Source organism: Achromobacter sp. ACRQX (genome assembly GCF_022346505.1).
GTDB lineage: Bacteria > Pseudomonadota > Gammaproteobacteria > Burkholderiales > Burkholderiaceae_B > Achromobacter > Achromobacter animicus.
In genome coordinates, this window is the sequence record NZ_JAKRML010000023.1 from 57,672 (window position 1) to 99,584 (window position 41,913).

General features: G+C 66.8%; 39 protein-coding genes (1 of these 39 cut by a window edge). 20 read left to right on the forward strand and 19 right to left on the reverse strand.

Going from position 1 to position 41,913, the window contains the following annotated elements:
- The 4 genes from MHZ91_RS19525 to MHZ91_RS19540 all read right to left on the reverse strand — a co-directional run.
- Window positions 1-94 carry the 5' portion of a sigma-70 family RNA polymerase sigma factor gene (locus tag MHZ91_RS19525; RefSeq protein WP_239215282.1) on the reverse strand. The gene continues 452 nt to the left of window position 1, outside the view, so the window shows 94 of its 546 coding nt (coding positions 1-94); its start codon is at window positions 92-94; its stop codon lies beyond the left edge, outside the window.
- 136 nt (window positions 95-230) lie between these two features.
- The gene (locus MHZ91_RS19530; protein ID WP_239215283.1) at window positions 231-443 is read right to left on the reverse strand and encodes a DUF1059 domain-containing protein; all 213 of its coding nucleotides are present in this window, start codon (window positions 441-443) and stop codon (window positions 231-233) included.
- A 146-nt stretch (window positions 444-589) separates the two neighbouring features.
- Entirely contained in the window at window positions 590-2,701 is a 2,112-nt protein-coding gene (locus MHZ91_RS19535; RefSeq protein ID WP_239215285.1) for a bifunctional diguanylate cyclase/phosphodiesterase, read from the reverse strand.
- A gap of 182 nt (window positions 2,702-2,883) precedes the next feature.
- The gene (locus MHZ91_RS19540; RefSeq protein ID WP_239215287.1) at window positions 2,884-3,993 is read right to left on the reverse strand and encodes a YcjF family protein; all 1,110 of its coding nucleotides are present in this window, start codon (window positions 3,991-3,993) and stop codon (window positions 2,884-2,886) included.
- A gap of 339 nt (window positions 3,994-4,332) precedes the next feature.
- Here MHZ91_RS19540 and MHZ91_RS19545 point away from each other — a divergent pair, with 339 nt between their 5' ends.
- Complete coding sequence (locus MHZ91_RS19545) at window positions 4,333-5,334, forward strand: hypothetical protein (RefSeq protein ID WP_239215288.1); 1,002 nt, start codon at window positions 4,333-4,335, stop codon at window positions 5,332-5,334.
- A complete protein-coding gene (locus tag MHZ91_RS19550) occupies window positions 5,331-6,506 on the forward strand; it encodes a glycosyltransferase family 4 protein (protein WP_239215289.1) in 1,176 nt (391 codons plus the stop codon). The genes MHZ91_RS19545 and MHZ91_RS19550 overlap by 4 nt, the downstream gene beginning before the upstream one ends.
- Here MHZ91_RS19550 and MHZ91_RS19555 read toward each other — a convergent pair.
- Together MHZ91_RS19555 and MHZ91_RS19560 are read right to left on the reverse strand one after the other, a co-directional pair.
- Window positions 6,445-7,554 carry an S-(hydroxymethyl)glutathione dehydrogenase/class III alcohol dehydrogenase gene (locus MHZ91_RS19555; RefSeq protein WP_056319378.1) on the reverse strand — a complete coding sequence of 370 codons (1,110 nt, stop codon included), beginning with the start codon at window positions 7,552-7,554 and terminating at the stop codon, window positions 6,445-6,447. The two genes, MHZ91_RS19550 and MHZ91_RS19555, sit on opposite strands and share 62 nt — an antisense overlap.
- Before the next feature lie 23 nt (window positions 7,555-7,577).
- Complete coding sequence (locus MHZ91_RS19560) at window positions 7,578-7,868, reverse strand: metal/formaldehyde-sensitive transcriptional repressor (protein WP_239215290.1); 291 nt, start codon at window positions 7,866-7,868, stop codon at window positions 7,578-7,580.
- A gap of 159 nt (window positions 7,869-8,027) precedes the next feature.
- Between MHZ91_RS19560 and MHZ91_RS19565 the strand changes: the two genes are divergently transcribed.
- Both MHZ91_RS19565 and MHZ91_RS19570 read left to right on the forward strand, forming a co-directional pair.
- Window positions 8,028-8,630, forward strand: a complete 603-nt coding sequence (locus MHZ91_RS19565; protein WP_239215291.1) for a HutD family protein — start codon at window positions 8,028-8,030, stop codon at window positions 8,628-8,630.
- A 79-nt stretch (window positions 8,631-8,709) separates the two neighbouring features.
- Window positions 8,710-9,474 (forward strand): carbon-nitrogen hydrolase family protein, encoded by a 765-nt coding sequence (locus MHZ91_RS19570; protein ID WP_239215292.1) that lies wholly within the window; start codon window positions 8,710-8,712, stop codon window positions 9,472-9,474.
- Window positions 9,475-9,478: 4 nt separating this feature from the next.
- On the opposite strand, the gene MHZ91_RS19575 is transcribed toward MHZ91_RS19570, so the two are convergent.
- Window positions 9,479-11,101 carry a methyl-accepting chemotaxis protein gene (locus MHZ91_RS19575; protein ID WP_239215293.1) on the reverse strand — a complete coding sequence of 541 codons (1,623 nt, stop codon included), beginning with the start codon at window positions 11,099-11,101 and terminating at the stop codon, window positions 9,479-9,481.
- 168 nt (window positions 11,102-11,269) lie between these two features.
- Window positions 11,270-12,679: an MFS transporter gene (locus MHZ91_RS19580; protein ID WP_239215294.1), complete on the reverse strand. Its 1,410-nt coding sequence runs from the start codon at window positions 12,677-12,679 to the stop codon at window positions 11,270-11,272.
- A 438-nt stretch (window positions 12,680-13,117) separates the two neighbouring features.
- Between MHZ91_RS19580 and MHZ91_RS19585 the strand changes: the two genes are divergently transcribed.
- From MHZ91_RS19585 to MHZ91_RS19600, 4 genes are read left to right on the forward strand one after another with little or no spacing between them, the layout of a single operon-like run.
- Window positions 13,118-13,621, forward strand: coding sequence for a spore coat U domain-containing protein (locus tag MHZ91_RS19585; protein ID WP_175123769.1), 504 nt, complete (start codon window positions 13,118-13,120; stop codon window positions 13,619-13,621).
- Window positions 13,622-13,633: 12 nt separating this feature from the next.
- The gene (locus MHZ91_RS19590) at window positions 13,634-14,341 is read left to right on the forward strand and encodes a molecular chaperone (protein ID WP_239215295.1); all 708 of its coding nucleotides are present in this window, start codon (window positions 13,634-13,636) and stop codon (window positions 14,339-14,341) included.
- A gap of 59 nt (window positions 14,342-14,400) precedes the next feature.
- Window positions 14,401-16,746 carry a fimbria/pilus outer membrane usher protein gene (locus MHZ91_RS19595; RefSeq protein ID WP_370647837.1) on the forward strand — a complete coding sequence of 782 codons (2,346 nt, stop codon included), beginning with the start codon at window positions 14,401-14,403 and terminating at the stop codon, window positions 16,744-16,746.
- Window positions 16,743-17,726: a spore coat U domain-containing protein gene (locus MHZ91_RS19600; RefSeq protein ID WP_239215299.1), complete on the forward strand. Its 984-nt coding sequence runs from the start codon at window positions 16,743-16,745 to the stop codon at window positions 17,724-17,726. Before MHZ91_RS19595 ends, MHZ91_RS19600 begins: the two co-directional genes overlap by 4 nt.
- 67 nt (window positions 17,727-17,793) lie before the next feature.
- On the opposite strand, the gene MHZ91_RS19605 is transcribed toward MHZ91_RS19600, so the two are convergent.
- Both MHZ91_RS19605 and MHZ91_RS19610 read right to left on the reverse strand, forming a co-directional pair.
- Window positions 17,794-19,875, reverse strand: coding sequence for a site-specific recombinase (locus MHZ91_RS19605; protein ID WP_239215301.1), 2,082 nt, complete (start codon window positions 19,873-19,875; stop codon window positions 17,794-17,796).
- 16 nt (window positions 19,876-19,891) lie between these two features.
- Window positions 19,892-21,583, reverse strand: a complete 1,692-nt coding sequence (locus MHZ91_RS19610) for an MFS transporter (RefSeq protein WP_239215303.1) — start codon at window positions 21,581-21,583, stop codon at window positions 19,892-19,894.
- Window positions 21,584-21,839: 256 nt separating this feature from the next.
- Between MHZ91_RS19610 and MHZ91_RS19615 the strand changes: the two genes are divergently transcribed.
- Window positions 21,840-22,271: a DUF2809 domain-containing protein gene (locus MHZ91_RS19615; protein ID WP_239215304.1), complete on the forward strand. Its 432-nt coding sequence runs from the start codon at window positions 21,840-21,842 to the stop codon at window positions 22,269-22,271.
- A gap of 116 nt (window positions 22,272-22,387) precedes the next feature.
- Here MHZ91_RS19615 and MHZ91_RS19620 read toward each other — a convergent pair whose 3' ends face one another.
- A complete protein-coding gene (locus tag MHZ91_RS19620) occupies window positions 22,388-22,603 on the reverse strand; it encodes a hypothetical protein (RefSeq protein WP_239215305.1) in 216 nt (71 codons plus the stop codon).
- 226 nt (window positions 22,604-22,829) lie between these two features.
- On the opposite strand from MHZ91_RS19620, the gene MHZ91_RS19625 reads away from it, so the two are divergent.
- The 4 genes from MHZ91_RS19625 to MHZ91_RS19640 all read left to right on the forward strand — a co-directional run bounded on the left by MHZ91_RS19625 (window position 22,830) and on the right by MHZ91_RS19640 (window position 24,617).
- Window positions 22,830-23,561, forward strand: coding sequence for a TenA family transcriptional regulator (locus tag MHZ91_RS19625; protein ID WP_239215306.1), 732 nt, complete (start codon window positions 22,830-22,832; stop codon window positions 23,559-23,561).
- A gap of 72 nt (window positions 23,562-23,633) precedes the next feature.
- Window positions 23,634-23,933, forward strand: coding sequence for a 2Fe-2S iron-sulfur cluster-binding protein (locus MHZ91_RS19630; RefSeq protein ID WP_056566926.1), 300 nt, complete (start codon window positions 23,634-23,636; stop codon window positions 23,931-23,933).
- The gene (locus tag MHZ91_RS19635) at window positions 23,930-24,265 is read left to right on the forward strand and encodes a ferredoxin (RefSeq protein WP_239215307.1); all 336 of its coding nucleotides are present in this window, start codon (window positions 23,930-23,932) and stop codon (window positions 24,263-24,265) included. The genes MHZ91_RS19630 and MHZ91_RS19635 overlap by 4 nt, the downstream gene beginning before the upstream one ends.
- 4 nt (window positions 24,266-24,269) lie before the next feature.
- The gene (locus MHZ91_RS19640; protein WP_175123763.1) at window positions 24,270-24,617 is read left to right on the forward strand and encodes a 2Fe-2S iron-sulfur cluster-binding protein; all 348 of its coding nucleotides are present in this window, start codon (window positions 24,270-24,272) and stop codon (window positions 24,615-24,617) included.
- A 69-nt stretch (window positions 24,618-24,686) separates the two neighbouring features.
- On the opposite strand, the gene MHZ91_RS19645 is transcribed toward MHZ91_RS19640, so the two are convergent.
- Both MHZ91_RS19645 and MHZ91_RS19650 read right to left on the reverse strand, forming a co-directional pair.
- On the reverse strand, window positions 24,687-25,409 hold the full coding sequence (locus MHZ91_RS19645; RefSeq protein ID WP_105237069.1) for a GntR family transcriptional regulator: 723 nt from the start codon (window positions 25,407-25,409) through the stop codon (window positions 24,687-24,689).
- Window positions 25,410-25,488: 79 nt separating this feature from the next.
- Window positions 25,489-26,232, reverse strand: a complete 744-nt coding sequence (locus MHZ91_RS19650) for a sulfite exporter TauE/SafE family protein (protein ID WP_239215308.1) — start codon at window positions 26,230-26,232, stop codon at window positions 25,489-25,491.
- Window positions 26,233-26,462: 230 nt separating this feature from the next.
- Between MHZ91_RS19650 and MHZ91_RS19655 the strand changes: the two genes are divergently transcribed.
- The 4 genes from MHZ91_RS19655 to MHZ91_RS19670 all read left to right on the forward strand — a co-directional run bounded on the left by MHZ91_RS19655 (window position 26,463) and on the right by MHZ91_RS19670 (window position 31,154).
- Window positions 26,463-27,995, forward strand: a complete 1,533-nt coding sequence (locus tag MHZ91_RS19655; protein WP_239215309.1) for a hypothetical protein — start codon at window positions 26,463-26,465, stop codon at window positions 27,993-27,995.
- Window positions 27,996-28,165: 170 nt separating this feature from the next.
- Complete coding sequence (locus MHZ91_RS19660) at window positions 28,166-29,626, forward strand: aldehyde dehydrogenase family protein (protein ID WP_239215310.1); 1,461 nt, start codon at window positions 28,166-28,168, stop codon at window positions 29,624-29,626.
- Between the two features lie 29 nt (window positions 29,627-29,655).
- The gene (locus MHZ91_RS19665; protein WP_056319338.1) at window positions 29,656-30,135 is read left to right on the forward strand and encodes a heme-binding protein; all 480 of its coding nucleotides are present in this window, start codon (window positions 29,656-29,658) and stop codon (window positions 30,133-30,135) included.
- Window positions 30,136-30,146: 11 nt separating this feature from the next.
- Window positions 30,147-31,154: a 2Fe-2S iron-sulfur cluster-binding protein gene (locus MHZ91_RS19670; RefSeq protein WP_239215311.1), complete on the forward strand. Its 1,008-nt coding sequence runs from the start codon at window positions 30,147-30,149 to the stop codon at window positions 31,152-31,154.
- A gap of 34 nt (window positions 31,155-31,188) precedes the next feature.
- Here the strand turns inward: MHZ91_RS19670 and MHZ91_RS19675 are convergent, their stop codons facing one another.
- From MHZ91_RS19675 to MHZ91_RS19700, 6 genes are all read right to left on the reverse strand, one after another.
- On the reverse strand, window positions 31,189-31,626 hold the full coding sequence (locus MHZ91_RS19675) for a universal stress protein (RefSeq protein WP_175123758.1): 438 nt from the start codon (window positions 31,624-31,626) through the stop codon (window positions 31,189-31,191).
- 104 nt (window positions 31,627-31,730) lie between these two features.
- Window positions 31,731-33,437, reverse strand: coding sequence for an ABC transporter ATP-binding protein (locus tag MHZ91_RS19680; protein ID WP_239215312.1), 1,707 nt, complete (start codon window positions 33,435-33,437; stop codon window positions 31,731-31,733).
- 14 nt (window positions 33,438-33,451) lie between these two features.
- Complete coding sequence (locus tag MHZ91_RS19685) at window positions 33,452-34,330, reverse strand: ABC transporter permease (RefSeq protein WP_239215314.1); 879 nt, start codon at window positions 34,328-34,330, stop codon at window positions 33,452-33,454.
- Window positions 34,327-35,304, reverse strand: a complete 978-nt coding sequence (locus tag MHZ91_RS19690) for an ABC transporter permease (protein ID WP_175137152.1) — start codon at window positions 35,302-35,304, stop codon at window positions 34,327-34,329. Before MHZ91_RS19690 ends, MHZ91_RS19685 begins: the two co-directional genes overlap by 4 nt.
- A gap of 19 nt (window positions 35,305-35,323) precedes the next feature.
- On the reverse strand, window positions 35,324-37,006 hold the full coding sequence (locus tag MHZ91_RS19695) for an ABC transporter substrate-binding protein (protein ID WP_175137153.1): 1,683 nt from the start codon (window positions 37,004-37,006) through the stop codon (window positions 35,324-35,326).
- A gap of 61 nt (window positions 37,007-37,067) precedes the next feature.
- Window positions 37,068-37,895: a hypothetical protein gene (locus tag MHZ91_RS19700; RefSeq protein ID WP_239215316.1), complete on the reverse strand. Its 828-nt coding sequence runs from the start codon at window positions 37,893-37,895 to the stop codon at window positions 37,068-37,070.
- A 226-nt stretch (window positions 37,896-38,121) separates the two neighbouring features.
- Here MHZ91_RS19700 and MHZ91_RS19705 point away from each other — a divergent pair, with 226 nt between their 5' ends.
- The 3 genes from MHZ91_RS19705 to MHZ91_RS19715 form a co-directional block, all read left to right on the forward strand.
- A complete protein-coding gene (locus MHZ91_RS19705; protein ID WP_239215318.1) occupies window positions 38,122-39,363 on the forward strand; it encodes an SfnB family sulfur acquisition oxidoreductase in 1,242 nt (413 codons plus the stop codon).
- Between the two features lie 4 nt (window positions 39,364-39,367).
- Window positions 39,368-40,585 carry an SfnB family sulfur acquisition oxidoreductase gene (locus MHZ91_RS19710; RefSeq protein ID WP_239215320.1) on the forward strand — a complete coding sequence of 406 codons (1,218 nt, stop codon included), beginning with the start codon at window positions 39,368-39,370 and terminating at the stop codon, window positions 40,583-40,585.
- Window positions 40,586-40,604: 19 nt separating this feature from the next.
- A partial coding sequence (locus MHZ91_RS19715; RefSeq protein WP_239215322.1) for an LLM class flavin-dependent oxidoreductase occupies window positions 40,605-41,913 on the forward strand: 1,309 nt, incomplete at its 3' end.

A 41,913-nucleotide genomic window follows, 5' to 3' on the forward strand; every position in this document is an offset into this window, starting at 1 on the left:
CGTTGCCCAGGCGCCGTCGCAGCCAATCCTGCAGCCAGGAGTGGTGCGCGACGTAGAGCGTGCCAAGGCTGTCTGAAGGCGATGGGGGCGGCACGGTGGTCGGGAAATCTTGCGAATAGGAATTAGTCGCAATTATTCAGGAAACCGTGACGCATGGCAATGCGGGGTGGAAGGCGAGCGCGCCGTGCCGGACCGAAATTGCCGGCCCGGCGCGCCCGCAGGCGTTGCCGTCAGCCTCGGCGGGGCGCTTCGGCGGGCGGCGTGCCGATCTGGAACAGGGACTTGAGCTGCGAGCGCAGTTCGGGCGAGTCAGCGTGCTTGTGCACCGTGGTGGCGTGCTGCACCGCGGCTTCCAGCAACTCCTCGTCCGAGTCCGCGGACAAGGCGACCGAGCAGTTCATCTCGCTCGGATACTCGCGGCAATCGATGTATTTGCGTGTCATGGGGCTCTCCCCGCGCATGCCTGCAAAGGCATTGCGTGCTTGAACAGCCGGCGCGCCAGGCGCAACACACCGGCGCGATGGCGCGTCGCATCGCGGCCGGTGTTTTCAAAGTATAGGTCTGCGGCGCGCGCCGCAGACGTCTTATTTCAGGGGGCCGCACCGGGTCCGTTTCTCGCCGGCGCCGCCTCGGCGGCGGCGTCGCCGTGCGATACGGGTCGACCCAGCAGATAGCCCTGGAAGTGCGAGCAGCCCTCCGCCGTCAGGCGTTCCAGCTGCGCCGGTGTTTCCACACCCTCGGCCGTCGTCGGAATGTCCAGACTGCGGCCGATGCCGTTGATGGCGCGGATGATGGCCAGCGCCTCGCGGCTGGATTCGACGTCCTGCGTGAACGACTTGTCGATCTTGATCTTGTCGAACTCAAAGGTGCGCAGGTAACCCAGCGACGAATAACCCGTTCCGAAGTCGTCCAGCGCCACCTTGACGCCCAGTTCCTTCAAGCGGTGCAGCGTTGCCAGGTTGCCGGAGGAATTGGTGAGCAGCACCGATTCGGTGATCTCAAGTTCCAGCCGGCGCGCGGGCAGCCCGGACTTGGTCAGCGCAGACTCCACCAGCGACACCAGCGCGCCGTTGGTGAACTGGCTGGCCGACAGGTTGACCGCCACGGTTTCGTGGTCGTCCCAGCGCATGGCCTCGACGCAGGCCTCGTGCAGCGTGAAGGCGCCCAGTTCGTGGATCAGGCCGGTTTCTTCCGCGATGGGGATGAAGTCCTGCGGCATGATCAGACCCTTTTTCGGATGCTGCCAGCGCATCAGCGCCTCGCGGCCCACGATGCGCACGTGGCTCACGTCCATGATGGGCTGGTAATAGAGCTGCAGCTGATGCGAGATGATCGCCTGGCGCAGATCCATCTCGACCTCGTGGCGCCGCAGCGCGGCGGCTTCCATTTCAGGCTCGAAGAAAGCCAGGCAGTTGCGGCCGTTGCGCTTGGCCTCGTACAGCGCCATGTCGGCGTAGCGCAGCAGGTGGTCGGCCGACAGCGCCTGTGATTCGGATATGGCGATGCCGATGCTCACGCTGACGGGCACGGTGTGCCCGGCGATCTCGAACGGCTGGCGCACCGCCTCGATCAGCCGCTCGGCCAGCTTGCGCACGTCGTCCTGTTCGGCGATGTTGGGCAGCACGATGGCGAATTCGTCGCCGCCCAGCCGCGCCAGCGTGTCCTGTTCGCGCAGGTGCTTGGGCAGGCGCTTGGCCAACAGGCGCAGCAGTTCGTCGCCGTATTGGTGGCCCAGCGTGTCGTTCACGCTCTTGAAGTTGTCCAGATCCAGGCACAGCACCGCGGTCGAACGCTCGCGGCTTGCGCCCAGCGCGCTCAGCAGCCGGTCGCGGAACAGGCGGCGGTTGGGCATGCCCGTCAGCGTGTCGTGGTGCGCCATGTAGCGCACCTGCGCGTGCGCGGCATTCTCGTCGGTGACGTCGTCCGCGATCAGCAGCACGTAGCGCGAGCGCGGATCATTGCTGTGAAATGCCAACGTCTTGGTGTTCAGCGTGCGCGGGCCGCGCGCGGTGGCCAGTTCTTCTTCCTCTTCGCGCATGGCGCCGTCCGAACGCAGCGCGTCGTTGGTCAGGCGGTCGAAGAACGCGCACACCAGTTCAGGCAGGGCTTCTTGCGCGGTCTGGCCCTGCAGGCCGCCCGGCTTGCCGCCAAACGTTTCCTCGGCCTGCCGGTTCGCCAACAGGAACTTGCGCGACACGGCATCCAGCACCAGCACGCAGGAGGGGATGTGCGACACCACCGCCTGCAGGAAGGTCGACATGGACGTGAGCTCGCTGTTGTAGTGCTCGACCAATTGCTTGGCCTTCAACAACTGCTGTTCGCGTTCGCGGCGTTCGGTGTTGTCGCGCGTGACCTTGGCAAAGCCGATCAGCGTGCCCGTGTCGTCGTGGATGGCGTCGATGACGACGTGCGCCCAGAACAGCGTGCCGTCCTTGCGCACGCGCCAGCCTTCGGCTTCGAACTTGCCGGTTTCGCGCGCGGTGGCCAGGCCGCGCTGCGGAACGCCGCGTGCCTGGTCTTCCTCGGTGTAGAAGCAGGAAAAGTGGCGGCCGACGATTTCGGCGGCGGTGTAGCCCTTGGCGCGCTGCGCGCCGGCGTTCCAGTTGGCGACGGTGCCATCCGGGTTGAGCATGTAGATGGCGTAGTCGACGACGCCTTGCACCAAGTGGCGGTACATGACGTCGGAATTGGCGAGGATCATTGGATGCGGCGGGCTCGCGCTCCGGCCGCGTTGGGGCAACGCGTCTGCGCGGATGTGCCCTGAAGAACTAGGGGTTATACGGATTTACGTCGTGAAGCCGGCAATATTTACCTTACTGTCACGAAAAAGACCAATCTATCGAATCGTGTCGTACAAACGCATTTCATTGCATCGGTCCGCGATCAGAATTTGACGCGTTGCTTCAATGCCTGCGCGATCATGGCGACGTCGATGTCCTTGCCTGGGTGCTTCAGGCAGAAGTCGTGCAGCACCGCGATGTAGGCATTGCCCAGCAGCTTGGTGATGGCGCCGGCCGTGGTGGCCGCGATAGTGCCGCCGACGGCGCTGCCTGCGCCGGGGATGAACTTCAGCATGCCCGAGACCACCGAGCGGCCGATGAGCGTGGCGGCCGACGCGCCCAGCGTGGACGTGACCAGCGTGGTGATCGCGGTGGTGTTCAGTTCCATGCCGAAGGTGATGCCGATCTTGGCGATCATGCCGACCTGGATCGGCACCAGCGCAAAGGCGTCCGAGAACGGAATGGGTGCTGCGGCGGCCGAGGCGGCCAGGCCCGCGGCCACGTTCACCTCGATCTCAGCCCGCTTTTTTTTTACTTCCAGGGCCTTCTTGTTGCGGGTGGATAGCGCGTTGGCGTAAGCGCGTTGCTGCGCCTCGGGCACGTGCTCGGCCGTCACCTCGATCAGGCGGTCCAGCCCCATGGGCGGCAATTCGGCATCCAGTTCGTCGATCCATTCCGGCAACGCGCGCACGGCGACGACCTGCCGGGCGCGCGGCAACAGCTTGCGCGCCTCGTCGACGAACGGACTGTTCTTGCGCGCTTTGGTCAGCACGGCCACGACAGGGATGCCGGCCTTGTCCAGCATGTCGCACAGTTCGATTTCCGCGTCCTCGACGCGGTGGCTGCTGTCCTGGATGCACAGCCACGCCACGTGCAGGTGCCGATCCTGGTCGTCGGATGCCGAGCGTTCCTGGATCAGCTCGGCAAGCTGCGCGCGCGAACCCTCGTAGTCGCCGACCTCCAGGCCGCGCGTGTCGATGATCGTGAGCGGATGGCCCGGCCGGGTGAATTCCTGCGTGGTCTGGGTGACGGGCTTGCCCGCGCCCGTCCGGGCAAGATCGCCGCGGAACACCGCGTTGAGCAGCGTGCTCTTGCCCACGCCCGTCTTGCCGGCAACCAGGATATTGACGCGGCCGGCGCCGCGCGTGGCCGTGCTGATGGCATCCGCGATGGCGTCCTGCAGGTCGGGGTGGTCGGGGCGGATGGCGCTCATGAGGGAACAAGGAAAGCGAAGGAAGGATGGCGGAACAATATCAGACGACGACTTCTTTGGCGCAAAACGTAATCGCCGCCAAACGCGTCGTCCATACGGGGGACACCATCGGCACGAGTCATGTCACTCATGCCGCCTAGGCATCCCGTGGGGGCGAATGGGATTTTTTCCTGCCGTAAAAGAAGGGGCCGCAGCAGACGCCGCATCAGGAATATTTGGGGGCGGATTGTCCAAGTCTTCAAAGGGTTACATCTCACATAATCCCCTCGCGCTTTCCCAAATGGCGCTGCGTAGAATCAGGCCGTTGTAAGGCTACGCCGCGGCACCCGCGCAACCATCATGCACCGTCTTGCGCTCGTCCCCCGCTTGCTGCGCTCGCGCCCCGTGACCAAGGGGCTGCGCTACTTGTACCGCTACACGCGGTCCAGGGCGGACCGTCATAACGAAACGCTTTGGCCCTTCGTGACCGTGCGCCGCGACGGGCCGGAACGTCTGACCGGCTGCAATTTGCATGGCGTGCGCGGCCCCAAGACCCTTCCGCTGGCCGAACTGCCGCGAGGCATCGGCGGCGATGCGCACCTGATTCTCAGCGGCCCCTCTGTCGCGCAGATCGACTACGCCCAATGCCGCATGCGTACCGTGATGGGCGTGAATGGCTCGATCGCGCTGCGCGCCCGCCATCCGGCGCTGCGGTTTGACTACTACGCCATGCTGGACGCGGCGTTCGTGAAGAAGCGCCGCGACCTGGTGGCCGAGGTGCTGGCGCAGGACCTGGTGTTGTTTGTGACGCCCGAAGTCTACCGCTGGATTGCGCTGCTGTTCGACGATCGGGCAGTGCGTTGCCGCATCGCACTGTTCGAGGAAGTGCATCGGCGCGCGCAACGGCCGCGTGCGCAACCTGCGGCGCTTGAGGCGCAACTGCGCGCTGACGAGGAACTGGTGTTGTTCGATGCGCATCATCCGATGCACGCGCACGGCTTCAGCCTGAATGCCGCCCGCGGTCTGTTTGGCGGCGGAACGGTGGCCTACACGGCGTTGCAGCTGCTGGCGTGGCTGGGCGCCAAGACGGTGTACCTGCATGGGCTGGACCTGACGGCCACGGCGGGCCCGCGCTTCTACGAAAGCGCCGGCGCGCAGTTGCCCACCGCGCTGGACCGCCAGTTTGCGGGACATATCGAACCCGCGTTCCGGCAGGCCGGCAAGCTGCTGCGGGCGCGAGGTGTCCAGGTCTACAACCTGTCGCTGCTGAGCCGGCTGGGCGACGACATATTTGAAAAACGGCATTGGAGTTGTTTGCTGGAACACCCCTCCTCGCAACCGCCGACGAGACCCGAATCATGAAGATCCTCTACACCAATTTTCACCAGGGCGATGGCGGCGGTCACACGACGTACGTGATGTCGCTGGCCCGCATCCTGTGCCAGAAATCGCAGGTCACGATCGGCGCGCCGCGCAGGAGCCGCCTGCTGGCCGAAGCCGAGGCCCTGCCCGGTCTGCGCACCGTCGATCTCGAATTCAAGGGCAAGCTATTCGAACAGCTTGCCGCGTTGCGCCGCCTGCGCAACCTGGTCCGGCAGGAACAGTTCGATGTCATCCACGTCAACGGTTCGGCCGATCACCGGCTCTGCATGCTGGCCACCATGGGCATGGGACGCAAGCGCCCGTTCATCGTGTACACGCAGCATAACGACCGCGATGCCAACAGCCTGGGCGTGCGCCTGCGCGCCAAGTGGGGCACGAACCGCGTCATCTGCGTGTGCAGCCACACGTTCCGGCGCATGAAGCAGTCGGTGTTCCGCAACGAGGACCTGCGCGTGGTGCACAACGGTGTGGATACCGAGAAATACCGTCCGGCCTGCCGCACGGAAACTGCCCAGGCGCGCGCGCGTTTTCTGCCGCCCGCGCTGCGCGACCGGCTGGTGATCGGCAGCAATGCCGGCACGGCGGACTACAAGAGCTGGATCGACATGGTGGCTGCGGTGTCGCTGCTGCCCGCCGGGCAGCGCAGCCAGGTCGCCGTCCTGATTGCCGGCGCGATGCCGGGCGATGACATGCTCAACCGGGTGGCCGAGCTGGGCATGCAGGATCAGGTGGTCTTCACCGGCCTGCTCGACAACGTGGAACCCGTGCTGGCGGCGCTGGATGTGGGATTTGTGCTGTCGTCCCGGCTGGAGACGATTTCGTTCGCGTGCCGCGAGATGATGGCCGCGGGCAAGCCGGTCATCGTGTCGAGCGTGGGCGGCCTGACGGAGAACGTCACCGAGGGCCGCAATGGCTGGATCGTGCCGCCCGGGTCCCCGGAATCGGTGGCCCGGACGCTGTCGGACATCCTGGCGAACCGCGGCGTGCTGCACGCCATGGGCGTGGATGCGCGCAGCACGGCGCTCAAGGAGTTCTCGCTGGCGACCTTCGTCGGCAATACCGAGCGCGTCTACCGCGAGAACGCTTACGTCAGTAGTGGATCACCGTCCGGATCGACTTACCTTCATGCATCAGATCGAAGGCTTCGTTGATACGGTCCAGGGGCAGCGTGTGCGTGACGAAGGGATCGAGGTCGATCTTGCCGCTCATTGCGTCTTCGACCATGCCCGGCAGCTGCGTGCGGCCCTTGACGCCGCCGAACGCTGAGCCGCGCCACACGCGGCCCGTCACCAGTTGGAACGGACGCGTGCTGATTTCCTGACCGGCGCCGGCCACGCCGATGATGATGCTTTCGCCCCAACCCTTGTGGCAGCATTCCAGCGCGGCGCGCATCACGTGCACGTTGCCGATGCATTCGAACGAGAAGTCCACGCCGCCGTCGGTCAGTTCGACGATGACTTCCTGGATGGGCTTGTCGTAGTCCTTGGGATTGATGCAGTCGGTGGCGCCCATGGCGCTGGCCAACACAAATTTGTTCGGGTTGGTGTCGACGGCGATGATGCGGCCGGCCTTGGCCTGCACTGCGCCCTGGATGACCGCCAGGCCGATGCCGCCCAGCCCGAACACCGCAACGGTGTCGCCTTCCTTGACCTTGGCGGTGTTGTGCACCGCGCCGATGCCGGTGGTCACGCCGCAACCCAGCAGGCAGACTTTTTCATGCGGGGCGGCCGGGTTGATCTTGGCCAGCGAGATTTCGTTGACGACGGTGTATTCGCTGAACGTCGAGCAGCCCATGTAGTGATAAAGCGGCTTGCCTTCGTAGCTGAAGCGCGAGGTACCGTCCGGCATGACGCCCTTGCCCTGCGTGGCGCGCACTTTCTGGCACAGGTTGGTCTTGCCCGACAGGCAGAACTTGCACTCGCGGCATTCGGCCGTGTAGAGCGGAATGACGTGATCGCCGGGTTTCAGCGAGGTCACGCCTTCGCCCACTTCCACCACCACGCCCGCGCCTTCGTGACCCAGCACGGCCGGGAACAGGCCTTCGGGATCGTCGCCGCTCAGCGTGAAGGCGTCCGTGTGGCAGACGCCCGTGTGCGTGATCTGCACCAGCACTTCACCGCGCTGCGGCGGCGCGACGTCGATTTCAACGATTTCCAGGGGCTTGCCGGGGCCGAATGCGACTGCTGCGCGTGATTTCATAGCGATGCTCCACGTAGATGGGGTTATTTCAGATAGGAACGGACGATGCGCATGAGGTCATCGATCTGCGATTCGGTCTCGGGCCTGGGGTCGGGCGGATTCGCCTGAGTAGACTGCAGGAAGGTTTCCCGCAGATGGCTTTCCAGCACTTCGGCCATCAGGCCGTTCGTGGCGCCGCGCAACGCCGCCAGCTGCTGCAGCAGCGCGACGCATTCCGTGCCTTCGTTCACCGCGCGTTCCAATGCTAACGCCTGCCCCTGAATGCGGCGCAGGCGCGTGACAACGCGTTTCTTTTCTTCTGGGGAGTGCGGCACGGCAGGCTCCGATTCGATACAGGGGGGGAGTATACGGATTTCGAGGGGGCGCGTCCAGGCGGAGCGCGGGCAGACGCCGTCGCCTGCGTCGGCCACCCTCATCGGCCACCTATAATTTCGCCTGTCTTCCGCCCGACCCAACAGGACTAATCCGTGGCCATGATCCCCTCTGACGTGCGGCTGTACCGGGCCGCGGACTATCCCCGCATGCCTTGGCGCAACGGCGGCGGGACGACCCAGGAAGTCGCCTGCAATCCGGGCGGCCATACCGCGTCGTTCGGCTGGCGTCTCTCGCTGGCCGACGTAGCGCAGGATGGCAGTTTTTCTGCCTTTGGCGGATATCAGCGGATCATCACCGTGCTGGAAGGCCGCGGTATCGAGCTGACGGTGGACGGGCAGCGCCAGCCGCCTTTGGCGCCGCGCGTCGCGTATGCGTTTTCCGGTGACGCGCAGGTGGCGTGCCGCCTGCTCGACGGCCCCATCCGCGACTTCAACCTGATCTACGCGCCCGAACGGTGGCACGCCCGCCTGCAATGGGTGCGCGGCGCGGCGCCCTGGATATTTCACAGCAGCGCGCGCAGCGTGCTGGTGTTCAATGCCGGCGCTGATCTGACGGTTTATCTGGACGGCGCGCAGCATCGGCTGGCGTCGCGCTACGATTGCCTGCACGCCGAAGGGAACGACGGGCTGGGCCGGTATTGCCTGAGTGCCGAAAACGGTATTGACGCGTGCGTCATTGAACTGACGCCGCGCGCGGTCTGACGTGCGCGGCGTTGAGGGAAAGCAACGCGTCAACGCCACGGCCACAGCACGTAAACAGCGCGACATGACAGGAGCGGGGATGCGGATCTGCATGATGGAAGGCCCGGCCGGCCTGATGCCGGAAGGCGCGAACTGGGAAGGCATCGCCGAGCGCATCCACGAGTTGGCGCCCGACCTGCTGGTCACCAACGAGATGCCGTTCGGCCCCTGGCTGGCGGCGTTGCCGTCCTATGACGCCGCGCTGGCTGCCGAGTCCGTGCGTATCCACGAGGCCGGTCTTGCCGCGCTGGCGGCGCTGAACGTGCCAGTCATCGTGTCGTCCCGCCCCGTGTTTGCCGGCGGGCGGCTTGCCAATGAAGCGTTCGCGTTGCAGGACGAACTTTATACGGCGCTGCATCACAAACAGTATTTTCCGCAGGAACCGGGCTTTTTCGAGGCGGCCTGGTTTCACAGCGCGCGCGACGGGTTCGAGGTCGTCGACGTGGGCGGCATTCGCGTCGGCGTGCTGCTGTGCACCGAGCTGATGTTCAACGAACGCGCGCGCCGCTATGGCCGAGACGGCGCCGAGCTGATCGTCGTGCCGCGCGCCAGCGGCGCGTCTAGCGGCCGCTGGCTGACCGCGGGCGCCATGGCCGCGCTGGTGTCCGGCTGCTATGTTGTCAGTTCGAACCGCGCCGGGCGCACGCCCGAGGGACAGGTGTTCGGCGGCGTGGCGTTTGCGTTCCAGCCAGGGGGCGAGCCGCTGGCGCAAAGCACCGATACGGAGTCCATCGTGGCGTTCGAGGTGGACCCCGCCCGGTCGCGGGCGCAGCAGGCGCTGTATCCCTGCTACGTGAAGGAATAACCCATCAGGCCGGCAATAGCGCCGGCTGGCCGTAGGCAGGCACCGCCTGCTGCGCGGCGCCCTGTCCCTGCGCCGGCAGCCGGAATGCGCTGACCGCCGCCTGCAGCCGCTGCGCCTGCGTTTCCAGCGACGACGCGGCCGCCGCGGCTTCCTCGACCAGCGCCGCGTTCTGCTGCGTGACCTGGTCCATCTGCGTGACGGCGGTATTGACCTGGTCTATCCCGGTCACCTGCTCGTTGGACGCGGTGGCGATGTCGTTCACCAGCATCGTCAGCCGCTCGATGGTCTCCAGGATCTCGGTCATCGTCAGGCCCGCCGCCTCGACCTGCGCTGAGCCGGCCTGCACCGTGGCGCCCGAGGCGTCCAGCAATTGCTTGATCTCCTTGGCGGCGCTGGCGCTGCGCTGCGCCAGCGACCGGACCTCGGCGGCCACCACGGCAAAGCCCTTGCCTTCCTCGCCCGCGCGGGCCGCTTCCACCGCCGCGTTCAGCGCCAGGATGTTGGTCTGGAACGCAATCCCGTCGATCACGCCGACGATGTCCTCGATGCGGCTGGAATCCTGCGCGATCTTGCGCATCGTGCTGACCGCGGCCTGTACGGCGTCGCCGCCGCGCTGCACCACCTCGGACGCGGTGGCGGCCATCTCGTTGGCCATGCGGGCATTTTCAGCGTTGCTCGTCACGGTGGACAGCAGTTGCTCCATGCTGGCCGCGGTTTCCTCCAGCGACGCCGCCTGCTGTTCTGTGCGGCTGGACAGGTCCTGGTTGCCCGCCGCGATCTCGCTGGAACCCGTGTTGATCTCGACGACGCCGTCGCGCACGGCGTGCACGGTGCGCACCAGGCTCGCCTGCATGTCCTGAAGGAACGGGATGATCTGGCCCACGCAGTTCCTGCCGAACGACGGAATCGGCGTGGTCAGGTCGCCGCCCGCGATGCGCTGGAAGTGGCCCTTCAGCGAATCCAGCGGGCGCTTGACGAAACACACGACGTAGCGGTCGCCCAGGATCAGCAGCAGCAGGCAGATGCCCAGCACCACACCCATGCCGATATAGGCCTGGCGGCGGTTGGCATCGGCATTGCCCAGCAGCTGGACTTCGCGCGCCTGCGCGTACGCCTCGTATTCCTCCATGCTCTTGCCGAAGCTGCGGCTGGCGGTGACCACCGGCCCGGACGCCTGGGCGCGCGCCTTGTCGACCTCGCCCGCATCCAGATGCCGGCGCTGCACGGCAATGCCGTCGGCCAGCGCGTCGAATCCCGAACGCATGGCGTCCAGCAACGCCGCCGGGGCGTCGCGCCGGGCCAGCTCGATGAATTGCGCCTGATGCTTCTTCGCTTCGGTCAACGCAGTGTCGATGCTGCGCCCTTCGGCCGCGGCCTGGTCTTTCTGGCTGCCGGCCACGTATTCCAGCTGGCGCGACAGCCGCAGCCGCGCGCGCATGATCTGGTCGTTGACGCGGGAAAGCGCCGATACCTCGTGCAGGAGTTCGTTGCTGGCTGCGAGCGCTTCCTCTGCGCTGCGCAGCCCATGGACGCTGATGGCCGACAAACCGGCGATGAAGAGGCTGATCACGAGCAAGGTGCCCAGGATCATGCGGCGAATGGTGATGTCTTTCAGAAACTGTGTCATGCGCGTCGTCCCAAAGGTGCAGCAAGCCTGCATAAGGACAACGGCCCCGCCAGAACCTTATTTAGCGGATGTTGCACATCTTACGAATATGACGTCGCACCGCCCGAATATATCGACACGAACGGCAATAGTGTTGCGTGATGACGTTGTCATCGGGCTACGGGCGTATCAGCGCGACGCCGGGGTCTGCACCGGTTCACTCGCGTCGAACCGCAGGCGGGCAAAGCTGGCGATGCAGGCCAGCCCGGCGCACAGGCCGCCCAGCCACAGGGCCGCGATGGCGCCGTGCGTGGTCGAGACGTTGAAGCACGCAGCGACCAAGGCCGCACCCGTGGCTTGGCCCAGCAGGCGCACCGTGCCGATCATGCCGCTGGCGCCGCCCGCCCGCGACGCCGGGGCCGAGGTCATGATGGCGCGCAGGTTGGGGGACTGGAAAAAACCAAAGCCCGCGCCGCAGATCGCCATGCGCCACGAGATGTCCAGCACCGACGGGTCGGCCGGCATCAGCGCCAGCAACGCCATGCCCAGCGCCAGCAAAGCAAGCCCCACGCCGCCCAGCATGCCCGCCGGATAGCTGTCGGACAGCCTCCCCGCGATCGGCGCCATGATGGCCACTACGACGGGCCATGGCGTGATGAGAAAACCGGTCTGGACCTGGCTGTAGCCCAGCACCGACTGGAACAGGAATGGCAGCGACACGAAGGCCAGCGCCTGGGCGGCGAACGCGCATACCGCGGTGGCCGCGGACAGCGCAAAGAGGGGGCGGCGCAGCAGGTCCACTGCCAGGATGGGCGCGGGGTGGCCTGCCTGGCGCCGCATCAGCAGCCAGAGGCTGGCCGCCGCCAGACAGCCCTCCAGCGCCACGCGCGGCCACGGCGCGCCGTGCGCAAGTTCATTGGTCGCCAGGACAAGCAGCCCCAGCGCCATCGCGCACAGCAGCGCGGCCAGGCCGTCGAATCCGTGACCGGATCGCGTGGTGTCGGGCAGGCCGCGCAGGGCCAGCACCGCCGCCAGGATGCCGATGGGGAAATTGACCAGAAACAGCCAGTGCCAGGACCCGAGCAGCAGGATGGCCGACGCCACGGTTGGCCCGCCGGCAAACGACAGTCCCACCACCATGGCGTTCAGGCCCAGGCCGCGGCCCAGCATGTGCGAGGGGTAGATGAAGCGCAGCAGCGCGCCGTTCACGCTCATCACGCCCGCCGCGCCCAGCCCTTGCAGAATGCGCGTGGCCACCAGCACGGGCAGCGACGGCGCCAGGCCGCTTGCCAGCGAGGCCAGCGTGAATACCGCGAGCCCGACGATGTAGACGCGCCGGTGACCCAGGATTTCGCCCAGCGCGGCCGCCGGCAGCAAGCCGGCCACCATCGCCAGCTGATAGCCGCTGATGACCCAGATGGAACCCGCCTCGCTGGCCTGCAGGTCGCGCGCGATGGTCGGCAGTGCGGTATTGGCGATGGCCGTATCCAGGCTGGCCATGCAGACCGCCAGCATGACGGCGATGAGTGCGCCCAGCCGTTCGGCGGCGGGCAGGCCGACGCCGGCCGGATAGACGGTGCTGCGGGAGAACGAGAGCATGAATGGGCTGCGCTGCGAGGGCGTCCGGCCGGTGCGTCCGGATTCGTAGGCACTGATTCTAATGCGCTGTTTGAATTCGGGCTTTTCGTCTGACGACATGCGCGTCAGGGTGGGCTCGGGTCAGGGCGGCAATTCAGGATGTGCGCGCCCGATTAAACCTGTCATGCGCGGCGATTATCCAATTGGATAATCAGACGGCAATTGTCACTTAATGAAACTGTGACGGAAATTCAATCACAACAATATGTACAGCGGAAATTCCCACGGTCTCTAAGGACAGGTTAATTATTGCGGTGCGGTATTCCAGGCTGATTCGTTAATAATCGTAATAAATACCCCTGGTATATGAAACTATTTGGTGCCGCATACCAATATTTGGACGTACGATTATCCGCAGCAGGATTGATGGTGCAACCGTATACCGTGGAGGCATACCTCATGAAACGCCCGACCTTGCGCGCAGCGACGCTGTGTTTGTTTATCGGTGGTGCAGCGCCCGGCATAGCGCTCGCTCAGACCGCCACCGCCAATTTCAACGTCACGCTTACCATTACGGCCAATTGCGTCATTTCCGCGACTGACCTCAGTTTCGGCAGTCAGGGCGTGCTGAATACCGCGGTCACCGGCAATACCAACCTGTCAGTTACGTGCAGCAATACCACCCCATATACCGTCGGCCTGAACGCGGGCACGGGCACGGGGTCGACGGAAGCCCAGCGATTTCTGAGCGGCACCGGCGCCAATACCGCGACGGTGGCTTATCAGTTGTACAAACCGGGCAGCACGACCGTCGTGTGGGGCGATGCCGACGTTGCAGCGCGAGTGGGCGGCACCGGCACCGGCGCCGCGCAGCCCATCCAGGTGAACGGCGTCGTGCCCGCCCAGACCACGCCGGCGCCCGGCACCTACTCTTCCACGGTTACCGCGACGGTCTACTTCTAAGGGGGCCGCCCGATGCGGATGTTTTTTCGGGCGCTGCTTGCCGCCTGCCTGGCAGGCTGGGGCGGCGCAGCGGTGGCGGCTGCCCTGCAGATCTCTCCGGTGCTCGTCGAGCTTGCGCCCACGCAGGGTGCAAGCGGCATCATGCTGCGCAATCCCGGGTCCACGCCGATCTACGGGCAGGTGCGCATCTACGGCTGGGAACAGGCGGACGGCGACGACGTGCTCTCGCCAACCGACGACATCCAGGCCAGTCCACCCATCATCCAGGTGCCGCCCGGCGGCGAGCAGCTTGTCCGGCTGGTGCGCGTGTCCAAGAATGCGCCGTCGCTGCAGCAGGGGTTCCGCCTCATCATCGACGAAATTCCTGACCCGTCCTCGCCCGGCGTGAATGGCGTGGTGCTGCGCCTGCGTTATTCGGTGCCGGTGTTCGTGGCCGGCACGACGCCATCTCCGGAACCCGAGCTGGCGTGGCGCGCGGAACGCGCTGGCGGCGACTGGGTGGTGAGGCTGTCCAACAGCGGCAGCCGCTATGCGCAGGTGGCCGCGCTGCAGATCCTGAACGCGGCGGGCAAGCCCGTGGCCGAGGTGGAGGGGCTGCTGGGCTATGCGCTGGCCAACCGGGCGCGCCAATGGAGCATTCCGGCAAAGCAGGGCGCGGCCGGGCCGATAAAGATCAGGGCAATGATCAACGGCGACACGGTCACCGTCAGCCCGCGTTGACCGCATGACCGCGTTCCGGCTTGCCGCTCGGCCCGCCGGCAACCACAGAAGGGCAGTCTATGGCAGTGCGCGCTACCCGTCTCCGCGGGCAACGCGCCTTGGGTGTCGCACTCTTCCTGCTGGGTGCGCCTGCCCAGGCGGCGGATGTGCCCGGTCAACTGGTCTCGTTCGGCAGCATCGCCGAGCGTGACGTGTACCTGGAGGTCAGCATCAACGGCGTCAACACATCCCAGCTATTGCGCTTTCACGACACGCATGGCCGCCTGTCCGTCAGCGGCGCCGCGCTGCGTTCGCTGGGCGTGGACCTGTCCGTGATCGGCATGTCCGCGACGCGCGAAGTCAGCCTGGATGCCGTGGCCGGCCTGCGCTACGTGTACAACCCGGCGGCGCAGTCGGTGGATCTGGTGCTGCCCGACACGTTGCGCGTGCCGTACGAGGTGAATACCCGCGGACTGCCGGCCACGCCGCTGGCGACGGCCGGGCGCGGCGTGGTGGTGAACTACGACGCCTATGCGCAGACCGACTACGAGTACGGGCTGTCGCTGTATTCCGAACAGCGTTACTTCGATTCGAATGGCGTGTTCAGCAATTCGGGCACGGCCTACTTCGGCGGCCGCGGCGATGAATACGTGCGCTACGACACATTCTGGACGCGCTCTGATCAGGAGACGCTGCGCACGCTGCGCCTGGGCGACACGATCACCTCGTCGCTGAACTGGTCGCGCTCGGTACGCGTGGCCGGCGTGCAATGGGGGCGCAACTTCGCGCTGCGTCCGGACCTGGTCACCTTTCCCGTGTCGTCGCTGAGCGCGTCGTCGGTCGTGCCGTCGTCGGTGTCGCTGTTCGTCAATGGCGTGCAGCAGTACTCGGGCAACGTGCCGCCGGGGCCGTTCGTGGTCAACCAGATTCCGGGCATCACCGGCGCGGGCCAGGCAACCTTGATCACGCGCGACGCGCTGGGCCGCACCGTCAGCACGTCGGTCCCCTTGTACATCGACCCGCGGATGCTGGCGGCGGGGCTGTCCAGCTGGTCGGTCGAGGCGGGCTTCGTGCGCCGCCAGTTCAGCGTGCGCTCGTTCGACTACGACAGCAAGCCGGTGCTGACGGCGTCTGGGCGTTACGGCTACACCGACAACCTGACGCTGGAGGCGCACACCGACGCCGGCCCGGGGCTGTACAACGCGGGGGCCGGCGCGATGGTGAAGATGGGGCAGCTTGGCGTGCTGAGCAGCTCGCTTTCCGGCAGCGCCGGGGACTACAGCGGCGGACAGGTCAGCCTGGGGTACCAGTACGTGCGGCCCGAATTCAGCGTGGATACGCAGGTCACGCGCCTGATCGGCAACTACGGCGACCTCGGCTCGCGCGAGGACGCGCCGGTGCCGCGCCAGACCGACCGCGTGACGGTGTCGATGCCGCTGGGCCGCTCGCAAAGCGTGGCGCTCAGCTACATCGGCTACCGCATGCCGGACGTGCCGATGGCAAAGCTGGGGTCGGCCTCGTACACGGCCAACCTGCACAGCCGCGTGGTCCTGACGCTGAGCGCGTACAAGGACTTTTCGCAATCGAATTCGGAAGGCGTGTTCCTGGGTCTGGCGGTGATGCTGGGCGAACGCGCGCAGGCCGGCGTGTCGGTCGGCCGCCAAGGCGGCGAGGACACCTACAGCGTCAACGCGCAGAGCAGCGTGCCGTACGAGGGCGGCTGGGGGTGGGCAGTGCAGAACGGCCGCAGCGGCGGCATGCAGCTCAACCAGGGCCAACTCCAGTATCTGGGCCAGTACGGGCTGGTCAGCGGGCTGGTGCAGGACTATGGCGGCCGCACGCAGGCGTCGGTGCAGGCCTCGGGGTCGCTGGTGATGATGGACAGCACGGTGATCCCGTCGCGCCGCATCAACGACAGCTTCGCGCTGGTCTCCACCGATGGCACGGCCGACGTCGCGGTGCTGCACGAAAACCGCCGGCTGGGCCGCACGAACGGCAGCGGCCATCTGCTGGTGCCCGACCTGAACGCCTACCAGACCAACCGCATCTCCATCGACCCGGAAGACCTGCCCGTGGACGTGCGGCTGGACTCGACGCGGGCGGTCGTCGTGCCGCAGTCCGGCGCCGGCGTGCTGACCACGTTCAAGGTGGAAAAGTACGACGCGGCCTCGGTGATCCTGACGCTGCCGGACGGGGCCTTCGTGCCGGTCGGGGCCGAGGTTGCGCACATCGAAAGCGGCAAGCGCACGGTGGTGGGCTACGACGGCCTGACGTTCGTGGAGGACGTGGCGGCGACCAACCGGTTGCGGGTGCGCGGTGGTGGCGTGTCGTGCGAGGCCGTGTTCGATTACGCGCACTCGGATGCCGATCCGCTGCCGACGCTGGGACCGATCGTGTGCGAGCCGTTGGAAAGGGGGCAACCATGAGAATCGCCCTGCTGCTTGCCGCCATGGGCGTCTGCGCGGGCTACGCCGGCTCGGCGCAGGCAAACACCTGCGCGCTGTCGGCCGGCACGACTGCCACGCTGGACTTCGGCACGGTCAATCCGCTGCTGCCGGGCGACACGGTGGCGGACGGAACGGTTGCCGTGACCTGCAATTTTTCGCTGCTCGCCATCGGCGCGCGGCTGTGCTTCAGCCTGGGCGTGGGCAACACCAGTCCGTCCATCGCGGCGCGCGCCCTGGGCGCGGGCACGAACCGCATGAACTACAACCTGTACACGGACGCGGCGCGGACGCAGATATGGGGCGCTGCGACGGCCGGGCAACCGACGTCGCAGACGCTCACCGGCCCGCTGCTGGGGGGCGGGAACGTGTCGACCACCTTCCGGTTCTACGGGAAGCTGCCGGGCGGGCAGTCTACGGTGCCGACGGTCGGCAACGCCAATACCGTCTACAGCGAAACCTATGCGACGACCGGCCGCCTGGACGTGCTGTTCGGCCTGCTGTCGGGCCTGTCCAACTGCCCGCTGGCGGCGCCGACGCAGCGCATCACGATTCCGCTGGTGGTGCGCACGACCGTGCAGAAGAACTGCACCATCAACGCGACGGACATGGCGTTTCCCCCGCGCGGCGTGTTGAGCGCTGCGGTCACGGCCAACAGCCAGATCACCGTCCGCTGCACCAACGCCAACGCCTTCTCCCTGGCGTTGAATGGCGGCTCGGTCGCCGGCAACGTGCTGGCGCGCAAAATGAAGCACACGACCGCCGCCGACACCGTGAGCTATCAGCTCTACCAGGATGCGGCCTACGGCACGGTGTGGGGCGATGCCTCGGGCGGCGCGCCGCGGGCGGGCGTGGGCACGGGCGCCAATCAGACCTTCACGGTCTATGGCCGCGTGCCTGCGCAGACGACGCCCCGGCCCGGCACGTACCGCGACGTGGTCACCGCCACGATCACGTTCTGAACACGCGGCGCCGCAGCCGCGTCCGTTCAGGCGCACCATGTCAGTCAGGCCTGCCCTGCGCAGCGCGTCAGGATTGCACGGGCGTGGCGCGCGGCTTGACTGGCCAGAACAGCGCCGCCGGCCGCCGCAGGATGCGGCGGCGCACCCCGGCAGTCAGCGACACGCGATCGTCGCGTCGCATGTCGCGCGACGCCAGCGCCACGTTGAAGGCCAGCGCAAAACTGACGATGACGTTCAGCGCGCCCGTCGCCACCGTGCCCGCCACGGCCAGCCAGAACACCTGCGTATGCACGAGCTCCCAGCCCAGCGTCGCAATCGCGGCCGCGATCTGGCCGGCGCTGAGCGACACGTGGCGGACCTCCAGCGTCGATCCCAGCGCGCTGACGAGGGCCGGCAGCAGGCCCAGCATCAGTCCCAGCGAAACGTTGGCGGCGATCTGCGAAACGTTGCGCCGCCAGAAGCCCGCCCACCGAACGGCGCCGCGGGCCCCGAGCAGGTAGCGCGTGCGCCGGCCGTACGCCATCACGTCGTGCACGCGATGCAGCGCGAACCAGTTGTCGGCCCAACCTGCGATCAGGCTGGACACCCAGATCAATGCGCCGGTCACCGCGGCGTACAGCGGCGTCGGTCCCCAGAACGACAACGATTGCAGCGTGTCTTGCGCCTTGTCGGCATCGATCAAAGGCTGTTCCAGAAACCGCATGGCCAACCGTTGAATCGCCCAGGCCAGCGGAAACACCACGGCCAGGTTGCCCGCGATCGCGGCGGCGTTCGAACGCAGCATCGCCAGCGTGTCGTCGACGAAGGCCTCGCGCCCGTCGGGCGAGTAGGCCGCGTCCAGCCGGCGGGCAAGCGCAGGCCCGGTCATGGCCGGCTGCTTGGTCGCCAGCGTGAAATGCGCGAACTGGATCACGAGAAAACTGCCGGCGTAGTTCAGTGCGTTCAGCAGGCCTTCGACCCATTTGTCCAGGTGGGCCGACGTGATGATGAACTTGACGTACACCGTGAACGCCACGACGAAGCCGCCGCCCATGGACGCCTTCAGCATGTCCATGTATTCCAGCGTGTCGCGGGCGATGTAGTGTTCGCCGGTCTCCGCGCTGCGGTCCATCACGCGGCGCGCCAACTGCAAGAGCGACGACGCCGCCAGATGCCGGATGCTGCTGCGGGCCAATGTGCACCGGATCAGCTCGGCCATCAGGTGCGCGTACCGGTGGCGTTGGGTGGGGTCGATCCACACGCCCAGCAGCAGTTCGATGCGCGCCAGGCGCAGCTTCATGCACTCGATCTGGTAGACCACGTCGACCGCGACGCCATTGCGCTTGAGTTCTTCATAGACGGCGTCGCCGGCCGCGCGGCAGTCGTCCAGCAAGGCGCGCAGCACGTTCAGGCGCTGGCCCACCACCTCGTGCGGCGTGTCCGGTGTGCTGTCGAAGAGTTCTGCCGCGGTGCCCTCCAGCGTGAAAAACGGCGATTCTTCGACGCGGCCCGGCACACGGGAGCGGATATCCTGGCTGAGTCCGACGGCGCGCACCTGGCTGACGAGCACCTGCATGCTGCTGGTCAGTGCCTGGTCCAGCCGCCGGGCAAGCGCCTCGGGCGTGGGGACTGACAACGCATCGGGTTCTTTTGCCGGGTCGTCCTCTTTCAGACGCAGCAGCGCGCGCACGCGCGCCAGCGTCTCGTCGTCCAGCGATTCGATCCATTGCGCGTCGCCGGCGCGGCGAAACAGCAGCGTGAAGAGGCCCGACATATCGCCCTGATTGACGGTCGGCGGCAGCATCCAGGCGACGACGCGGCGCCACAACTCACCCCAGAAGCCGGGGCGTGACGCCACGCCGGTGTCGCACAGGAGCGCGGTGGGGTCGTTGTCCACCAGTACCGAGCGCAGCGTGGCCGCCGTGCGGGCCGCGACAGCGGGATTGCGTTCCAGCACCTGCAACAGGTAGCGCAGGCGGGCGTGACGCGGGTCGCGCCCGTCTTCCCGTGCCGGTTCGCCGTCCGGACGGTTCAGCCAGCGGCCAAGGTCGACCAGCCACAGATTCCGTTCGGCCAGCGGGGCTTGGGGGTCGGCGTTGGACAGGATGACGTCAAGCTGCGACCCGCCACGCCGCCAGGTCCGCCAATTGCGCCACAGAGAGGTAAGCATGGTCGGGCCTCGCGCGTCATCGGGAATCGGGGGCGCGGCGCAGCGAGAAACCCTGCGCCTCGTTCATGGCCAGGTAGCTGACGTTGCGCGACACCACCGGCGGCTTGTCGCCCGCGTGCAAGGCGCGCACCTCGTCCAGCACCATCTTGTCGGCCAGCGTCATGCGGTCGATCATCCGCAGGTACTGCATCCAGCTTTCCACCAGAAAGACCTCGCGCCAGACGCCCTCGCGCTCCAGGTCGCGGAACAATTGCCACTGCTGCGCGCCATTGCGCAGCCGCAAGAGGCGCAGCGGCCGGGCGGCGTGGATCAGCGCGGCAAGCTTGTCCGGGTTGACCTGATATTCGACGGCAACCAGCACCGCGCCGCGCTGCGTGTTGAAGCCGGCGGCGGCCATGGCCGGTTCGGTGTCGTCGGCGCGCGTCAGCGACCGCGCGTCCACCTGTTCCGGCAGACGCGAGCGGTACAGCAGCGCCACGGTCACGCCCAGCATGATGCCGGCGGCCGACATCGCGCCGGACACGCCCATCGTGCCCGCGAAGTGACCCCACATGAACGAGCCCGCCGCCAGGCCGCCGAAGATCGCGGTCTGATACAGCGCCAGCGCGCGCGCCTTCACCCAGTCCGGCACCAGAAGCTGCACGGTCGTGTTGTAGGTGGCCAGCACGCCGATCCAGCAGCCGCCCGACAGGAGCAGCGCCGGAAACGCGACCCACAGCGTATCGGTCAGCCCCAGCGCCAGCAGACAGGCGGCCAGGAGCGCTGCGGCCACGCTGATCAGGCCGCCGGATCCCCACGCCGCGCGCGCCCGGCGCACCACCACGCTGCCCAGGATGGCGCCCACGCCCAGCGCGCCAAGCATGTAGCCGTAAAGCAGCGCGCTGCCGCTTTCGTGCTCGTGCGCCAAGAGCGGCAACAACGCCCACAGCGCGCTGGCGGACAGGCCGAAGGCGAACGAGCGCAGCATCACCACGCGCGTCACCGTCGAATGCTGCGTGTAGCGCAGCGCGGCGACCACGCCTTCAAAGAGGCCTTCGGGCGGCAGCCGGCGCACGGGCAGGTCGCGCTTCCAGCGCCAGATCGCCCAGATCAGCCCGGCGTAGCAGAAACAGTTCAGCAGAAACACCCAGGACGTGCCCAACGCGCCCAGCAGCAGGCCGCCGATGGCCGGCCCCACCGCCCGCGCGACGTTGAAGTTGACGCTGTTCAGCAGCACGGCGCTGCCGACGTGCTCGCGCGGCACCTGTTCGCCCACGGCGGCCTGCCATGCGGGCGTGACGATCGCGCTGCCGATGGCGATGCAGAACACGGATGCAATCAGCGTGATGGGGTGCAGCAGCCCCGCGAAGGCCAGGATGGTGATGAAGACGCCGCCCGCCAGCTCCAACAGCATGCCCGCAAGCATGACGCGGCGCCGGTCGTGGTTGTCGGCTAGCACCCCGGTCAGGATCGACAGGGCGACCAGCGGAAACGCCGCCGCCACCTGGATCATCGCGACCATCAGCGGGCTGCTCTGCTCCGTGGTGATGACCCACGCGGCGGCCACCGATTGCGCCCAGGTGCCCAGGTTGGCAAACAGGTTGGCGATCCAGATGATGCGAAAGGCGGGAAAGGCGAGGGGGGAAAGCGTGCTGACCTGGAGGACAGGCGCGGGCGCGGCCGGAGGGGCCGCCGGCAGATCGGTCGAAGCCGAAACGGGCTGCAGCATGGGAACGTGGCCGGACGCGAGGATCGCGCCCGTTCTGGGCTGGGTCGGGGTCGCTCCATGGTACGCCCAAGGCAGGCGGCCGAGGAGGGCGGCCCGCGCTTTTCCGGTAACCTGCGCGCTGGCCTTGTTACCGGCCGGGGCGCGGGCGTAGCAGCGCTGCGTGTGCGGATTCTTGCGCGAATTCAGGCAGCGATGCGCAGCCGCCGCGAACGCAGCCGCGCCCCTCCCTGTTTCACTATTTACGTTTGCTGATTCAATGACTTTGACTTTCAACGGGCGCGCGTTCGCCGCCCTGCTTGCCGTGACCGCCGTGTTGGCGCTGATCGCCACCGTGGGCGCACCTTATCCCTTCCTGCGTGGGTTCGTGGGGGACGTGGTGGCGGTGGGCTGGGCCTATCTGCTGTACCGCAGCTTTGTTCGAGCGGGCGTGCTGCCGCTGGCGCTGGCGGCGCTGTTCACGGGGTATGCGGTCGAACTGGGCCAATACCTGGCGCGGCACTTTGGCTGGCGCATCGAGCAGCCGGTGCTGCGCGTGGTGTTCGGCAGCGTGCCGGATTGGTGGGACGTGCTGGCGTATACCGTGGGCTGTGCGATTGTGCTGGTGCTTGCCGGCGGCAATGCCCGGCGTCAGCGGAATGCGGCGCAGCAGAACGCCCGGATGCAGGTCAGTCTGCGCGCACGGCGCTGACGGGGCTAACAGCGCTGACGGCGCTGCGCTCGTACGGGAAGACGTCCCGGGCGTTCTAGCCGGGGTGTTTCAATCCCGGCTTTTCAGGCCAGGACGTTCAGTCCCGGGCTTTTCCTTCAGCCAGCTTGGCAGACGGTGTCGTCGCGTTGCGTGCGTGCGGCGGGTGCGGTTGCGCGTAGCGGTTGCAGACGCGCGTTGCGGAACGGGGCCAGCAGTTCGGCCCAGGACGACGGGAACAGCGGCGTGGCGTGGCGCACGGCGTCGCGGCGAGCGTAGTGGGTGAGCAGTTGTTGACCGATCGGGGCGTCGCCCAGCGGGTGGCGGGTGTTCATGGTATTTCCGTATTGCGTTGAAATTGTATTCATTGTACGCCTGCGCCGCGCTTTGGTCCAATTCGCCTCGTGGCTGGTAAGTGCTTGATCTGGTTGAAACTGTCCCTCTTTAAGCGAGGAACTCCGGGATTGCCCTAGCGGCTCAAAACAGTAGACGGTATACAATGTTCATCATGCCCGGGCTGACACAGGCCTGGAATTTCTCCCACTGGACCTGGAGCGAGTCATGGCAGAACTGATGAACCGAGATGAATTCCGTACGGCGCTGGATAACGCGATCAAGGGCAAGAGCGCCAACGCGTCGCCCTTTTCGATCGCCTGGGCCGAAGGCAAGCTGAGCCGCGAGCATCTGTCGCGCTGGGCCGAGAACCACTATCACTATGTCGGCCCCTTTGCCGACTACCTGGGCTACCTGTACGCCCGCACGCCGGACACCTATACCGAGGCCAAGGATTTCCTGCTGGCCAACATGTACGAAGAGGAGATCGGCGGTGATCGCCACACCGACCTGCTGATCCGCTTTGCCGAAGCCTGCGGCACCACCCGCGAACGGGTCACGAATCCGGACAACATGTCGCCCACGACGCGCGCGCTGCAAAGCTGGTGTTATGCCGTGGCCATGCGCGAGGATCCGATCGTCGCGGTGGCCGGCCTGGTGGTGGGCCTGGAATCGCAGGTGCCCTCCATCTACCGCAAGCAGACGCCGACCCTGCGCGAGAAGTACGGCTTCACCGACGAGGAAGTGGAGTTCTTCGACCTGCACATCGTGTCCGACGAGATCCATGGCGAACGCGGCTACCAGATCGTGCTGGAGCACGCCAACACGGTGGACCTGCAGCAGCGCTGCCTGAAGATCTGCGAAATCGGTGCGCAGATGCGGCTGCTGTACACCACGGCGCTCTACACCGACTACGTGCAGGACGAGATCAAGCTGCCCGAACTGGGCCTTGCCGCCTGATCGCGCGAACCCGCCCGGCCCGCCCAGCCCGGCCGGGCGGTGGCCGCGCCGCAGAACCTGGACGAAGACCTCATGCCTACCGTTGTGTTTCATAAAGGCGGCCAGACCTACACCGACGTGGTGAAGGACAACACCAACCTGGTGGTGCGGGCCGGCATCAAGCAGTTTCCGTTTCCGCATCTGCGCTATGAATGCGGCATGGGCAAGTGCGCCAAGTGCGCGTGCCGCATCATCGCCGGCGCTGAGCATCTGCCGCCGGTGAACTGGAAGGAAAAGAAGCAGCTGGGCGACCGTGTCGACCAGGGCTACCGGCTGGCATGCCAGCTTTGGCTGAGCAGCGACATCGAGCTGTCGCAGGACGTGGAGGCATGATGGCGGCGCAATCCACCTATGTGATCCTGACCTCCAAGCCCGGCGTCTTCCGCACCGAGGCGGGCGACGGCGCCGACATCATCGAGACCTACGACTACGTGTTCTGCGGGCGCGCGCTGGCGGTGTTCAGCATTGCCCGCCTGGACCGTGAGATCAAGCTGGTGGTCACCGAGGAAACGCCGCCCTACGTGGTCAACCACGTACCGTCCAAGTTTCTGGAGAAGTTCTCGTCGGTGGACGCGGCCCGCAAGGAGCTGGCGCACCTGACGCGTTTTGGCAGCATGGCGTCGACGCTGACGCTGCGGTCCGGCGTGCGCGCCGCGGAGCACTGAATATATGGTCCAGATCACGTTCCTATCCAACGGCGGCATGGTCGCCACCGCGCCGGAAAACAGCAACCTGTTGCGCGTGTCGCTCAAGGAAAAGGGCGGCATCCCGTTCAAGTGTGGGGGCGGCCTGTGCGGCACCTGCAAATGCCGGATCGAAGAGGGGCTGGAAAACACCGACGCCATCAAGCCAAAGGAGCGCAAGCACCTGCGGCCGGAAGACTTCGAAGCCGGCTACCGCATGGCCTGCCAGACGTTCGTGAATGGCGACGTGAAGGTGTCGTGGGTGGTGCAGAACGGCAAGGGGATCGTGGTCGGCGCGGCGCCGGGCGCGGTGGAAACGGCCACGACGGGATGAGCGGATCGCGGGGGCGCGGCCCGGCGCCGGCGCGGCGGCGGTGACAGCCGCTCGTCAGGGGTCAGGCGCTCAGGCCACCGACGCCTGCTGCGGCGGCTGCTGCGCTTCGGTGTAGGCCTTGGCCGCGTTGTGCACGTGCTGGCTGGCCAACAGCGCCGCCAGATCGCCGTTGCCCGCGATGACGGCATTCAGGATCTGCGAATGCTCGTCCCAGTTCTGCTTGGCGCGGCGCATGTTGCTGGGCGCGAACAGCAGGGCGGTGCGGTCGCGCAGCGAGCGCATCAGGTCGGTCAGCACCACGTTGCCGCCGATCGTGGCCAGCATTTCATGGAACTGCGAATTGAGCGCCAGGAACTTGTCCAGTTTCTCGTCGCGCGCGGCTTCTGTGCCTTCGCGCAGAAACGCCTGCAGGCGCTCCACCGTCTTTTCGTCGCGGCGCTGCGCGGCCAGCTTGGCGTTCAGGCCTTCCAGCGTGGCGCGCACTTCCACCATGTCGTAGGCCACGGCATCGGACAGCACCGACACCGACGCGCCGCGCCGCGGCTCGATCGTGACCAGGCCTTCGGCGGCCAGCGCACGCAACGCCTCGCGCACCGGAATACGGGATACACCCATTTCTTCGGACAGGCGGCCTTCCACCAGGCGGTCGCCGGGCGTGAACTCGCCGCTCAGGATGCGTTCGCGCAGCTTGTCGCGGATGACGGCAAACAACTGCGGGTGCTGCTCGCCGATCTTCAGCGGGGAGGAATGCTGCGTCTCGACGGCTTGCGGGCTGACGGGGGAGGTTGTCATGGCGAGCAGGTTTGGCGTAATGGATATAGTCGGCATTGTATTACCGGGTGTAGCCGTCCGTCGCTGGCGGTTTGTCGCATCAGTGCACCCAGAACGACTTCACCAGCACGCCCACCGCGCCCATGGCGCAGGCGACGAGCAGCACACCGCGCACCGCGCGGGGAGGCAGCAGGGTGCGCAGCCGGCTGGAGACGGCGAATCCGGCCAGCAGAAACGGCGCCAGGCTGAGCGCCAGCCCGGCGTGATAGCCCGTGTAGCGCTTGGCCAGCGCCAGCATGGTGAGCGAAAAAATGGATCCCAGAAAGAGCACCATGCCCAGCGTGGCACGCAGCCGCGGCGGCGCCGCGTGCTGCAGCACGATGGCGATGGGTGGGGCGCCCACCGACGTCATCGTGCCCATGATCCCCGAGGCAACGCCCGCCCCGGACACCCGGCCCGGCGTCGCGGAGAACTTCAGTCCCGCCACGCTGAGCGCGACGGCGGCCAGGATCATGCAGGCAAAAAGCACGCCCAGCGCCTGGGGCGCAAAGCGCGCCATGGCGTAGATCGCGATCAGGGTGCCGACGGCGCGCCCGGCCAGGGCGTAGGAGACGGCGGGCCAATCGATGGCGGCCCGCTCGCGCAGGGCGGTCAAGAGCGAAATGAAGCCGCCCAGGGTCAGAAGCGGGCCAGGCGCCAGTTGCGGGAAGAACATGGCGGCGACGGGTGCGGCGAACATCGCAAACCCCACGCCGCCCACGCCTTGGGCGACGGCCGCGCCGAACACGACGGCTGCCATGGCCGCGTAATGCCACAGATCGGTGGTTATCAGGGAGGACAACATGCCTGAGGGCTTTGTAATTTATGTATACGATAGTCTATCGGTGAATTCGGACCTTGATCGCAAATTTCCAAAAACTCCGGGTAATCCCTTGATTTTCAGCTGAAAATCAGGCTGAAACCCGCACTATCGATTTCCCTAGGCGGCGCATATTTCGGTTGGTATGGCTTCTGACGAAATATAGTATACCGAGTGTGGCGACCCAACAGCCACGCATACAAGGGGAATAGCGCATGCAATCCGACGTCGTGCTCACTGCCGCTCATTGGATTTACCTGATCAGTGTGGCCGCCATCATCCTGACGATGATCCTGCGCGCCAATGTCGTGGTGCCTTCCGTCATCGGTACGTTCCTGGTCGTGCTGGCGATCACGGGCAATCCGATCAGCGGGCTGATCGGCATCTTTTCCGCCAGCTTCGTCGCCGCCAAGGAGCTCTTCAACATCTTTCTCGTCATCACGTTCATGACGGCGCTTCTCAATTCCTTGAAGACACTGCAGGCGGACGTGCGCATGGTCCAGCCATTTCGGCGGGTCATGCGGGGCGGGCATTCGTCGTTCGTGATCATCGCCCTCTGTACCTATGTAATCTCGCTGTTCTTCTGGCCCACGCCCGCCGTGCCGCTGGTGTCCGCCATCCTGCTGCCGGCAGCCATCGCGGCCGGGCTGCCGCCGCTGGCCGGCGCCATGGCCATCGCGATCGCGGGGCAGGGGATGGCCCTGTCGTCGGATTACGTGATCGGCGTGGCGCCGAGCATCAGCGCCAAGGCGGCGGGGGCGGCCGTCAGCGCCGCCGTCGTGGCCGACCGCGCGCTCGTGTTGTCCTTGATCACCGGCGGGATCGCGCTGGTGGCGGCCTACCTGCTGGTGCGCCGTCACATCGTGCCGGCCGATCCTGCACTGCTGACGGCCTGGCAGGCCCGCGCGCAGGACGGCAGCCTGGCGAGCATGGAACAGGCCGGGTCGTTCGACAAGGCGGAACTTGCCCGTGGCACGATGGGCGCCGATCCCGCGCTGCCCGCCGGCCCCGCGCTGAGCGAGGAAGAGCAGCGCCGTGTCCGCTGGTCGAAGGTATTCGCGGTGGTGACGCCGCTGGCATTCCTGGCCGTGATCGCCGTGATGGTGCTGCCCCGGCTGTTCCCGTCGCTGCCCGCCCTGCGCGGCGGCGATGCGGCGGCGCTGGTCGGCGGCGTCGCCTTCGTGGTGATGATGCTGGTGACGCTGGCCGCCGAAGGCCCTCGCAAGATGCTGGACGTCTGTCCGGAACACGTGACCGACGGCTTCGTGTTCGCGTTCAAGGCGATGGGTTCCGTGCTGCCCATCGCGGGCTTCTTCTTCGTGGGCGCCAATGAGACGGCCGCGCAGATCCTGGGCGTGCCGGCGGCGCAGGCGCCCGGCCTGCTCTTCGAGGTGATCTCCGCCGCACAGCACCTCATCCCGGAAAACCACTTCCTCGTCGCCTTCGGTGTGCTGCTGGTCGGCATGATTACCGGCATCGACGGTTCGGGCTTCGCAGGTCTGCCGCTCACGGGCACGTTATCCGGCGCGCTGGGTCCGGTCGTCGGCGTAGACCCCGCGACGCTGGCGGCGGTCGGCCAGATGGGCGCCGTCTGGACGGGCGGCGGCACGCTGATCGCCTGGTCCTCGCTGATCGCGGTGGCGGGGTTTGCGCGGGTGAATGTGCTGTCGCTGGTGCGCGCGCTGCTGCTGCCCGTGCTGCTGGCGCTCTTCGTCTCGACGATCTGCGCCGTGCTGATCTGGAGTTGAACGGCGCGACCTGACGCGAAAAGGCTCCCGCGCGGGAGCCTTTTTGCTGACGCTTCAGGTGGGGTTTCCACGGATCGTCGCCTAATGATTAAAGTATACAATGTTCTGAACGTAGCCCAGGCGCCTTGCGCCTGCCGCGCCCGCCCAGACTCAATCAAGGAAGCGCTCCCGTGGACGATCTCTCGCAGCAGACCTTTTTGAACTACATCGGCGGCAAATGGACGCCCAGCGTGTCGGGTAAAACCGCGCCGAACCGCAACCCGGCCGACACGGACGACGTCGTCGGGCAATTCCAGGTCTCCAACGCCGAAGACGCCCGGCAGGCGGTCCTGGCGGCCGAGGCGGCGTTTGCCGCGTGGCGCGACACGCCGATCTCCAAGCGCGCGGCCATCCTGTTCAAGGCGGCCCAGCATCTGGAAGACAACGCCGCGTCGATCGCGCGCGAACTGACCCGTGAAGAAGGCAAGGGCCTGAACCTGGCCAAGGACGAGGTCTTGCGTTCGGCGCAGACGATCCGTTTCTACGCGGTCGAAGGCCAGTCATTCACCGGGGAGACCTATCCCAACGACGATCCGGACATGATCGTCTACAGCCAGCGCGAACCGCTGGGCGTGGTGACGGTGATCTCGCCCTGGAATTTCCCCATCTCGATTCCGGCGCGCAAGATCGCACCGGCCCTCATCACGGGCAACACGGTGGTGTTCAAGCCCTCGTCCGACGCGCCGATGTCGGGCTATCGCCTGACCGAGGCCTTCGTGCAGGCCGGATTGCCGGCCGGCGTGCTGAACTTCCTGACGGGCCCGGCAGGAGCGGTGGGCGAAGCCATCACGGGGGCGAGCCAGGTGCGCGCCATTTCGTTCACCGGCTCCACGGCCGCCGGCGAGCAGATCCATCGCACGGCCGGCCTGACTACCCGGACGCAGATGGAACTGGGCGGCAAGAATCCCTTGATCGTGCTGGCCGACGCCGACCTGGACCGCGCGGTGGACCTGGCAGTCAAAGGCGGTTTCTCGCTGAGCGGCCAGGCGTGCACCGGCACCAGCCGCGTGCTGGTCGACCGCAAGGTCAGCGGCGCCTATACGGAAAAGCTGCTCGCCAGGATCAAGACGCTGACCATCGGCAACGGCCTGGACGGCAATTTCGACCTGGGCCCCCTGGCCACCGCCCGCCAGCTCGACAACGTGCTGGGCTACGTCGAACTGGGCAAACAGGAAGCCACGCACCTGTATGGCGGTGATCGCCTGACGGGCGCGGGTTTCGACCGCGGCTATTACGTCACGCCCGCGCTCTTTGCCGGCGTGACGCAGCAGATGCGCATTGCCCGCGAAGAAATCTTCGGTCCGGTGATCGCGCTGATCGAGGTCGACGGCTATGAAGACGCCATCGCGCAGGCCAACGACACGGAATACGGCCTGTCGGCCGCCATCGCCACCACCGACGCGCGCTACGCGCACCGCTTCGCCCGCGATATCCAGGCGGGCACCGTGAAGATCAACCGCACCACTACCGGCAACCTGATCAACGCGCCGTTCGGCGGGCTGAAGCATTCCAGCACCTCCACATTCCGCGAATCGGGCCGCGTAGGCCTGGAGTTCTACACGCAGATCAAAACCGTCTACCGCGCCGGCTGACGGCTCATCCATCCAAAGAGGCTTTGCACATGAAACAGATCTATCGCCTGGAACTTGAAGAAGCGCGCGTCATGGTGCGCGCCGCCATCGCCAAGTCGCAGGAAATCGGCGTGCTGGAGTCGATCTGCATCGTGGACGACGGCGGCTATCCGATTGCGCTAGAGCGCATGGATGGCGCCCGCATCACGGGTCCGCAGATCGCCTGGAACAAGGCGTTCACCGCCGCCGGGCACAAGCGCTCGACGCACCTTTTCAATACGCCGCCCAACGGCCCCGCGCTGCCCGGCAACGAAGCCTTCGGCATCCAGTGGAGCTTCGACGGCAAGTTCGCGGTGTTCGTCGGCGGCTTTCCCATCGTGGTGAATGGCGAGGTGATCGGCGGCGTGGGCCTGAGCGGCGGCAACGGCGAGCAAGACACCAAAGCAGGTCTTGCAGCACTGGCTGCGCTGGGCGAACTGCTGGAGCCGCGCGGCATGAAGGTGCTGGTGGAAGCGGACATCAAGAAATAGGCGAGGGCGCCATGGCATACCGCGTGCACATCCTGGAAACCGCAGAAGCCTTTGTCGTCGATGAAGGCGAATCCGTGCTGGAAGCCGCGGAGCGTTCGGCGGTGAAGCTGCCGCACGAATGCACGTTCGGCGGCTGCGGCACCTGCCGCATCAAACTCGAATCGGGCACTGTCCGGTATGACGAATTCCCCATGGCGCTGACCCCGGAAGAGGCCGAGCAGGGCTACGCGCTGGCGTGCCAGGCCCGTCCGACGGCCGACCTGCGCATCAGCGTGGCGAGCAGCCGGCAGACCTTCCCGGAACCTCGCCGCATTCCCGCCACGATCCATCGCATCGCCGCGTTTTGTGACGACGTCATCCACCTGACCCTGGCGCTGCCCGGCGACGGCCTGGATTACGTGCCGGGACAGTACATGAACGTGGTGCTCCCCGATGGCGAAACGCGCAGCTTTTCCATGGCGTCGGCGCGGGCGGGCAACCTGATCGACTTTCACGTGCGCCGCATTCCCGGCGGCCGCTACACCGACCAGTGGCTGGGGCAGGCCAGCGCCGGCACGCCGGTGGAGATCGAGGCGCCGCTTGGCGTCTTCAGCTATCACGAGGAAGATTGGCGTCCGCTCATCATGATGGCCACGGGAACCGGCATCGCGCCTATCAAGGCGATTCTCGAGTCGCTGCTGGACAATGAGGACTGCCCGCCCGTGACGCTGTATTGGGGCATGCGCACCGAGGCGGACCTGTACCTGCGCGACGAGATCGAAAGCTGGGCCGGGCGGCTCTATGAATTCAATTTCGTGCCCGTGCTGTCGCGCGCGGGGGCGGACTGGCAGGGGCGCCGCGGCTACGTGCAGCAGGCGGTGCTGGAAGATCACGCGGACCTGTCGGAACATGCGTTCTATCTGTGCGGCGCGCCGGAGATGATTCGCCAGGCCAAAAGCCTGTTGGTCGAACGCGGCGCCAGTCTGGATCACCTGTACGCGGACAGCTTTACGTTTCAGCACGCGCTGGCGGCCGCTTGACCGCCGCCGCCCGGCCCGACACCTTGAAGCAAGGCTAGCGATACACCAGCACCGGCAGCCGCGTGCGCGCCAGCACGCGCTGCGTCTCGCTGCCCAGCAAAAAGCCCGTCATGCCGTGCCGTCCGTGCGAGCCCATCACGATCAGGTCGCACCCGGACTTTTGCGCCGTCTCCACGATGGCCTCGTGCGGATGGTCGTTCACCGTGACGATGGCTTCGCAGGGCACCAGCGCGTGCCGCGCCTCGGCTTCAAGCCCGTCCAGATACGCCTGCGCGTTCTTGCGCGCCTGATCGGTGTGATGGCCTTCGGTGGTGCCCAGCATTTCGGCCTGGTAAACCAGCAGGTGGTCTTCCGGGATGGCGCGCAGCAGGGTGATGGTGGCGCCCATTTCCTTGGCGAAAACGAGGGCGCGCTTGAATGCCGATTCGGACAGCAGGGATCCGTCCACGGCGATGAGCAAGTGCCTGTACATGTTGCCTCTCCTTTAGGTAAAGGAATGTCCAGCAACGGCGAATCCAGTATAGGCCTGCGGGCAGGCGCAAGCCAGCCCCCCTTAAGGCGGAGCCCGCGGCGGCGTCAGGCGATCCGCCGCTGCGCTTCGGCCCGCGGTTCCAGTCCCCGGGGCAGCGCGGCGATGAGGCTGCGCGTGTACGGGTGGCGGGCGTCGCGCCAGAGCGTGGCGTTCGGCCCCTCCTCGACGATTTGCCCCGCGTTCATCACCAGCACCCGGTCCGCCAGGTAATGCACCACGGACAGGTCGTGCGAAATGAACAGGTAGGACAGCCGGAACTCATCCTTCAGGTCGACCAGCAGGTTGAGGATCTGCGCCTGCACGGACACGTCCAGCGCCGACACCGGTTCGTCGCAGATGACCAGCGCCGGGCGCAGCACCAGCGCCCGCGCGATGCCGATGCGCTGGCGCTGGCCGCCCGAGAATTCGCTGGGGTAGCGTGCCAAGGCGTCGCGCGGCAGGCCCACGGCGTCCAGGATGTGGAGAATGCGGCGCCGGCGTTCGTCGCGATCCTTCACATGGTGAATGCGAAGCGCCGCCTCCAGGATGTCCGCCACGGTGTGCCGGGGATTGAGGGACGCGTACGGATCCTGGAAGATCATCTGCACGCGCTGGCGGTAGCCCGCCAGACGCCCGGCGTCCAGTTCCGTGGTGTCTTCGCCGCCAAGCAGGATGCGGCCCGAGGCCGGTGGCAGCAGCCGAACCAGCGCGCGCGACAGCGTCGACTTGCCGCAACCCGATTCGCCCACCAGACCCACGGTTTCGCCCGCTGCGATCTCGAACGACACGCCATCGACCGCGGCGGTGACGCCGCGGGACGTCCGGTACTGCACGCGCAGGTCCTGCACCTGCAGCAGCGGGCCATTTGCGCTGGCGGCGGGATCGTTGGCGGCGGCGGGCGCGCGCGGCGGCGTCACCAGTCCAAAAACCGGTTTGCCCGACGCAGGATCCAGCCGCGTGCGAATCTCCGGCAGCCTCAGCCTGCTGTAATGCGTGGCGTCGTCCAGCCGCAGCGATGCACCAAGCAGGCCGCGCGTGTACGGGTGGCGCGGCTGGCCCAGCAGCGTGGACGCCGCGCCTTCTTCCACCTTTTCGCCTTGCACCATCACCGCCACGCGGTCGGCCCATTCGCCCACCACCGCCAGGTCGTGCGTGATCAGCAACAGCCCCATGCCCAGTTCACCGCGCAGGTCGTCCAGCAGTTTCAGGATCTGCGCCTGGACAGTCACGTCCAGCGCGGTGGTGGGCTCGTCGGCCACCAGCAGCGCGGGCTGGCAGGCGATGGCGGCGGCGATCATCGCGCGCTGGCGCTGACCGCCCGACAGGTGATGCGGATAGTCGTCCACCCGGCGCTGCGGCTCGGGCACGCGCACCAGGTCGAGCAGTTCGATGGCGCGGGCGCGGGCCGCGCGGGCTGACGCGCCGCGATGCAGACGCAGCGCTTCGCCGATCTGGTCGCCCAGCGTCAGCACCGGATTCAGGCTGGTCATCGGCTCCTGGAAGATCATGGCAATGCGGTCGCCGCGCAGCGCGCAGCGGCGGCGCTCAGGCAGCGCCAGCAGGTCCTGGCCCTCGAACAGCACGCGGCCCTGCACTTTCGCATGGCGCGGCAGCAGCCCCAGCAAGGCGAGCGCGGTGGTGGACTTGCCGCAGCCGGACTCGCCCACCAGCGCCAGTGTTTCGCCCGCGCGCAGTTGCAGGTCCAGCTTCCGCACGGCCTGGTGGCCGGGGAAGGCGACGTTCAATCCTTGGATGTCGATCAGCGTGGTCATGGCAGGAGATGAAGTTACGACTGGACGGCAGCGGCGGGCTGTGCCGCGACGCGGCGGCGGCGCAGCTTGGGGTTGAGCGCGTCGTTGATGGCGTCGCTGAGCAGGTTCAGCGCCAGCACCGTCGCCATGATGGTCAGGCCGGGCAGCGCGGTCATGTACCACGCGGTGCGCAGCGCCTCGCGGCCCGCGCCGACCATGCTGCCCCAGCTCACCACGTTGGGATCGCCCAGTCCCAGAAAGGACAGTCCCGCTTCGGACAGGATGGCGTGAGCCACCAGCACGGCGGTGGTCACGATGATGGGCGGCAGGGCGTTGGGCAGGATCTCGCGGAAGATGATGCGGGCGTGGCCGGCGCCCAGCGTCTGCGCGGCACGCACGAATTCGCGTTCGCGCAGCGAAATGAATTCGCCGCGCGTCAGCCGCGCGATGCCGGTCCACGACGTGATGCCCAGCGCAAAGATGATGGTCGACAGCGACGGCCCCAGAATCGCCACCAGCACGATCGCCAAGAGGAACGAGGGCACCGTCTGGAACAGCTCGGTGATGCGCATCAGCACGGCGTCGGTGCGCGGACCGGCATACCCGGCAAAGGCGCCCACCAAAAGGCCGATGCCCAGCGCAATCGCCGCCGACGCGCCACCCACCAGCAGTGACACGCGCGCCCCGTGGAAAAGTCCGGCCAGGATGTCGCGGCCCATCAGGTCGGTACCCGCCGGAAACGTGGCGTCCTCGCCGGGCCAGGTGAACGGCGCGCCGACCATCTCCAGCGGATCGTCAGGGAACAGCCAGGATGCGGTGGCCGCCGCGCCGATCACGATGGCCAGAATGACCGCGCCGACGGCGGCCGAAGGCGTGCGCAGCAGGCGCAGGGCGGCAAGGGCGGGTGCTTTCATGTCTTTCTCACTCGGGGGTCGAGCAGGCCGTAGCAGGCATCGACGGCAATGTTCATCAGGGCGACCAGCGCCGCGCTCATCAGCAGGATGCCCAGCAGCAGGTTCACGTCGCGGCTGGCGATGGCCTCGAACGACAACTGCCCCAGGCCCGGCCACGCGAACACGGTCTCGACCACGATGCTGCCGCCCAGCAGCGCGCTGCTTTGCAGACCCAGCATGGTGATGACCGGCAGAATGGCGTTCTTCAGGGCATGGCGCCAGATCACACGCGCCTCGCCGTTGCCGCGGGCGCGGGCCGTGCGGATGTAGTCCTCCTGCAGGGTCTCGATCATCGATGCGCGCGACAGCCGGGCGTAGATGGCCACGTAGTAGATCGCCACGGTCGTGACCGGCAGCGCCAGGTGGCGCGCGTAGTCCAGCCACAGCGCCCAGCCTTGATGCGCCGCGCCCACGTCACGGATGCCGCCGACCGGCAGCCAGTTCAGGTGCACGCCAAAGCCCACGATCAGCATCAGCGCCGTCCAGAACATGGGCGCGGAATAGCCGGCCGTGGCCAGCCCGGACAGCAGCGTGTCCAGGAGGCCCTGCGGACGCCGGGCGGCCAGCACACCCAGCAGCACCCCGACGGCCACGGACAGCGCCAGTCCTGTGCCAATCAGCGCCAGCGTCGCGGGCAGCCGGTTGAAGATCAGGTCCGACACCGGTTCGCCATAGCGGAACGAATACCCCAGGTCCAGCGACAGCAGGCTCTTGAGGTAATAGCCCAGCTGCGCGAACACGCTCTGGTCCAGGCCATACGCCTGGCGCAACTGCGCGACGTGCTCGGGCGTGATGCCGCTGTTCTCAGAGGCGATCACGTCCACCAGATCACCAGGCACGAGTTTCAGCAGGAAGAAGTTGGCAATCGCGGTGACGCCCACCACGAACAGGATCTGCAGCAGGTAGCGCAGCGGACGGGGCAGGCGAAGGGACATGGCGATCTTTCCCCGGCCGTCAGGCCTTGCCCAGCCAGACGTTGGCAAAGTTGTTGCGCGAATGGGACGAGGCATCCGTCACGTTGCGCACCTGCTTGTCCCACACGCCAAACCAGCGGAACTCGAACAGCCCGATCAGCGGCAGATCACGCTGCGCCAGCCGCTGTACCTCGTTGTACTGCTCGATGCGCTTTTGCGGATCGGTTTCGATCTGCGCGGCTTCGATGGCCCGGTCCATGTCGGCGTTCTTGTAGCCGGACACGTTGTACCAGGGCGTGCCCTTGGCCTCAGCCTTGCTCCAGTAGCGCGTCTCCACGCCCAGCTGCGGATCGATCAGCACCGTGCCCCAAGAACTGATGAGCTGGAAGTTGTAGTCGGTGAACACATTGCGCGTCCATGTCGCCAGGTCCAGCCCGCGTAGCGTCACGTCGATGCCGATCTTGCGCAGCGCCTGGCGCACGAACTCGCCAGTGCGGCGGTAGTCGTCGCCGAACGGGATGTAGTCGTGCGTCAGCGCAAAGCGCCAGCCGTCGGCCTTGCGCGGATAGCCCGCTTCGTCCAGCAGCTTCTCGGCCAGCGCCGGATCAAACGGATACTGCTGCACGTTGGGATTGTGATAGGGCTTGACCAGCGACGGCACCGGGCTGACGAACGGTTCGGCATAGCCGTTCCAGACGGTCTTGACCAGCACCTGCTTGTTCACAGCATGCGCGATGGCCTGGCGCACTTTCAGGTTCGACAGGATGGGATCGCGCAGGTTGGCTTCCAGCCACAGCCACGCCGCAAAGCCGTTGTAGCCGGACGTGTCGACCGCCAGCTTGGGCAGCTTGGACAGGCGCGTCGCATCGGTGAAGGCCACCGGATTGCGCTCGCCGTAGGCCACGCCGCCGGTTTCCAGCGCAGTGGCGCGGCCCGAGACGTCGGGAATGATCTTCCAGACGATGCGGTCCAGGTACGGACGCTCGGGCTGCCAGTATTTCTCGTTCTTCTCCAGCACGATGTAGTTGCCCCGGTTCCATTCCTTGAACACGAAGGGGCCCGTGCCGATGGGCTTGTTGTTGTAGGGATTGTTCTGGATGTCCGTGCCTTCGAACAGATGGCGCGGCAGGATCGGCGCACCCAGCGAGTCGATCGCGTTCAGCGCGACGGGGGTGGGCTGGGACAGGTGCAGCACCACGGTGTGATCGTCCGGCGCCTCCACCTTCTGCAGGTACTGGAACACGCGGCGCGCGCTGGGCGCATGTTTGAGCCACACTTCCTCGGCCGACCACTTCACATCCGCCGACGTGAACGGCTTGCCGTCATGCCACAGCACGCCCTGGCGAAGCTTGAAGGTGATGGTCTTGCCGTCCTCCGACACGGTCCAGCTTTCGGCCAGGACGGGACGCGGTTTGAGGTCCGGGCCGTACTCCACCAGCCCGTCGAAGATCTTGCTCACCACCGCGCCGGTCGGCGTGGACGAGTTCAGGTAGAACGCCAGCGTCGGCGGTTCCGGATGCACCACCGCATTGAGCACGCCGCCGCGCACCGCGCCGTCCACCGTGTTGGGCAGGCTGTTCGTGTCGGCGTGCGCTGGCGCGAAGATCACGTTGGGAAACAGGGCGCCCGAGCCCATCAGCGCCGCGGCGCCCATGAGCCAGCGTCGCAACGGGCTGGCGGGCTGGTCCTGATCGTCCGCGGCGGGGGGAAGAGACTGCGTCATCGTGGTGTCCTTGCGTGTGAGATAGAAGCGTCGTGCAGAGAAGGGGGGAAGGTGTGAGGAATCACGCCGCCAGGCTGGTCAATGCAGGCAGATCCGCCGGATCACGCCGCAGCAGCGTGGCCAGCAGCTCGCGCCGCCACGCGTCGTACAGCGCGACGTGGTTGCGGGTGTCCAGGCGCGTGGCATGTTGGTTCAGCTGCCAGGAGTCGCGCAGATAGGGACCCAGGATGCGCTGCGCATCCTCGTCGGCCTGAATCATGCCTTCCACCCAGTCTTCACGTTGGGCCGGGTCCGCGCGTTCCAGCTTGTTCAGCCACCACTGCGTGATGCGGATGCGGTGCGCTTCCTCGTCCGGCAGAATGCGGTTCTCGCCGAATTCGCGGTGGCCGAAGTCCAGCACCTGTGCGGTGCGCCGGTTCACGAACAGGCGCGCCAGGATGTAGTGCTCGTAGTGAAACTGCCACGCCAGGAAGTTCTGCCAATTGCGCAGCGCAAAGCCGCCGATCAGGTCCCATGCGTCACGCACGCCCTCCTCGATCAGCGGCAGCGGATCGGCGCCCAGCAGTATTGCGGCGCGTCCGCGCGAAAACTCCGCGTGCGCCGCGTCGTCGCCAAGCTGACGCGCCAGCGCAAACTGAAACTCGACGTCGTCGTCGAAGAGGCCCGATATCGCATGCGCGGCGACCTGCGTGATGAAGAGGTCATGCACGGTGTTCCACACGGCGTAGCGGCCGGCGGCCTCGCGCTCTTCCGCGTTTGCCAGGTCGCGCGGCGCGTCGAGGCGCGCGGCCGGAATGTTCGGCGCAACGACAAGCCGCAGATCGTCAAACAGCTGCGCTTCAAGCGCGCCGTCGTAATGCAGGGGCAAGGGCAGATCCAGTTCGGGCATGGCGGCTGCTAGGTGGTTGGCGGAAAGACTCGACTCTAAGCAAGCGCCAACGCCCGCCACAAACATTCTTTGGTGATTTGGATATGCGCGCCGCGCCCCGCTAACAGGGGCGTGCGCAACGTTCGGGCGCATATGCCGATTTCAAATAAGCCAATGCAAAATCAGTTCTTCCGCTTCGCCTCGGCCGCGACGTAGGCTGCATGTCTTCTCAACGCCGGGGCATTCCATGCCGCAAGCTTCAAGCATTTCCACCACGCACGACATCGACGAAGCGCCGCGGGTCGTGCCTGCCGTCCGCATCGCCGGCGACGCGCAGGCCATCGACGCCGCGCATGCGCTGGCGGCCGATTTCGCACAAGGCGCGGCGCAGCGGGACCGCGAGCGCGGCTTGCCGTGGCGCGAGATCGAACGCTACTCGGCGAGCGGCCTGGGCGGCATCACGGTGCCGCGTGAGTACGGCGGACCGGACGTGTCCCATGTCACGCTGGCCGAGGTCTTTCGCATCATCAGCGCGGTGGACCCGTCGCTGGGCCAGATCCCGCAGAATCACTTCGGATTTCTGAATCTGCTTCGCCTGACCGGATCGCCCGCGCAGAAGCGGCGGTACTACGAAGGTGTGCTGGCGGGGCGGCGGCTGGGCAACGCGGGCCCCGAACGTCACACGCGCCACACCCGCGACATCCAGACACGCCTTGTCCCCGACGGCGACGGCTTTCGCCTTACCGGCCGCAAGTTCTACTCCACCGGCGCGCTGTTCGCGCACTGGATTCCCTCCAAGGTGCTGGACGCGCAGGGCAGGCTGGTGACGGTCGTGCTGGAACGCGGCGCGCCGGGCCTGACGGTGGTGGACGACTGGTCCAGCTTCGGCCAGCGCACCACGGCCAGCGGCACGGTGCTGCTGGACAACGTGCGCGTGGAAGCGGACAGCATCCTGCCCGCCTGGACCGTGCAGGAAAGCCCCGTGCTGATCGGCCCCTTCGCGCAGCTGATGCAGGCCGCCATCGACGCCGGCATCGCGCAGGGTGCGCTGAACGACACGGTGGCCTTCCTGCGCGAACGCGCGCGCCCCTGGGTGGAGGCCAACGTCGAACGCGCGACGCAGGACCCGTACGTCATCGCCGACGTGGGGCGTCTGTACACCGACCTGCATGCTGCCGAGGCCTTGCTGACCGAGGCCGCGCAACACCTGGACGACGCCGCACGACGCGAGCTGGACGCCGACGCCGTCGCGGCCGCGTCCATCGTGGTGGCGCGCGCCAAAGCGCTGACCACGGAGATCGCGCTTACCGCCAGCGAGAAGCTCTTTGAACTCTCGGGCTCGCGCGCATCGCTGGCCGAGTTCAACCTGGACCGCCACTGGCGCAATGCGCGCACGCACACGTTGCACGACCCGGTGCGCTGGAAGTACCACGCCATCGGCAACCACGTGCTGAACGGCCAGCGTCCCAACCGCCATTCCTGGATCTGACCTCATGCCGCATCAGAACGTGTCCACGCTGGCGCCCCGCCGCGCCGCCATCATCCAGACCGACGCGCAGGCCATCGAAACCGCCCACGCGCTGGCCGCCGAATTTGCCGAAGAGGCGTCGGTACGCGACCGCGAACGCCGACTGCCCCTGCCGGAGCTGGAGCGCTATTCCCAGTCGGGCCTGTGGGGCATCACCGTGCCCCGCGAGCATGGCGGCGCCGGCGTCTCCCGCGTAACGCTCGCCGCCGTCACGGCTATCATCTCGCGCGCCGACGGCTCGCTGGGCCAGATCCCGCAGAACCACTACTACGCGCTGGAAGTCCTGCGCGTGAACGGCAACGCCGACCAGCAGGCCCGCTTCTACGCACGCGCCCTGGCCGGCGACCGCTTCGGCAATGCGCTCGCCGAGGTCGGCACACGCACCGCCGCCGAGCGCCGCACCCGCCTGACGCCCGACGGCCAGGACGGCTGGCGCATCAACGGCAGCAAGTTCTACTGCACCGGCGCACTCTATGCCCAGTGGATCCCCACCGCCACCGTTGACGAGGGCGGCATCCAGCGCCTGGCCTTCGTGCGCCGCGACAGCCCCGGCGTCGAAGTCATCGACGACTGGTCCGGCTTCGGCCAGCGCGTGACCGGCAGCGGCACCGTGGTCTTCAAGGACGTCGCGGTGCCGCGGCAAGACGTGCTGCTGCTTGCCGATCCGTCCGCGCCCGCCAACACGATCAAGCCGCTGGCGCAGCTGATCCACGCCGCCATCGACCTGGGGATCGGCCAGGCCGCGCTGGCCGACGCCGTCGACTTCGTACGCGAACGCTCGCGGCCTTGGATCGACGCCGGCGTCGACGAGGCGCGGCACGACCCGCTGACAATCAGCGAATTCGGCCGCCTGTCCGTCCGGTTGGAGGCTGCCCGCGCCCTGGTGGCGCGCGCCGGCCGAATCCTGGACATCGCCACCACGGACGCCACCGCAGAACACATCGCCGCCGCCGCCATCGCCGTGGCCGAGGCCCGTGCGCTGACCACCGAGGCTTCGCTCGCCGCCGGCACCAAGCTCTTCGAGCTGTCGGGAACGCAATCCACGCTGGACCACCTGAACCTCGACCGCCACTGGCGCAACGCCCGCACCCACACGCTGCACGACCCGGTGCGCTGGAAGATCCATGCTGTCGGCAACTACTACCTCAACGACGCCCCGCCCGCGCGCGTGGGCACCACCTGATACGCCGGAGCGGCACGCCATGGCTAAAAAGCAAATCCTCCTGAACGCGTTCAACATGAACTGCGTCGGCCACATCAACCACGGCCTGTGGACGCATCCGCGCGACACGTCCACCCAATACAAGACGCTGGAGTACTGGACGGATCTGGCCAGGCTGCTGGAACGCGGCCTGTTCGATGGCCTGTTCCTGGCCGACATCGTTGGCGTGTACGACGTCTACCAGGACTCGGCCGACATCACGCTGCGCGAGTCCATCCAGCTCCCGGTCAACGACCCCCTGCTCACGGTCTCCGCCATGGCCGCCGCCACGCGCCACCTGGGCTTCGGCGTGACGGTGAATCTGACCTACGAAGCGCCGTACCTGCTGGCGCGCCGCTTCTCGACGCTGGACCACCTGACCAACGGCCGCATCGGCTGGAACATCGTCACCGGCTACCTGGAAAGCGCCGCGCGCGCGATGGGCCTGTCAGAACAGATCGCCCACGACGAACGCTACGACCGCGCCGACGAGTTCCTGGAAGTCGCCTACAAACTCTGGGAAGGCAGTTGGGACGACGACGCCGTACACGCCGACAAACGCGCGCGCCTGTACGCAGACCCGGCCGCCGTGCGCCCGGTGGACCACACCGGCAAGTACTACCGTGTACAGGGCTATCACCTGTCCGAACCCTCGCGCCAGCGCACACCGGTTCTCTACCAGGCCGGCTCCTCCGGCCGCGGCCAGGCCTTCGCCGCGCGCCATGCCGAGTGCGTGTTCGTCTCAAGCCAAACCAAGGAAGGCCTGCGCAAACTCGTCGCCGACGTCCGCGACGCGGTGGCACGCGAAGGCCGCAATCCGCGCGACATCAAGTTCTTCATGGGCGTGACAGTGGTGCCGGGAAGAACGGAAGCCGAGGCACGCGAGAAGCACGCCGAGTACCTGCGCTACGCCAACCCCGAAGCGGGCCTCGCGCACTACGCCAGCTCCACCGGCATCGACTTTTCGCGCTATGCCCCAGACGAACCGATCCGCTACGTAAAGAACAACGCGATCGAATCGGCCGTCAAGAACCTGACCGTGGCCCGCACCGACCGCACGGTCAACGACCTGCTGGCCGACATGGCATTAGGGGGCAGATATCCGGCGCTGGTCGGCAGCGCATCGCAGATCGCGGACGAACTGGAATCGTGGGTGGCTGAAACGGATATCGACGGATTCAACCTGGCGAGGACGGTGACGCCGGAATGCTACGAGGACTTCATCGACATCGTGGTGCCTGAATTGCAGGAACGGGGGGCGTACAAGCGGGCGTATTCGGAGGGGTCTTTGAGGGAGAAGTTGTTTGGGG

Excerpts from the sequence above, each read along its gene's own strand:
- MHZ91_RS19550 (WP_239215289.1), top strand. The coding sequence starts at position 5,331 with ATGAAGATCCTCTACACCAATTTTCACCAGGGCGATGGCGGCGGTCAC.
- MHZ91_RS19695 (WP_175137153.1), bottom strand. The coding sequence starts at position 37,006 with ATGACGCAGTCTCTTCCCCCCGCCGCGGACGATCAGGACCAGCCCGCC.
- MHZ91_RS19710 (WP_239215320.1), top strand. The coding sequence starts at position 39,368 with ATGCCGCATCAGAACGTGTCCACGCTGGCGCCCCGCCGCGCCGCCATC.
- MHZ91_RS19630 (WP_056566926.1), top strand. The coding sequence starts at position 23,634 with ATGCCTACCGTTGTGTTTCATAAAGGCGGCCAGACCTACACCGACGTG.
- MHZ91_RS19640 (WP_175123763.1), top strand. The coding sequence starts at position 24,270 with ATGGTCCAGATCACGTTCCTATCCAACGGCGGCATGGTCGCCACCGCG.
- MHZ91_RS19565 (WP_239215291.1), top strand. The coding sequence starts at position 8,028 with ATGATCCCCTCTGACGTGCGGCTGTACCGGGCCGCGGACTATCCCCGC.
- MHZ91_RS19540 (WP_239215287.1), bottom strand. The coding sequence starts at position 3,993 with ATGAGCGCCATCCGCCCCGACCACCCCGACCTGCAGGACGCCATCGCG.
- MHZ91_RS19665 (WP_056319338.1), top strand. The coding sequence starts at position 29,656 with ATGAAACAGATCTATCGCCTGGAACTTGAAGAAGCGCGCGTCATGGTG.
- MHZ91_RS19600 (WP_239215299.1), top strand. The coding sequence starts at position 16,743 with ATGAGAATCGCCCTGCTGCTTGCCGCCATGGGCGTCTGCGCGGGCTAC.
- MHZ91_RS19685 (WP_239215314.1), bottom strand. The coding sequence starts at position 34,330 with ATGAAAGCACCCGCCCTTGCCGCCCTGCGCCTGCTGCGCACGCCTTCG.
- MHZ91_RS19700 (WP_239215316.1), bottom strand. The coding sequence starts at position 37,895 with ATGCCCGAACTGGATCTGCCCTTGCCCCTGCATTACGACGGCGCGCTT.
- MHZ91_RS19570 (WP_239215292.1), top strand. The coding sequence starts at position 8,710 with ATGCGGATCTGCATGATGGAAGGCCCGGCCGGCCTGATGCCGGAAGGC.
- MHZ91_RS19535 (WP_239215285.1), bottom strand. The coding sequence starts at position 2,701 with ATGATCCTCGCCAATTCCGACGTCATGTACCGCCACTTGGTGCAAGGC.
- MHZ91_RS19680 (WP_239215312.1), bottom strand. The coding sequence starts at position 33,437 with ATGACCACGCTGATCGACATCCAAGGATTGAACGTCGCCTTCCCCGGC.
- MHZ91_RS19605 (WP_239215301.1), bottom strand. The coding sequence starts at position 19,875 with ATGCTTACCTCTCTGTGGCGCAATTGGCGGACCTGGCGGCGTGGCGGG.
- MHZ91_RS19615 (WP_239215304.1), top strand. The coding sequence starts at position 21,840 with ATGACTTTGACTTTCAACGGGCGCGCGTTCGCCGCCCTGCTTGCCGTG.
- MHZ91_RS19575 (WP_239215293.1), bottom strand. The coding sequence starts at position 11,101 with ATGACACAGTTTCTGAAAGACATCACCATTCGCCGCATGATCCTGGGC.
- MHZ91_RS19555 (WP_056319378.1), bottom strand. The coding sequence starts at position 7,554 with ATGAAATCACGCGCAGCAGTCGCATTCGGCCCCGGCAAGCCCCTGGAA.
- MHZ91_RS19580 (WP_239215294.1), bottom strand. The coding sequence starts at position 12,679 with ATGCTCTCGTTCTCCCGCAGCACCGTCTATCCGGCCGGCGTCGGCCTG.
- MHZ91_RS19595 (WP_370647837.1), top strand. The coding sequence starts at position 14,401 with ATGGCAGTGCGCGCTACCCGTCTCCGCGGGCAACGCGCCTTGGGTGTC.
- MHZ91_RS19690 (WP_175137152.1), bottom strand. The coding sequence starts at position 35,304 with ATGTCCCTTCGCCTGCCCCGTCCGCTGCGCTACCTGCTGCAGATCCTG.
- MHZ91_RS19625 (WP_239215306.1), top strand. The coding sequence starts at position 22,830 with ATGGCAGAACTGATGAACCGAGATGAATTCCGTACGGCGCTGGATAAC.
- MHZ91_RS19670 (WP_239215311.1), top strand. The coding sequence starts at position 30,147 with ATGGCATACCGCGTGCACATCCTGGAAACCGCAGAAGCCTTTGTCGTC.
- MHZ91_RS19655 (WP_239215309.1), top strand. The coding sequence starts at position 26,463 with ATGCAATCCGACGTCGTGCTCACTGCCGCTCATTGGATTTACCTGATC.
- MHZ91_RS19645 (WP_105237069.1), bottom strand. The coding sequence starts at position 25,409 with ATGACAACCTCCCCCGTCAGCCCGCAAGCCGTCGAGACGCAGCATTCC.
- MHZ91_RS19585 (WP_175123769.1), top strand. The coding sequence starts at position 13,118 with ATGAAACGCCCGACCTTGCGCGCAGCGACGCTGTGTTTGTTTATCGGT.
- MHZ91_RS19545 (WP_239215288.1), top strand. The coding sequence starts at position 4,333 with ATGCACCGTCTTGCGCTCGTCCCCCGCTTGCTGCGCTCGCGCCCCGTG.
- MHZ91_RS19530 (WP_239215283.1), bottom strand. The coding sequence starts at position 443 with ATGACACGCAAATACATCGATTGCCGCGAGTATCCGAGCGAGATGAAC.
- MHZ91_RS19635 (WP_239215307.1), top strand. The coding sequence starts at position 23,930 with ATGATGGCGGCGCAATCCACCTATGTGATCCTGACCTCCAAGCCCGGC.
- MHZ91_RS19620 (WP_239215305.1), bottom strand. The coding sequence starts at position 22,603 with ATGAACACCCGCCACCCGCTGGGCGACGCCCCGATCGGTCAACAACTG.
- MHZ91_RS19610 (WP_239215303.1), bottom strand. The coding sequence starts at position 21,583 with ATGCTGCAGCCCGTTTCGGCTTCGACCGATCTGCCGGCGGCCCCTCCG.
- MHZ91_RS19590 (WP_239215295.1), top strand. The coding sequence starts at position 13,634 with ATGCGGATGTTTTTTCGGGCGCTGCTTGCCGCCTGCCTGGCAGGCTGG.
- MHZ91_RS19675 (WP_175123758.1), bottom strand. The coding sequence starts at position 31,626 with ATGTACAGGCACTTGCTCATCGCCGTGGACGGATCCCTGCTGTCCGAA.
- MHZ91_RS19705 (WP_239215318.1), top strand. The coding sequence starts at position 38,122 with ATGCCGCAAGCTTCAAGCATTTCCACCACGCACGACATCGACGAAGCG.
- MHZ91_RS19650 (WP_239215308.1), bottom strand. The coding sequence starts at position 26,232 with ATGTTGTCCTCCCTGATAACCACCGATCTGTGGCATTACGCGGCCATG.